Consider the following 57,418-nt stretch of genomic DNA (forward strand, 5'->3'; position numbering starts at 1 on the left):
CGCGGTTGTTTAGTCGCCCCCCACCCCCCCCCCCAAACCCACCCCCCCCCCCCGACCCGCTCGGTACCGGCGCCCGTGTGCTCGCCTGAGGTACAGGAAGGCCCCCTTCCTTGCGCCTAGGTACAGGAAGGGGGCCTTCATGTACTGCGGTTGCGCGTGAAGGCCCCCTTCCCTCGGCTGAGCCGAGGGAAGGAGTCCTTCACGCGCGACCACGGGATCGCCGTTCACCTGGCTCCAGTAGGTTGCCGAATATGACAGCGTTGCCATCGGACGTCCCGGAAGAGGTGTTGCGCACCTCGATCGTCGACCGGTTGTTCGCCCGCGCGGATGACCCGCGGCCGCTGTTCACGCACCAGGACCACGGCAACGGCGTGGAGCACACCGTCACCTGGGCGGATTTCGTCAGCCGGGTGAGGCAGGTCGCCGGGGAGCTGCGCCGGGTAGCCGAACCGGGTGATCGCGCCGCCGTGCTCACCGGTCAGGACCTGAACTACCCCCTCGCGTTCTTCGGCGCCCTCGCCGCCGGTCTGGTGGCGGTGCCGTTGATGGCGCCGGGCAGCCACGCCCAGCGAAGCAGGCTCGCCGGTGTGCTGGCGGACTGCGGCGCGCGGGTCTGGCTGACGTCGTCGGCGGCGGCCGCGAAAACCCGCGAAGCCGGGACACCCGAACGGCTCGTGGTGGTCGACGAACTTTCCGGCCCCGGCGCCGATCCACTGCCGGTCGCCCCCGAAAGCCCCGCCTACCTGCAGTACACGTCCGGGTCGACGCGCGAACCGGCCGGTGCGGTGATCCCGCACCGGGCGATCGCCGCGGCCTGCTGGCAGGCGGGCCGTGCCTACGCCGTCGACGAAGGCACGACCTGCGCCGGCTGGATCCCGTTCTTCCACGACATGGGTCTGATCCAGCTGCTGTGCCTTCCCGTCTTCGCCGGCGCGCGGTCGGTGTTCATGGCACCCGCCGAGTTCGTGCACCGGCCCGCCCGCTGGCTGCGTCAGCTGGCGGATCACCCGTCCGTGTTCACCGCCGCACCCAACTTCGCGTTCGACCTGGCCGCCGACGCCGCCGCACAGGCCGGGGACGGACTCGACCTGTCCGGCGTGCGCGTCGCGCTCAACGGCAGTGAGCCGATCCGGCCGGGCACGGTCGCGCGATTCCAGGAGGTCTTCGGGCCACTCGGGTTCCGGCCCGAGGCCCACCGCCCGTCCTACGGCCTCGCCGAAGCGACGGTGTACGTCGCGAGCGCGGACGCGGAGGGACCGCGGGGTGCGACGTTCGACCGCGAAGCCCTCGCGCAGGGCAAGGCGATCGAGGTACCGGACGGCGTGGAGCTCGTCTCGGTCGGCCGCCCGCTCGGGCAGCGGGTGCGAATCGTCCGCGACGGCGTGGCGCGGCCCGAAGGATTGGCCGGGGAGATCTGGATCCATGGCCCGAACGTCGCGACCGGGTATTGGGGGCGCGGCGACGCGGACGCGTTCGACGCCGAACTCGACGGCGTCGGCGGGTGGCTGCGTACCGGCGACCTCGGCCTCTTCCACCGCGGCGACCTTTACATCACCGGCAGGCTCAAGGACCTCATCGTCATCGACGGCCGCAACTTCCACCCGCAGGACATCGAAGCGGTGGCGGGCGCGGCCCATCCGGACGTCCGCCGCGACCGGGTCGCCGCCTTCGGGGTGACGGACGAGAAAGGCGAAGGGGCAGTGGTCGTGGCCGAATGGGCAAAGGATGCCGCCGGTCACCGGAAAGAGGTCACCAGGGCCGTCCTACAGGCCGTGTCACGCGAATACGACCTCACCTTGCGCTCGGTACGCCTCGTCGCGCCCGGCGAGTTGCCGCGTACCTCCAGCGGCAAGATAGCCCGGTCCGCCACTAAATCACGTTATAGTCGGGCCGATGGTTGATCACCGCGCCGACGTCGTGAAAGTCGTCAGTGAGACTTTCCGGCTCGACCCCGCCGTCATCGAACACGACGCGCCGCTCGAGGAGCTGGGCATCGACTCCAAGGGCCGGATCAAGTTGTTGTCGGCGCTGGAGATCTATTACGACGTGTCCATTGAACTGGACCAGCTCGACCGGTTCACCGACATCGCTTCGGTGACCGAAGTGCTCGCCGAGGCGCTCGGCGGCAAGACCGGCGTATCTGACGAGAGGCTGAAATGAGCGGGGGCTACACCGCGGCGACCGAAGCATTGTCGTCGGCTTCGAAGAAAATCGGCAAGCTCACGGAGCAGTTGCTCGAAGACAATCCGGATCTGTCGAGCACACCGGTGAACGCGGCCGGTTTCGGCCAGGCCCACGGCGACCACGCGGGGAAGTACACCGCCGGCGTGAAAGCGCTGTGGGACTCGATCAACGGCTACAGCACCCAGCTCGGCTCCTTCGGCACGAACCTCGGTAGCGCGGGCACCGCCTACGGCACCAACGAAGACGAGCAAAAAGACGCCATCAACAAGGCAGGAAACCTCTGATGGCCGCGACCTGGACCGACGTCAAGGCCGTCCTCGACAACCCGAGCGTGCCGCCTGACAAGAAGACCCTGCTCATCAGCAGCTGGATGCGGACGCATCCGGCCCCGCCGCCGTGGGCGGACCAGGAGCCGGAGGAGATCAAGCAGAAGCGGAAGGAAGCGGAGAAGTACGCGAAGTCCTTCAACGCCAACCCGCTGCTCTCCAGCGAGGACGTCGACAAGGTCTACGCCTCGGCGAAGAACTCCGGCGACCAGGCGAGCTACAACCAGCGCGAAGAATCGAAAGCCGTCAAGGACGGCGACAAGAAACTCGACGGCGCCAAGGAGCCCGCGGCCGACGGCGGCGGGACCAAGACGTCCGACGAGCTGTTCGACGCCGCCGCGCCGGCGCTCAAAGTGTTCCAGACCTTCGGTTCCCTGCTGGCGAAGCTCCCGGACGACTGCCGGGGGAACACCCGCGCGCTCGACTTCGACAAGGACATCAAGAAACCCTTCGACGAGCAGCGCGGCATCAACTTCAAGAACTTCGTCGACGATGCCGCCCACTTCAAGACCGGCTCGACCACCGTCGAGCGGACCGTGAAGGACACCGGTTCCGAGCTGGGCGGCCTGTTCCAGAGCTGGACCGGCAAGGGCGCGGACGCGGCTTCGGACAATTACAACGAGAAGATCCTGCCGAAGGCGAACAAGCTCTCCCAGACCCTCGAAACCGCGAGCGAAGCGACGCTGCACACCACCAAGACGGTTTTCGACCTGTGCAAGGACAAGGCTGACACGGTCGTCAAACTGCACAGGGACCTGGTGGGCCGCGCGGACTTCGCGATGGCACAGAAGGTCGTCGCCATCGCCAGTGGTGAGAAGAGCGGCAAGGAAGACCTGGCCGCGATCGCGGGCTGGATGGACGTCAACTTCGGTTCCAACCTGGTCGAATCGTTGAACGACGACGGCTGCTGCGACGACGACGAGTTCAAGAAAGCGGGCCAGAACCTCGCCAAGCAGTGGGTGCAGCGGCAGTTCAACCCGGAGATGTGGAACGAGATCTACGAGGGTTTCACCAAAACCTGCTCGGACACCAAGGAGCACGTCAACAAGGCGTATGACGAACTCGACAAGGTGATGGGCAAGGTCAAGAACGAGTTCGAAGGCGCGGGCAAGGACGGCAAGGGCGGCGACGGCAAAGGCGGCGCGGGTGGCGCGGGTGGCCCCGGCGGCGGCAAGGGCGGCGGTCCCGGCGGCGGTTCGGGTACCGGCGGCCAGGGCGGCCCCGGTGACGGCGAGGGTGTCGGTAAGGGCGGCAGCGGGCAGGGCGGCCCCGGTGACGGCTCCGGCGGCTCGGGCAGCGGCTCGGGCTCGGGCGGTGGTTCGGGCAGCGGTTCGGGCTCCGGCAGCGGTTCGGGCTCCGGCGGCGGTTCCGGCTCGGGTTCTGGCGGTGGCTCCGGTAGCGGTTCAGGCTCCGGTAGCGGGTCGGGTGGTTCCGGTGGCGGCGTACCCAACGTCCCGCCGATCCCCGAAGGCGGCTCGGGCGGCACCGAAGGTCAGGGCACCGGCGGTTCGGGCTCCGGTTCCGGCAGCGGTTCCGGCAGCGGTTCCGGCAGTGGTTCCGGCAGTGGCTCGGGCGGCTCCGGCCCGCCTCCGAAGCTGCCGGACCTGAACGGGCCTTCGGGCGGCGGCTCCGGCGGCGGTGGCCTCGACGGTCCGGGCAAGGGCGACACGACGCCGTCGAACTCTGGCGAAGACCAGGAAAAAGCGGCAGCCGAGGCGAAGAAGAGTGAAATGGCCGCTGCCGCCGAAGCGGCGAAGAAGCAGGCGTCCGAAGCGCTGGGCAAACTCGGCGATGGTCCCACCGGCGGGTCCGGCCTCGGTGGCGATTCGGGTTCCGGCGGCGGCGTGGGTGGCGGTCTGGGTGGCGGCACCGGCGGTGGTTCCAGCGGCGGCTCCGGCCTCGGTGACACCCCGGGTTCCGAGAACTCCGACGCCAAGGCGGCCGCCGACAAGGCCATGGAAGACGCGAAGAAGCAGGCTGCCGAAGCACTGGACAAGGTAGGCGGCGACCTACCCGGCGGCGGCGGCGACAAGCCGTCCATCGGCGACAAGCTCGGTGACGACAAACCCGGCGAGGACGGCGACAAGCTGACCGGCGACAAGCCGGGCGAAGACGGTAAAGACAAAGACGACGACGAACGTGAAGTCCTCAAGGTCAAGCAGGGTGACAAGACCTTCGAGATGTCCGAGCCGGACAAGGACGGCAAGATGGACATCAAGGTCGGCGACGGTTCCGGGCCTGCCAAGGACTTCAAGCTCGACTGGCCCGCGGACGGCGACAAGACCGGTCTGGGCGCCGCCCCCGACGGCAAGCAGGGCGACGACGACGTCCACCGCCCCGGCGCGGACGGCAAGATCCACATCAAGGACGGCGATCTGAACATCACCGCCGAACGTCCTGACGGCCCGAACGGCCCGACGGTCGTCACCGTCGACGACGGCACCGGCAAGCCGACCACGTACACCCTCGGCGACGAGGACTCGCCCAAGGACAAGGCGACCTACCCGGTCTCCCCCACTTCCGACCTGAAGCCCAACGACCTCCGCCAGCCGCCGGCCCCGCACATCATGGACACCGGCGGCCCTGGCCCTGGCCTCGGCGGAGGAGACAGCGGCCCCGGTGACGGTGGTGGCAGCGGCGGCAGTGGTGGTGGTGGCGGCGGCCACACCGGCGGTGCCAGTGGGATCGCCACCCCCTTGAACGTCGATTCGGCGCCCAGCGCGGTCGGGGAATCCTCGTCCTTGACCGACGGTGCCCACACCGGTGCCGGGACACACCAGCCGCAGCCTGCCCAACCGGCGTCCGCTCCCACGGCCGCGGCGATGGGCGGGGCCCCCGGCCAGTCGATGGGTGGCGGCGCGATGCCCCCGATGGGCGGGATGGGTGGCGGCGGCGCGGGCGGCGGTGGCGGCGGCGATCAGGAACGCGGCAACCGGGCGTACCGCATCGAAGGCGAAGTATTCGATCAGCTCAACGAGCCCACCGGCCGGATCACCGGTTCCCTACTGGACGACGAGGAGCTGCCGGCCACCCGTAAGCGGTGACCGGCGGCAGGGAGAACGCATGAGCGCCGACGAAACCGCAAGTATGAAGGCGACCTTGGACGGCCTCGTCCGCGAGCAGCGCGACCGCCGTGCCCTGCGGGAACAACGGGCCGACGAGAGCAAGGCCCGCGCGCAGGAGTTCATGACCAAGCAGGTCCAGACCGCCCAGCGCTACGTCGAGCATCGCCGGGAGCTGGGGAAACGCAAGACGAAGTCCGGATGGAGCACCGACCGGCCGGATACGGGGTCGACGTTCGACGAGCCGGTCGAACTCCCGGGCACGGAACCGGCTGACCAGTCCCCTCCCGCGACGCCCGGCCGTCCGGCGCAGGAGAGTCCCCGGCGGACGCGTCGCCCGCGTGCGGCCGAGGTGGACGACGAGGACGACGCCTTCCTCAACAACCGCTGGCGCGAGTGAGGGGATTCGCCCCGGGCCACAGGCAGGGTGCCGCCGCGGCGGCACCCTGCCCCGTCTGACCCTGCCCCGTCTGACCCTGCCCCGTCTGACGGGACCTGGCGGCCTGCCACGACCCCTGCCGCTCGTTCGGCGGCTTGTCGCAGTACGCGTAGGTGATCTCGACCACGACTTCGACAGCCACTTCAATACGCCCCAGAACGCCCGAAGGCCCCCACCCGGTACGGGCAGGGGCCTTCGGTGTGGAGAAACGTCAGATGGCGGTGACGCGCTGGGCCTGCGGGCCCTTCTGGCCCTGGCCGATCTCGAACTCCACGCGCTGCCCTTCGTCCAGGGACTTGAAGCCGTTCCCCTGGATTTCCGAGTAGTGCACGAACACGTCCGGTCCGCCGTCGTCCTGCGCGATGAAGCCGAAGCCCTTTTCGCCGTTAAACCACTTCACGCTGCCCTGAGCCATACTTTTACCTGCTCTTCATAGTGAGTCGGAGCGCATTCGATGCCCCGATCTCTGGTCCCATTCTCGCAGGCGCCGCCAAGGTGCACGCGACGCACACCGCGAGTGGGTGAAACCGATCCTACTCTATGCCCACCCAGTCCCGACAGTTCCACTGGTCAAAGGCACCTAGCCGAAAAGTGCTCACGTCCTTGAAGACACGAAAAAAGTACTGTGTCAAATATCACTCTCGCTGGTACGAGCGTGCCGGGACGCAGGAAGCACGCCGCGCGGAGGGTCCTGACCACGATCGTGGCGTCGGCGGCGCTGCCGACGCCACGACTGCCGCGGCGACCACTGACCGCTTGCCGTGATCCGGCCGGGCGGGTCCTTCTGCCCGGTAACGTCATCGACGCGACGTTTGACCGAGTCGACGGGGTACGGGTGGCGGTGCGAAGCCATGCGGCCGCTGAACGGCTTCGGACGCCGTCAGTGTCGCGACCCTGCCGCCCCTCGGGGCGATCTCCCTGCCGCGGGCCTCGGACGGCGAGTCCGGCGCCGTCTCGACATCGCCGCGCCGGTTGGCGCACCCCCTCATACCCGCGCCAACCGACGGCGACCAGCTGAATTCACGACCGACACGACCGAATCAAGGGATCTGTCCGATTCTTTGCCGTTGGACCGCGGTTTCAGTGGTTACTTCCCAAGAATTCCACCCCTTGCCGACTCGCGGCAAGTGTTTCCTGTTTCCAGCCGGAAAGAAACGCGTCAGTAGTTCTCCGCACTCGGACATCTTTCGCGATGATCAACTGGACAACGCACTGCCCGACTGGCCAGGATTACACGCTCACGCGAGGGACGGGGAGATTCTGTGGACGTCAGCACGGGCGATCTGGTCAGTGAACTGAAGATACTGCGCAAAGGGCGCGGGGTGGCCATGCCTCAGCTCGCCGAGCGGGTGGGCCCCGCACTCCGCGCGATATGCCGGCTCGCCGTCGAAGACAACGCCACCGAGACTCGCCGTAAGATTTCGGAACGGCTGACGATACTGAGCACCGAATTGCCCGACGATCTACGGACGGTCGTCCTGGCCGCGTTCGGGTTGGCACCGGACGCACGGATGCCGTTCTACCAGGATCGGGTGCATTGGGCGGCCGCCAGAATCGATCGCGACGACCGGACAGCGCGTCGTCGGATCGATGTCGGCATCACCCAGCTCGCCGAACTCGCGATCAGCGCGCTGGCAACGGATTCCGTGACAACGCGCAGAGAACACCAGTGGCACACCGAGGAGTTGCGGGTCGCGCTGGCCGCTGACCGGCCGATGCCGGAGGCCTTCGAATTCCGCCGGGTGGTGGCAGACACCGACGACCTCACCGAACTCGATCTCGCGTTGACCCTGACGGCGCCGCCTTCGCCTCGCTCTCGGGCACGGAAGGACGACCGCGACGTCGACGTCTTTCATGGCGGGATACTCACCAGTCGCCGGAAGGAGTCTTCCGACCGGTTCGGGCTGGCCCTCAAACTACCCCTCACTTTGAACCAAGGCGACCGGCATGAAATCGCGTTGCGTTTTCGAGCGACGATCGAACCGCATTACGTATGTGTCCCTCGGCATCCTTGCGATTTGTTCGACTTGCACGTCCGGCTCGGCAACGAGAGAGCGCCTCGCGAGGTGATTTTATTGGACAAGGCCTTTCAGGACCGTCCAGACCTTCAACGTGCGCATGATCTGGTCGTGGGCGCGAGACGGCGATTGCCGAATCCTCCAGTCGGGCGGGTCCTGGAAGGAAGGGCGTATCGGCCCGCACCCTTCCGTTTCGGAACTGCGGCTTTGCTGAATACATTCCATGGACGATTGAAGGGAAGTTACTCATGAGCAAGCACCGGAGGTGGGCGGCCGCGCTCGTCGCGGCGCTGGGCACCCTCAGTGTGACGACACTGGCCACGGCTACCGACGCCGTCGCCGCCGAGAGCGCCGGTTTCGCACCCGCGGAAGCCGCGCCGTCGTGCTTTTCGTTGAAGCAGTGGGATGACTGGACGGTGACCGGGTACCGGTCCCATGCCGAGATCATGAACAACTGCAAGTTCCTTTATCGCGTGCGGCTGATCTGGAACAACGATTTCGACGGATCATGCAAGTCGGTGCTCGCCGGCTCGGGATTCGGCGAATGGCGCCAGGGCTACGTGCCGTCGGTCAGTGAAATCCGGCTCTGCTAGTTGAGGGATAAGCCGCTCACCTTGTCCATGAAGGATTTGGGACATCGAGTGTCCCAAATCCTTCACAGACAAGCCCGAGACCAGCTGAAACGCCACGTTTGCCTTACCCCTCAGTAGTTGCCGACGGCTCCGGAAGCGGACTGAGCGCCCGTCGCGCCAGTGCGAGCCATCGGAGCTGCCCGTCGTGCGAGACCGTGTCGTCGGGCGAGGTGGACAGCAACAGAATGATGTCGTCGACGGTGACGTCGGGGTAGAGCGAGCCGTCCGCGTGTGCCCTCGCGACCAGCAGTTCCACCGCGGCGCGCCCCCGTTCTTGGATCTCACGGAACGGCTCATCCGCGAGTCCGGCGACCGCGAACCTGAGCAGACGCTCCTGTCGCATGTCGATCACCACCGCCCGCAGTAGCGCGGCGATCTCGTCCAGCGCCGAGGCCGAGCCGTCGCCGACCCTGGCGAGTGCCTCGTCAAGCGAGTCGCCGATCACGGCGCCCGCCTCGGTGACGATGCCGTCGAGCAGGTCCTTTTTCGTCGGGAAATGCCGGTAGAGCGTCCCCACCGCGACACCCGCGGCCGCGGCGATCTCGTCCATCCCGATGACGGGCCCGCGACTGATCACCAGCCCGCGTGCGGCCGTGAGGATCGCCTCTCGATTGCGCAGCGCGTCGGCGCGCCGCCTGGGTTGTCCGGTCATCCTGCCGTCGGCCTCCCTTGCGGTGAACATGAACGACTGGTTCACTTTAGCCCTGAACCAGTCGTTCATGTTAGGAGCAGAGCAGTGCGTGTGTGGACCGAGACCGAAATCCCCGACCAGAGCGGCCGCGTCGCCGTCGTCACCGGCGCCAATACCGGACTCGGTATCGAGACGGCAAGAGCACTGGCCGAGCACGGCGCGACCGTCGTGCTCGCCTGCCGCGACCCGGCCAAGGCCAAGGACGCGGCCGACCGGATCCACCTGCGGGCGGCCGGGGCCAAAACCGAGATCGTCGAACTCGACCTGGCCTCGCTGAAGTCGGTCCGCGACGCGGCGGAGACGATCCGGGACCGACACAACCGCGTCGACCTGCTGATCAACAACGCCGGCGTCACCGGATTACCCGGCCATACGACCGACGGCTTCGAAATGCAGTTCGGCGTCAACCATCTCGGGCATTTCGCCCTCACGGGCCTGCTGGCCGACCGCATTCTCGCCGCTCCAGCCGGACGCGTCGTCACCGTCAGCAGCATCGGCCACCGCTTCGGCAGCATCGACCCCGACGACCCCGCCGCCCCGACCGGAAACGCTTACGCCAAGTCGAAACTGGCCAACCTCTTGTTCACTTACGAGTTGGATCGCCGCCTCGCCGACACCCGGGCCGTGGCCACCGCCGCCCATCCCGGCGGCGCGAGCACCGAGGTCTTCCGCTACTCGCCCGCCGCCTTCCGGCTCCCGAACCTCGCCATCGCCCGCTTGTTCGGCCGCACTCCCGCCATGGGTGCCTTGCCCACCCTCCGTGCCGCCACCGACCCGGATGCCGACGGCGGCGACTACTTCGGCCCCGCCGGCCTGTTCGAAATCCAGGGCCATCCGGTCCCGGTCCGCTCCAGTGCCCGCTCACACGACGTCGAGCGGCAAACTCGTCTGTGGGAAACCTCCGAAGAACTCACCGGCGTCCGCTTTCCCGGCTAGTGGGCGGTCAGACTCGCGGAACTCGCGTGCTTAAAGGCGGAACTCGCGTGCTTAAAGGCGGAACTCGCGTGCTTGAAGGCGCAACTCGCGTGCTTAAAGGCGGAACTCACGTGATAAGACACCGCGCCAGCGTTCGGCGGCATCCGCGAGGTCATGGCCGACGTGGTCGAAGTACGTGCTCATAGCGGAAAGCCGGGTCGCCGCCGCGGAGCCGTCCAGTACCTCGGCCCCCTCCATCGCCGCGCCGGCCCACAGATGGCACACCTCGACCTGGCGACGGCAGGCTTGGTGCCAGGCGTCATCGTCGACGGCGTAGTACTCCCGGCGGCCGGAAGTGTCGCGTTCGCGGCGGATCAACCGCAGGTCCGCGAGATAGGCGACCGATTTGGACACCGACGCCGGGCTCACCCCCAGCCGTCGCACCAGGTCGGCGGCGGGCAGCCGCGCGTCGTCGCTCGTGAGCAGGCTCGCGAGCACCCGCGCGGGCATCCTCGGCAATCCGGTCCGCACCATCATCTCGGTGAACCGTTCCTCGAAACCCCGTAGCGCGGCCGGTCTCGGGGACGGCTTCCCGAGACGGCCGGCGCGCTGCCGGGTCGCGGCGGCGGCCTCGTCGGCGCGGTAGCGCTCCGGACCGCCGTTCCGGTCGACCTCCCTGGTGACCGTCGATGTCGGACGGTCGAGCCGCCTGGCCATCTCCGAGTAGGGCAGACCGTCGGCGAGCCAACCGGCGATCCGACGGCGGTCCTCGTGGGTCAACCGGCTTCCCGGCATCACAACACCTCCGTTGCATTCCCTTCAGTCATTGCAACTTACCAGAGTCCTCGCAGCTCAAACCCATAATTGGGTGTACGTTGAGGTTCACTGATTTGGAAACGGAGGTGCTTGATGGCAACCACGTCACCGACCTTCACCCCTGCCGAGGCCAGCCTGTTCCTGACCTTGTGCGGCCGGGCACTCGACAGCAGGCAGGAGCACTCGATCCTCCACGACACCACCGCGTCGGAGATCGTCGAACGGACCGGGACGAACACCGCCGACTACCCGCACGCGAAGACCGGCATGCGCGACATTGCCCTGCGTGCCAAGAAACTGGACGGCGTGGTGCGGGACTTCATCGCCGTCCACCCGAACTCGGTCGTGGTCGACCTCGGTGCCGGCCTTGACAGCAGGATGATCCGCGTCGACCCTCCGTCCACTGTGGACTGGTACGACGTCGATCTGCCCAAGGTCATCGCCGCGCGCCGCAAACTGTTGCCGCAACCTGCAAACGCCCACTTCGTCGCCGCCGACGTGGCCGACCTGAGCTGGATCGACGAACTGCCCACCGACCGCCCCGCGGTCATCGTCGCCGACGGTCTGGTGGCGTTCCTCGCCCAGCCGGCGCTGACGGCCGCGTTGCGCGGGCTCACCGCACACTTCCCCGAAGGCGAAATCGCCTTCAACGGCTACACGCGCTTTCATGTCTGGGCGCTCAAGCACTACAAGGGCACGAACTCCATCGCCGACGCCGTCGCCAACCCCGGTTTCGACGACCCCCACGCACCGGAGCGGTGGAACCCCGACCTCACCCTCGTCGAGGAGATCCTGCTCTCCCGCGCGCCCGAAGTCGCAGGCTACCCACTGTTCATGCGGCTCGCGACGCGGCTCGCGGCACTGAGTACAGCCTGGTCACGCCGTGGCACCACCGTAGTGCGCTACCGGTTCGCCCGCGAAGGTTGATCTTCCTCGGTGAGCTTGTCGGTGAAGAATTCGAGAATTTCGTCGCGTGCCTGGACAGTGGGTTCACCGTCAGCGTCGATCAGGTGGGCGGTGACGACACTGTGCGGGCTGTCGACGAACTTCTCGAAGAAGGGCGGCGGGGCCGGATTCGCTGCTGTGCCAGGCAAAACGCGCGCTTCGAACCGCTCGCCGAGACTTTCCTTGTAGGCCGCGAAGCGCTGCGCGGTACAGAATCGGTCGGTATCGAACCGGTAGGCGCGGACGACGAGGTCTTCGCGGTCGAGGCGCTCCCGCACGGCGGCGAGTTCCGGGGCCGAGATCTCCAGCGCACCCTGATCGTCGAGCGGAAGGGACGGCTGGCACAACACCGGGGCCAGCACTGAGGATTCGAGCATCATGGTGAGCGCGAAGTTGCCGGTGAAGCACATCCCCAGCGCGCCGACGCCGGGGCCGCCGCGTTCGGCGTGGGCGAGTCCGGCAAGTGAGCGCAGCCACCGCGTGACGGGGCTGGAGACGTTACCGCCGAAAGCCCGGAACTCGGCACTCACACAAGCACGCTTGACCACGGCGCGCCCTTCGTCGGCACTGGGATAAGCACCGTCGCGACCGAACAGCGAGGGCAGGTAAACCGCGAAACCGGCGTCGCGAACCCATCTGCTGAACCGGGCCACGTCCGGGCTGATACCGGGCATCTCGGCCATGATGATGACCGCCGGCCCCTCGCCGCTCACGTACACCGTGCGTGTCTCGCCGTCGAGGGTGATCGACCGGGCCGCGAAGTCGTCGAGCGGGTCGTCCAGGGAACGCTGTCGCATGGTCGAACCCTGCCCGACGATCCAGCGGGGCCGCCATTGGCCGGAACGACACACTTCGGTCTAATCTCGCCAGGTGATCACTCACCTCGCCCTCGACGGCGTGCTGGAAGGCGGGCTCGGCGTCGGGATCGACGTCACGGACACGGCCGCGAAGATCACCGGCGACGGCAACCGGGTCTTCCGGCAGCGTGTCGTGTCGACGGACGGCCTGCCGGTCCGCTCCGGAGCCGGACGGACGATCTCGGTCGACGGCGAACCTGCCGCGTCCGAGGACTTCGGCCCCGGTGACATCCTGGTGATCCCAGGACCGTCCGCGTCCACCGAGACCGGCGTCGACCGGCTCCTCACCGGCCCGGGCGGCGCGCGAGCGGTCGAACTGATCCTGGGTGCCGCGGCGAACGGAGCGACAGTGGCGGCGTCTTGCTCGGCGACGTTCGTCCTCGCCGCGTCGGGTCTGCTGTCGAAGCGGCGAGCGACGACGACGTGGTGGCTGGCGCCGCTGTTCGCCCGGCGGTTCCCGGACGTCACCCTGCTGAGCGACCGCATGGTCGTCGACAGCGGAACCGTGCTCACGGCGGGAACGGCGTTCGCCCACGCCGACCTGATGCTGGCACTGGTCGCTCGCCTCGGCGGCCCGGAACTGGCCGAGGACACCGCGCGCTACCTGCTGCTCGATGCCCGCCTGTCGCAGTCGCGCTACATGGTGCTGGAGCATCTGCGGTCGGCCGATCCCGCCCTCCGTGCGGTCGAGGAGCACGTCCACGCCAACCTCGACCGCCGGCTCACCCTCGGCGAGCTCGCCGGCGCCGCGTCGATCTCCCCCAGGACCCTCACCCGGCGAACCCGGGAATGCCTGGGTGTCTCGCCGATCGAGTTCGTGCACCGCCTCCGCGTCAGCGCTGCCACACAGCTGCTCACCACCACCCGGCAGCCTGTCGACGCGGTCGCCACCGCGGTCGGGTACGCCGATCCGGCCGCCTTCCGGCGGATCTATCGCCGTCACACCGGTGAATCGCCGAGTTCCACCCGATCGCGTGCGAAGACCGGTCTTCCGTGAGACGGCGAGTCAGCGGCCACAGGTGGAGCGTCCCGGATCTTCGCGACCGGGTCGGTGCCCGGCCTAGGCTGGCGGCGACGAGAGGGGCGCAGAGGTGATCAGGGTGCTGCTGGCCGAAGACGTGCGCGTGCTCCGGGAAGCACTGGCCGAGCTGCTGGGGTTCGAGGACGACATCGACGTCGTCGCGACGGTGGATCGCGGCGACACCATCGTCCCGGCGGCGTTGCGGTACCGGCCCGACGTGGCCGTGATCGACATCGAGATGCCAGGACTCGACGGACTCGACGCCGCGACCCGGCTGCGGCAAACCCTGCCCACCTGCCGGATCTTGGTGTTGACCGGCGTGGGAAGGCCTGCCAACCTGCGACGCGGGGTGGAGGCGGGGGTGGCCGGGTTCATGCTCAAGGATTCCGGGTCACGTGAGGTGTTCGAGGCGATTCGCGTCGTGGCCGCCGGCGGGCAGGTGATCGATCCGCAGCTCGCCTACGCGACCTTGGGTTCGTCCGTCAGCCCGCTGACCGAGCGGGAGTCCGACGTGCTCCGGCTCACCGCCGCCGGCGCGACACCGCGTGAGATCGCCGCCAAGCTGTACCTGTCCTACGGCACCGTTCGCAATTACCTGGCCTCAGCGGTCACCAAGCTGGACGCGAAGAACCGGGTCGACGCGATCCGGATCGCGGCCGAGTCCGGCTGGATATAGCTTCTCCCGCAAGGGAATCCGCGCGGTGAGCACGAAATGATCGCCGTCGGCCCCTGCCGCGAAACGCCCGCCCGCCGCCGAGATCCGGGCACCGAGGCTGGCCAGTCCCGTTCCGGCGCGGCCGGGAGCCGAGGAGACCGGGCGACCATCGTTGATCAGGCGCAGCTCCACCGTTCCCTCCTCTGCCGACAGCGAAATCCGGCACGCGGTCGCGGCGGCGTGCCGGATGACGTTGGTCGCCCCTTCCCGCACCACCGTGGCCAACAGCCTGTCGATCTCTGCCGGCAGAACGGGAGCGTCCAGCGTGCTCTCGGCCTGGATCCCGGCCGCGTCGAACAGTGCGCGGGCGGCCCGGAGTTCCACCTCCAGATTGAGTTCCAGGTCTCCCTCGGCCACCGCGCGGACTTCCGCGAGCCCGCGTTCGGCGAGCCGCCGCAGCTCTCCGATCTCATGGCGTGCCCTGGCGGGATCGGTGTCGATCAGCCGCGTGATCAGTTCACCCTTGAGGCCGATCGCCGTGATGCTGAACCCCAGCAGGTCGTGCACGTCCCGCGTGACCCGCAGCCGTTCCCGGACCACCGCCAGCCGGGCGTGCTCGTCGCGGGCATCGACGAGCGCACGTGCCACATCGGGCAGGTGACAGTAGGCGTAGACCTGGATCAGGCTGCCGGTGAGACTCGCGACCAGGTAGACACGGTCCCCGAGGGTGGCCGCCGGTGGCAGAACCCACTGCAGCTCCACCAGCACGAGCACCACGATCCCCAGCGACCACGGCGCGCGGCACCGGTACAGCACCGCCCCGGCGGCCAGCATGATCGCGGGAGCGAACTGCGGGCCGGTGAACGCCACCACGACCATCAAGGTCACCAGATGGAACGAGAGCGTCCACGGCCACCAACGAGGCTCGCGGTCACCCGCCCGCGGAGCGCCGTGGTACATCTGCAGGGCCGCCGACACGACGAGCAGCAGCACCGCGAGCACCCACCCGCCGGCACTCGGCTTGACGAAGAAGCCGAGATTGACGAGCACCAGCAGGACACCGCCGACGGTCGTCGTGACCAGGGTGAACAGCCAGGCCAGCCGGGGCGAGATCACGGTCGCCCGCGGGAAGCCGTGTGCGGGCACCTGCCGGGGGATCTCTCGTCGCGTGTCGATGATCGACCGCGCGGTGTACGCCGCACGACGAGCGTGCGCGGTGATTTCGGCCAGCCTCGCCCGCGCTTCTTCGTCCTCCACCCCGCACCTGCTCAGCCGGAGCACGGCCGACAGGTCGGTGCTCAGTTCGGTACGCAAGCACTCGGCGTTGTGAAGACGTTCCGTGGTCACCGCGAGCGTCGTGTGCGCGGTCTTCTCGGCTCTCACGCGCCTGGTCAGGTCTGTCAGCAACATCACGCCGAACAGCGTCAACCCGACCAGGACGTCGATCACCAACCTGCCGGCGAGGGCGAGCACGTCCACCCCGGGGTCCTGGAAAACCGCGCTCAGCCCGATGTCCAGTGCGATCGCGAGCACGGAGAGCGGCCAGGAGACACGACGTGGCGCGACGAACAGGATCGAGGCGACGACCCCGCCCGCGACCGGGCCCCACACCGGGCCCGCCACGAAGTACGGGGCGAAGACCAGCAACGCTTGGACGACCACCACGAAGGCGGTCGCGCGCGGCGACAGTGCTCGTACAGCGATCAAGTACAGCAACGCCACGACGCCGCCGATCGCCACGACCGCGACCACGGCAGGCCAGCCACCGACCGCTGACGGTCCGTAGTCGCCGGAGAAGACAAACCCGCTGCGAGCCACGAACCAGGCGGCCAGCGTGATGATCAGCAACGACGCGACGAACCGAGGCCTGCTCCGCACTGCGCCCCCATGACCTCGATGAACACCCATATTGCACAGGCCGATGGCGTGATCTGTCAACGGATGGCCGGGCACTTTGCCGGTCGATCGGTGCGCTGACGCACTGTCGCCGAAACCGCCGGGAACCGCAGGATCACCACCATGCCGAACAACACCGAGATCCGGCCCTTCCGGATCGAGATTCCCGAATCCGACCTCGTGGACCTCCGCGACCGGCTGGTCAGGACCAGATGGACCGACCGGGCACCGGACACCGGATACGGGGTCGATCTCGACGACGTGCGCCGGCTGGTCGAGTACTGGCGATCGGGCTTCGACTGGCGGGCGCAGGAAGCACGGATCAACCAGTACCCGCAGTTCACCACCACCATCGACGGGCAGAACATCCACTTCCTGCACGTACGGTCCGCGGAGCCGTCGGCGCTGCCGCTGATCCTCACCCACGGCTGGCCGGGATCCATCGTGGAATTCCTCGACCTGGTCGGCCCGCTGACCGATCCCGTCGCGTTCGGAGGCAATCCGGAAGACGCGTTCCATCTGGTGATCCCGTCCCTGCCGGGGTTCGGCTTTTCCGGGCGGGCCACCGACACCGGCTGGGGCAGCGCGCGCACCGCCGCGGCATGGGCGGAGCTGATGTCCCGCCTGGGTTACGAACGCTATGGCGCGCACGGCAACGACGCCGGTTCCATGATTTCCCCGCGACTGGCGGCACACGCGGGCGAGCGCGTCGTCGGCGTGCACGTCACGCAGCTGTTCTCGTTCCCCTCCGGTGATCCGTCGGAGTTCGCCGGTATGTCCGAACAGGACCTTGCCCAGATGGAGCAGCTGCAGTGGTTCATGGCGGCGAAGTTCTCGTTCAACCAGCTCCAGTCGCAGCAGCCGCAGACGCTCGCGCACGCGCTGGCCGACACGCCGGCCGGACTGCTCGGCTGGAACATGCAGCTGATGGACGACGAAGCCATGGGAGGACGGCGGCTCGACGATGACTTCGTGCTGACCAACACCGCGATCTACTGGCTCACCAACACCGCGGGCTCCGCGATCCGCTTCTACCACGAGGACGCCAAGGCCGACGACACACCAGCCGAGCCGAGCACCTTCCCCCTCGGCCTTGCCGGTTTCGCGGGTGACTTCAGCGGCGTCCGGCGCTTCGCGGACCGCGACCACAAGAACATCACCCAGTGGCATATCCACGACGCCCCCGGTGGCCACTACGCCGCCCACCTGGAACCGGAGCTGATGGCCTCGGATATCCGGGGCTTCTTCCGCACCCTGCGCTGACCGGTCCGGGCCGCGGGTCACACCGTTTCGACTTCGAGCACCAGCTTGCCGGTCGTGGTACCGGATTCGATCCGGCGGTGTGCTTCCGCGGCCTGGTCCAGCGGGAGGGAATCGACGTTTACCCGCAGCTTTCCGCTCGCGGCCGCCGCGACCGCGCGGCGCAGGGCACTGTGCACGTCGGCGGGATAACCCGCGGCGAAGGCGGCCAGATTGAACCCGGAGACCGTCTTGTTGGTGAACCACAGTTCGTTCGCCGGGATACCGACGTCCTCGGCGCCCGAGGCGTTGCCCATCACGACCAGACGCCCCATGGGAGCCAGCCGGTCGAGGCTCGCGCGGCGAGCCGGTCCGCCGACCATGTCCACCACGACGTCGAACCGGCCGGCGTCGGCGAGCCGGTCACGCAGGATGACTTCGTCGTAGCCGAAGCCCTTCGCTGTCTCGATCTTGGCCTCGCTGCCGACCGTGCCGACGACGCGGCCGGCACCGAGGAGCCGGGCGACCTGGCCGAGCTGGCTGCCCACCCCGCCCGCCGCGGCGTGCACGAGCACGCTCTCGCCCGGTTCGATCCTGGCCACCCTGTCGAGTACGAGGAACGCTGTCGTGCTGTTGGACGGGAGCGCCGCGGCGACCGGCAGGCCCACCGTCAGTCCCTCGACCCCGTCGCCGAGGGAACGGATCCGGCCGGAGACCTCGATGCCGGGCACGAACGGCAGTGGCACGTCCACCACGCCTTGCCGGTAAAGGACCTCCGCGAAGTTGGCGCCCGCGTACGCCACATCGATGGCGACCTGTCCCGGACCGGGCCGGGGAACCCGCACGTCGTCGAGACGCAGGACGCGTGGCGGCGGTCACGAGGAACGGACGCGTCGGTGCTGGCCATGACCTCACGATAGGCGGCCCGTGGTCGTGAGTGATTTGGGTCGTTAGAGCGAACCCGCTCTTGAGCACTTACACGTCACCTGCGGCGTTGCTCGCGTGAAGTACAGGAAGGCCCCCTTCCTTGCGCCTAGGTACAGGAAGGGGGCCTTCCTGTACTGGGCAAGGTGTGAAGGTCGAGTTTCCTCGGCTGAGCCGAGGGAAGGGGTCCTTCACGCGCCGCCGTGGTGACTGGTGGTGCTCAAGGAGTCCTAAACACCCTTCGTTAGAACGACCCAGAACACTCACGACAACCTTGCCCGGGAGAGTGGCGTGCGATACATCGCCGCGTCGTGGGGAACGAATCAGCCGCAGTCCGGGTTGTACGGGGTGGTCGTAGAGTTTTGTGTTCGTGTGTTCATCACGCTCGCGGAAACGATGTTGCGAGCGCTTCTTTCTTTCCTTGCAGGACAAGCTGGAGAAGTCGCGATCTGACACCCGGCCATGGGGCCGCACGGTGCGGCACCCCTATCGAGTCCCCAGTGAGGAAATCAGAGATATGACACAGGGCATTGTGAAATGGTTCAACTCGGAGAAGGGCTTCGGCTTCCTCTCCCAGGAAGACGGCCCCGACGTTTTCGTGCACTACTCGGAGATCGACGGCCACGGCTTCCGCAGCCTGGACGAGAACCAGCGCGTCGAGTTCGAGGTCTCCCAGGGCGCCAAAGGCCTGCAGGCCACCGGCGTTCGCGCCGTCTGAGGGCTGACAAAGCCCAAATCGTGCTTCGAGCAGCGAAGACGCTGACGAAGACACCAAGATCCCGGTGCCCTTCAACCGTATCCCGGTTGGGGGGCATCGGCCTGTCCGGACAGATGTACACCTGTGGGTTCAGATCCCTGCCGCGGCGGAAATCCGATCACTGAGGTCGCCGTGCTCGTCGGTCGCCGGATCAGCTCCGGCAACACAGTCTGTGTATCGGCCTCGCCCTGGACAGGGATTCCAAGAAATACCGGAACGGCGGTTCGACTCAGTGTGCGAACAGACGGTTCGGCATCACCGTTGGCGTAACCGGTCCAGTGCCGACTGGCTCTCCTCGTCCGCGGCGCGGTAGATCACCAGCAGCTGGTCCGTATCTTGAAGTGGCGTAAGCGTTTCGAAATCCACCGCGATCGTGCCGACGTCAGGATGCCGCAGCACCTTGCGTCCGCGGCCCTTGACCTTGACGTCCCGCTCGGCCCACCAGTGCGCGAATTCCTCGTCGCCCGTAGTGAATTCGGCGATGAGGTCGGTCAACGCCTGATCCTCCGGATGCGCGGCCCACGCGGCACGCAGGTGGGCGACGGCCTCCCGCACAACGCGTTCGCGATCGACGTAAAACTCACGCATTCCCGGATGCATCAGGCACAGCCACATCGAATTGCGCCGCGGCGGTGGCAGGGTGTCGAAATCCAGGAGCAGCCTCGCCACTTCGCCGTTCCAGGCCAGGATGTCGTAGCGGTGGTTCAGCAGCATGGCGGGCAGCGGCGACAGGTCGGCGACCAGCCGTGCCAGTGGCGCCGCCGCGGTGGTGGCGAGCTTGCCGGCGGTGCGGGGGCGCTGCTGGGCCAGGTCGAACAGGTAGGCGCGTTCGTCAGGGGCCAGGCGCAAAGCGCCCGCCAGCGCCTCCACTACGTCCGCCGAGGGCCGCAGCCCACGGGCCTGTTCCAACCGCACGATGTAGTCGATGCTGACGCCTGCCAGTTCGGCGACCTCTTCGCGGCGCAAGCCCGGCGTGCGCCGGGACTGCCGACGCGACGGCAGGCCGAAATCGTGCGGGTTCAGGCGTTCGCGCCGGGTCCGCAGGAACGCGGCGAGTTCCTGCGGCGTGTCCACGGTGCGGGTCATGATCTTCGATTCTACAGCAGGGTAGGACTGCCGTTCCCAGGAAGTTCTTTCCCTTATCCCCGGCTCGCGGTGATCGCAGTCTTGCTCTCGACAACCGATCACAAGCACAGGAGGCCACGATGTCGCTCACCCTCGACACGTACCGGCTGCTGGGCCGCTCCGGGCTGCGGGTCTCACCGCTGGCGCTGGGCGCGGCGACCTTCGGCACCGAGTGGGGCTGGGGCGCCGAGCAGGACGACGCGCGCAAGCTGTTCGACCTCTACGTCGAGCGCGGCGGCAACTTCATCGACACCGCGAACACCTACACCAATGGCAGCTCCGAGCGCCTGCTGGGCGAATTCACCCGCGAAAACCGCGAGAGCCTGGTGCTGGCAACGAAATACTCGACGCTGAGCCGGCCGGGCGATCCGAATTCCGGGGGCAGTCACCGCAAGACCTTGTTCGCGTCGGTGGAAACCAGTCTGCGACGGCTGAACACGGACTACCTCGATCTGCTCTACCTGCACGTGTGGGATTTCACGACGTCGGTCGACGAGGTCCTGCGCGGCCTGGACGACCTGGTCCGCCAGGGCAAGATCCTGTACGTGGCGATGTCCAACGTCCCGGCCTGGCAGGTGTCGCGTATGCAGGCGATCGCCGACCTGCGCGGCTGGTCGCCGCTGGTCGCGCTGCAGGTCGAATACAACCTGATCCAGCGCACCGCGGAACGGGACCTGATCCCCATGGCACGCGAGCTGGGGCTGGGTGTGATCCCGTATTCACCGCTGGCAGGCGGGGTGCTCGCCGGCAAGTACAGCCGTGACGACCTGACCGCGGCGAAGGTCGGCGCCGACGGCACCCGCAAGGGCTTCAACATCGCCAACGGCGACGTCACCGAACGCAACCTCGCGATCGCGGACATCCTGAAGGAGGTCGCCACGGAGATGGGCCGCCCACCCGGCCAGGTCGGACTGGCCTGGACCCTGCGGAACCCGGGCGTGACGGCACCGATCATCGGCGCGCGCACCCCCGCGCAGCTGGAGGACAATCTGGGCGCACTGGAGGTCGACTTCACCGCCGCCCAGCTGGCCCGCCTCGACCAGGCCAGCACGATCGAACTCGGCTACCCACACGACCTGCTCGCCAGCGACAGGGGCCGCGCGTTCAACAGCGGCGACCTGTCGATCGAGACCCGCGGCTGATACCCAACCGAGCGCCGACATGCCGGTACGACCGACCTCGACGTTCTCGGTGTCGAGAACTCCGGCGAGCTGCGTGGCATCATCGGTTGGGTTCTGGTCTTCCGTGACCCCGACGGACTGGCGGTTCGCGAGTTCGATGAGGCCCATGCTGACGTCGATTCGCGGTGGCTGCGGCTCTCCGCCGACGGCATTTCACCGAAAGATCGACATCCCAGCTGGCAGGCGAGGATGTCTAGAAAGTGGGCCGCCTGGGGCTCGAACCCAGAACCTACGGATTAAAAGCCAGCGGGTTCGACTGCGGTGATCTCGAAAGCTGTGGCGGCTTACAAGGGTTCTTACCTGCTGTTTCTCTGAGTTTAGGATCTTATTTGCTTGAACGAACAGTCGATCTGGGCTCCGTTATGTCTCCGTTCGTCCTACTGTGCTCAACGGGCTACGGATACCGGCATGACCTGCGGTGGTGCCTCGTTCACGATCTCGGTCCGTGTCGGCGTTACCTCTCGCAGGATGTGTGTCAACGGTCAGATGGACCTCCCTGCGCCAACAGGCACTGCTGTGCAGCCCCCTGGGCTGCGGGTGGAGGAGCGACCTCGGATTAGTGGTGACAAGGGCGACGTGCACAGCGGCACGCGCGGCCACGAGGACCAAGCACAGCGTCGCCATCCCTTCGCCGAGGATCGTCAAAATCGCTCGCGCGGTCGGTCACGGCATGACATCGCCGAACTCGGCCCAGTAGCGGCTCGCCGTCGGCTGGTTCGGCCCCGAGTACTGCACCGCCGACTTGTGGTAGGCCCGTGCGGGTTCTGCGGCGAGGCGGTGGAGTTGGAGGTGGCAGATCGGCATCCCGGCCCGGAGGATTAGCGGCCGGGGATGGTGGTTCACTAATTCCAGGGTGATCGCTGTCGGGGCGTCATATCCGAAGCCTGGGTTGATTGTGTCCGCGGTGACGTGCACGGTCAGTCCGAGCCTGCCCAGGTGCGACATGCCGGTGATCCGCCCCACGAACCATGGTGGCAGACCGATCTCCTCTGCCGTGGCGCCGAGGACGAAGTCCCCTGGCTCCAATCGAAGGGCCTGTGCTTCGAACGCGTCACCGAATGCACCGTTGACGTCCGCTTCGAGGAACGGATTGATGGGACCGCCTTCCCTTGAGGCGCGCATGAATCTGTTACCGAGTCGCAGCAGATAGCTCGCGGGGCGTGATCGTGCGAAGTTGAAGGGGCGGATCACAACCTCTCCTGCGTGCACGGCGACGTCGATTTCGCGGTCGGTCAGCACTGCACCTCCAGCCATCCGGCGCGCAATGCACGCGGGTTGTCAATGGGGTCGGAGTCCGGGCGGATCCGGTCTGCGAGGCGGGCCGCCCCACCGCCGAGGTGCTGGTCGAGCCGCACGCCCATCGACTCCTTCAAACGACGGTACGACAGTTCGTGGCGCAGCGGGTCGGCGTCCTCTTATGACTTGACGTCCACGGCGAGGTCGACCACCTGCCGTCAAGGCCGGGTAGGCCGCAGACGACTTACTGGTGGCAGCGGCATTGGTCGCCACCGGAATTGACGTTCAACACGTCCCGCTACGTGGCCTCGGGCATCTTGTACGCCAGCCCTTTCCAGCAAGCGGAGCGGGTGGGGTCTTTCTACTCAGGAAGGACGAAATGGGCACACGTCTTATCCTGCCGCCGAAAGACCCGTCCCCTTGCCTCCGACCTTTCAGCCGTCCCCAACATCCACGACCCGTAACAGACGGCTTACTGTCACAGGTGACAGACGGAGCACCCAGCGTCGTCGTTGTCTTCGTCGTGCGCATCGGACAGCACCTCGAGGAGAGGGCGGTTCGGTTTAGTCCTGCGCGCGGCCCGCTCCATCGCGGCCTGGTGCCGCTGTTCGATTTCCTCCCGGCGCTCGAGCAGCTCAGGCAGCGATTCGCCTTGGGACCAGGTGTAGGCACGACCTTGCATCGCGGTGGCCTGGTAGCGAACCTTGTCCTCGTACTCCATCGCCTTCTTGAAGAGGTCCGGGTGCCTGTCGGCGAGTCCGACCCATTCGTGTTTGCGCTGGAAGAAGCAGAAGTAGCATCCTGAGCGGGTGCGCCATTCGTAGTAGGCAGGCAATCCGATGCCAGCCTCGTCAAGAATGCGGTTGACGCCCTCGCGGTCGATGCCATCTTCGCGGAACGGGAATACCGCAGTGATGTTGGGCTTGGTGCTGACGTAGCCGAGCCGGTTCTCGTCGGCGCGGATGGCTACGTACGAGATGGCTTCGTCATCGCCGAGCCATTCCTCCAGCGGCTTGATCTTCAGGTTCTTGGTGCACCAGCGCATGTTAGGGCTGGGTAAGGTGCCTTGATAGACCTCTAGCCAATGGTCGAAGTCGCGAGAAGCGTTCAGCCGAGCGATCGGCTTGCCGAGCACTCCTTCAAGCCGACTGAGGAACTCGTAAGTTTCCGGCAGTTCCGCCCCGGTGTCGCAGAAAAAGTACTCCATCTCGGGCATCCGGTCGCGTAGATAGATGGCGAGTGCGGAGGAGTCCTTTCCACCGGAGATGCCGAGGACGTGGCGGACCGTGCGGTCCTCACACGCTGTGTCAGTCATGAGGCTCCCATCAGATCAAGTGGCGCAGTGTCGGTGTCGGCGGTCAGCAACTGCTCGGTGAGGGCAGCAAGGAGGATGCGCCCCCCATCAGGACCGAGCTCAGCGCGCGCCCTCTTTAGAACCTCGCGGGCCAGGGTTGCTGCGTCAGCTCGCGCAGTCGCCGATGTTCGAACAAGTGTACGAGTTTCGGTGCCCTCAGGGGTAGTGACTGTGACTAGTTGCGCTTGATACCCCTCGCCCCCGCCGCCGTCCTCCTGGTTCTCGTAGAAGTGACTGACGCGGTCGAGGGCGAGGGCGAGCTGTTTGGCGCGACGACCGAATGCTTCAGCGTCGGTGTCTGTCCAGTCGTTAAGCGGTACCCCGTTGATGCGCACAACGAGCGGGTCGATCCAGTCCTCGTCCGTGAGCGTCTCGTTGACTGCGATGGTCACCAGGCCGCGCAGTTGGGACTCCAGCGTGGCGTTACCGAACCCGCGGGCGCGGTCACGCAGTTCACGGCGCAGCTCTTTGAGCGTTGCAGGGAGACGGAACGCCTCGGCGATCGCAGCGACTACGTTGTCACGGAGGACAGCACTGGCTGAGGAGATCTCGTCGAGAGCACGGGCGAGCTTGCGGACATAGGCTTGCGCTGATTTCTCGTCGCGGCGCGCGCCCGCGGCTACTTGGGCCTGGCCAAGAGCTTGTGGCAGCGCGCTGAACACGAGGTCCACCGGGTCGCCGGAGGTGGTCAGCACGGTGCGGACCGCTTGAGCATCGGCACTGATGCGCTGGGTGCGGCGTGCGTACGGCGACAGCACCCGAACCTTGTCCAACAGTGCCTGGGTGACGGTGAGTACCCGGGGGTTCCGCACGGTTCGGGCGGGCCGGGCATCGTCGGTACCGAGGGTCTCGGACAACAGGTCCAGAATGAGCTTGCGCTGGCCTCTACTGGTGGGCGCTGCTTTTACCGTGAACCGGAAGGGCGCCTTCAGCAGGCGTTCCATCGCGTCGGCGGTCAGCCGTGTCCGATAGTTGCCTTCCTCGAACAGAGCCACGTCCTCCGAGCGCAGCAGCAAAGCGGCCACAAGGAGAATGGGAACGATACCGGCCTTGGCCCCGTAGGGGGCGGCCATCAGCAGTTTGGAGATCTCGTCCAGCGAGGTTTGCTTGCTCGCGTTGGTGAACGCGTCGCTGAGCGCCTCCCAGGCTGGGTAGACCGGTTTGTCCTTCCCAGGTTCGACGTAGCCGAACGGAACTAGTCCTCCGCTGTGATCGCCATGGCTGTGATCAGTGAGGGCGTGCAGTCCCATGTACTCCACCACGCCGCCGTACATCGCCCGCTCCGGGCCGAATCCCTCGATGCCGAGGTACCGCTCGTATGGGTGCTCGATCATGGCGGTGAGCAGCTCGCGGCGTGCCTTGGCCGCTTGGCTGGTCAAGGTGTGTCGGCCGATCATCTCGTTACGCACATGCGGGGTCTGCGGGTATGCGATTTCGCAGGCGGCCGAGACGATTCCGGACAGGCTGCGAGCCTGCAAGGGCTCCTCGTCGTCAGCCGACGTGCGGCCATCGGCCTGAGTGAGTAGCCAGCGTGTGTCGGCTTGGACGGGGGAGAACGCCTCGGCGAGGACGGTCGCGAGTTCGGCGGCGGCCTGGCTGATCCGCTCGCCGACTTCCCTGCGGGCGACCGCGTCGAGTGTGTCGTCCTCGCGCAGTGTCTCCAAGCAGAAGAGCAAGCGGCCGGCGTCGAGGACTGCTGGGGCTTGCTTGGTGACTCCGGCCACGACCGGCAGCGACGTCCGCACGGTGGGCAGGTCGTCCTCGCCGCCGAGGTGGAACAGCATCAAGCCGTCAGCTGCCCCGCCGAGCTCGGGCCCCTCAATGCGTCCCGTGGTGGGCTCGCTGACGTTGGTGACGAAGTGCCGCAGCATGCCGGTGCGCTGGCTGTGGCGGCCAGCCACGATCGCTTCAGGCAGGTGCCGCCTGAGTACGCCGACGACGGCGTGGTCGTCGCACCGCTCCCAGATCTCGTCGATGCGTGCCTGCAGGTCCACGTCAGTGCCCTGCCATACCCGGTACTCATCGCTGAACTCCCGGTAGACCAGGAAACCGCGCTCCTGCAGGTCTTTCAGGGTCGCATGTAACGCCTCGGCAGACTCCTGGCCGTCCTGGCAGGTGGGGTCGGTCAACGCGAACAGCACCATGTGGGCGCTGGCCCGCAGGGCCCCCGAGGAGTCGACCAGGTTGAGTAGCCCGACGGTCTTGAGGATGCGCAGCTCGGTCTCCGACAGCCCGTGCGCCTCGCTGATCCTGCTGTCGATCTCGATCCAGCGGCTGGCGTTGGCGGAGACCAAGATCGTTGTGCGGCCCGAGGCCAGAAAGTAGTCGTAAAGCTGTGGCAGCTGGATCGTCGACGCGCGGGCGCCTTTGGCGCGAGAGTGAGTGGCGAGGAAGCGGGCAACGCTGTTGGGTTCGTCGCCGCCCAGGAAGCCGCTGACACTTCGGTCGTGCTGTCCGACCTGAGATGCCAGCAGCGGCGCCGCCACAGCGGTGAGCGGGTGCAGGGGATACAGGTCGGCGAACAAGGTCTCGTCGGGTGCGACGACGCCGTCGAGGCCGTGTTCCGACCAGGCCTGGGCCGACGCTGTGTGGTGCTCGGCGAGCAGCTTCCGGCCTGCCGCGGTGACGGCACTGTGGTCCAGGCTGCGTCGCAAGAGCTGGAGGGCATCGCCGATGTGGGTGGTGAAGGTGATGTCCTCGAACCGGCCCTGGACTTTGGCCCACTCGCGTTTCTGCAGTGTCGCCGATCGGGAGGCGTAGTCGAGGAACGACAGGTGCTGGAGGGTGACCAGATAGAGCGGCAAGCCTTTCTTGCCCGCGCCTTTCTCGGCGAGCTCTTGCAGCAAAAACAGGTCGTCGGCGCTCTGGTCGTCGTCAGAGGCAGCCAGGTATTCGAGCGTCTTGCCGAACTCGTCGATGATCAGTAGGACAGGGCTGTGGGCACACAACGCCGCTGCAGCGGCCAATAGCTCGGCTGGCCCGCTGCTTGGTTTCGTCAGTGCCCTAATGGCAACGGTGACGTCCTTGGGTGCTTTCCCGTCGGGCCAGTGCCGGTCTGTCGCCTGCCGCAGGGCATGCCGGAGGGTGGTGGTCAGCGGCTCGCGACGGGCAGTGGCCACGGCGATCAGGAACCCTTCAGGGGCGGCCTGCTCGCGGGCCGCCCCTAGGCGCTCCGCCAGATCGGGGTTGTACTCGGCGACGGTCTCGTCCGCGTGGCGTCGCCGGGAGTTGTCGGCGGACAGCAGGGCAGTCATCAGGAGGGCAAGTGTCGACTTTCCCGAACCGTAAGGGCCGGTCAGCGACCACGCGCGGGTGCGAGCGGAATCTTCCAGCGCGCCGGCGAGCCGGTCGAGAGCGTCCTGGATCCGGGCGCCGATATACAGCGGCGGCAGCAGATCGTCACCGTGAACATCGCGCTCGAGATTGGTCGACCGCAGCTTGGACCCGACCACAGCAATCCCGGCGGGCACGCCCGGCATCCGGGCTGCCTTGCCACTAACCCTGGTCTTCACCGCTGCGGCGCTCACACTGCCTCCTCGAGCATCGCGATCGCAGCTGCAGCGGCCCGCTTCGCTGGTTTGGTGGCCAGCTGTGGGTACTTGTCCAGCCACTCTTCGCGGGTCGGGCATCCGCGGTCGCGGACCCGCCCGTAGTGCTCGTCGAGGACATCCCACGCGAGCTCCTTGGGGTTGCGGTGGAACACCAGCGCGCGCTGGCCCACCGCTTCGCTGATAGCGAGCTCAGGATGCTGGTCGCACACCGTCTCCAGGCTTTGCGCCAGCTCGGGTTCGCGGATACGGAAGGCGCGCCCTGGGCCGCCAGGCTCGTTGGCCAGCCGTGCTATCGCGATCGAGCCCGCGCCGGAGTCCATCTGTGCGGCGTAGTCCAGGCAGGCATAAGCGACCACGGCGGGAGGCAGGGAGGTTCGTGCGGTGCTGGTGAACCGCCATGTCCTCGGGGCTTTGTGGCCGGGGTCTACCGATTCGAGCAACCCGAGTTCCCTGAACGGGCAGTCCAGTACGTCCTCGAAGCTACCGGCGGTCTCGACTTGCTTCTTCGATGCCGCGGAGCCCTTGCGGGGTGCGTACATCTTGGTCATGCAGTCGACGTCTTTCTCGACCGAGGCGCGTACCGCGCCGTCCCAGCCGGCCAGGCGTACGTGCCGCTCGATGAGTTCGGTCAGCTCCGGCTCGGTGAACCTTGCGGACGGGAGCAGGTGGAAGGCGGTCCACCAGGCTGGGGTGGCGCTGGTCGGCGACAGCAGCCACCAGTGCAGCAGCCACAAGCTCGCCGGGTCCTCTAAGTAGGGGTCGGCGCCGTTCTCGTCGAGCAGCCACCTTGCCTCCCAGGTTGGGGCGGCTGCGAAGGCGCGCGAGTTACCGCTTTTGGGGTACTCGACCGTCAGCTTGAACGCCGCCGACCAGTAGCGGATCGCGTTGACCATGTTCTTGCCGACCCCGAGGGTGACAGTGGCGTCGTCGCGCAGGAACACGTCGTTGTTCTCCGACACCTGCAAGTAGGCTTTGTGCAACCAGCCGAAGCGGGGGGCGAAGGTCTCGTGCCGAGCGAAGGCTGGCCGGGCTGCTAGCGCCAGGGGTGTTGTTGCCATCGTTGAAATGCCTCTATCAGTCAAGACGTCGTTGCGGGAGGTGGTGGTCGCAGCTCGGGGGTCAGGCGGGCACGCGTTTGCTCGCATTGCCAAGCGCGGCCCGGACCCGGAGTACAGCGTCGGGCACCGCCTGGATCGCGTGGTCGATATCGGCGTCGGTGGTGGCGTGACCGAGAGAGAATCGAATAGTCGACTCGGCGTCCAGCCGGCTCATGCCCATGGCCAGCAGCACGTGGCTTGGGCCCAGCGCTCCGGAATGGCAGGCGCTACCGTCCGAGGCAGCCACGGTAGGCATGGCCGCGAGGACCGCGTCGGCCGGGGCGCCGGGGAAGGTGATGCTGGTGACGCCTGGAAGTCGGTGCTCCGGTGAGCCATTGCGCCAGCTTCCCGGCACCGAGTCGAGCAGGCTTCGCTCCAGCTTGTCACGCAACGCCTGTACTCGCGGCGCCTCCACGTTGAGCCCGGTGTCGGCCGCCAGGGCGGCAGCACCCATGCCTACGATGCCCGCCACATTGGTGGTACCTGCCCGCCAGCCCTTCTCGTGGCCGCCACCGTGCAGCAGTGGGCGGGTGGCAAGTCGCAGAGACCTCCGGACGAACAGTGCGCCGACTCCTTGCGGGCCGCCGAACTTGTGTGCCGACAGCGACAAGAGGTCAACGTCCAACTCGGCGAGGTCCACCGGAAGCTTGCCCACCAGCTGTGTGGCGTCCGTGTGCACGACGGCCCCGGCGGCGTGGGCAAGCTCGATCACGCGCGGCAAGTCAGACAGAACCCCAGTCTCATTGTTGGCTGCCATCACCGACACAACATCGACACCGCCCTCGCAGAGGGCATCGGACAACGCCGCCAGGTCGACCGCCCCAACTAACGTTACGGGAACCAACGTCAAGGCCTCGGAAGCGTGGGCGCGGGCGGCTTCCAAAACTGCCGGGTGCTCGGTAGCACCGACGACGATCCGGCCTCCGCGCGAGGCGGCGTATAGGGCAAGGTTGTTGGCCTCAGTGGCGCCTGCGGTAAACACCAGCTCCCCCGGTGAGCAGCCAAGAAGACCGGCAACCCTCCGGCGAGCAATGTCCACGTGACTGGCAGCGGCTCGCCCATAAGCGTGCTGGCTTGAGGCGTTGCCGACCGTGTTCAGCGCGTCAACCATGGCGACCGTCGCCTCGGAACGCAGCGGCGCGGTGGCGTTGTAGTCGAGGTACACGACACTGCCAACACTGTCACTGACAGTGAGACCTGTCTCCACGATGCCTCCCTTCGCTGTCTGAGGCAAACCTTACCGCGTTACTCCTGGAGGCGTCTAAGCGCCGCGCCGTCGTGTCATCCAGGAGTAGGCAGACCCCTATACGGCCCACAGTGGGCCACAGGGAACGGAAGGCCCGGGACGCGCCGGCAGGATGTCGATGCAGGCGAGGGTGGAGCATGTCAGACGCAGCAGTCGTACAGCGTGACTACCAGCGAGTAACGTCTCGCGTCGTTGCGTTCAGGCGTGCGCTTGCCCCGAGGTGTGCGAGAATTTGCCGGTTGAGACTTCCAACCTGCAGGCACAGGCCACCTGACTCGAATTGTCGTTGAATCGGGCCTAGGAAGGTCGTGCGTGTAACAAGGAGCAGCCGTTGTAACGGTGATGCGAGGCGGTTGTCGCATGTTGGCTGTAAATCGTTTTGCCGGAACTTGACAAGCTTCCGGCGGACTCGCGATCGATGGAAGGTTGAGTCAAGCTCCAGGACAGCGTGAGCCGTTTTCCGCGCCGCGAGCGTAATGGTTAACCTGAGACGTGACCGGTGAATCCTTAACGGTCGATTGCCACTAGCCGTCATTAGGTGTCGTTCCGGGGCGGTCCACAACATACTCCAGCATGAGGCGTCCGCCGAGCCCACCGCGCTCCGCGCGTTTTCGGTCTGCAAGTGCGAACAGATCGTTCCAGGTGAGCTCGAGAGTAGACAGGAGTGCGGCAATAACCTCTGCAAGATCTGCAAGCTCGGCGGCGAGCCTATCGTGAGGTGCTTCGCGGGCTTCGATCACTTCCTCGACGAGCGTGCCCCTGAGTGCAGCACGGTAGTCCGCCTCTCCAAGGACTCGGGTGATTGACCATCGGCCATCCGCCCCAATGATCCGCGGGACGAGATCACGGACCAGTTTATTGTGTTCTTGTCTAGCAGACCCGGTCCAATGATCAAGCGGGCAGCCACGGCAAGCCCGACGATCGTGCGAGTCACATACAAGACAGTCACATAACGTCACTTCTCGTTGTCATGCTGCTACTTGAGGGCGGGAGGGTGCGTTCGTTTGGCCACATGGACCGTGCTACGAGCACGAGCAGGGATGCTAGGCCAATCGGTTGTATCTCGGCGCCTCTTGTTGCGCCGAGTCCGTCGGCAGGGACTTGATCGAGAGAGGCGGAGCCCCCCAAGTCAAGATGCAGCCGTCACGGCGAGCCTTTCGAGGCGATGAGAGGATGTCCGCTCTAATGGGTTACGTGGGTATCGATCTAGGAGTGAAGGAGGCGGGGGACGCCGTTGAGATGGGCTCCGGCGACGGAGTCGCCCAGCGGACGGTCCTCGACGGCGACGTGCACGGTCCGAACCATCCAGTTGGTCTGTCAACGCGCGTTCACCGTTGGCGCACTCGGATGACGACCGCAGTCGTAGATCACACGTCAAGCTACGGTCAGGACTGATGGAGCGGTTTACGGTCTTCGATCTCTTGAACGCCTCGACGCACACCCGCTCGCTTGTTGATGCTCGGGTGACTAGCGCTCTTGCCGGACTCGTTCGAGATGGCATCATTCGCAAGATGCCTGCGGAAGCGGTGCTTGCCCTCGCAAGTTTGGGTGATCCGATATCCGCGATCCGGCGTCTGGCTGCTGCGGGTGTGCTACCGGACGAACTGCCCGAAGCGCCGCGTCGCGACTTAGCGGCACGCCTATCATTGAGGAGTGCCGACCTGACTGCACGAGAAATGATCGCAAACGCAGGGCGCGTCGCGGTCTTTCTCGGATTGCCTGAGGCTCACAGCGACAAGGAGCCGCCTCTCCCTGCCAAAGCTGCTCCGACCTACGGACTGTTCCCGCATCAGCGGCGAGCTATTGCAGAAGCGCGATCGTTGCTGCGGAAAGGTCGAACTCGCCTGCTGTTGCATATGCCAACTGGGTCCGGGAAGACTCGCACTACCTTGAGCATGGTCTGCGACTTCCTCAGAGAGAACGAAGGGCGGTCGGTCCTTTGGTTTGCCTCCACCCGCGAGCTTCTTGATCAAGCTGCGCGTGAGTTTCATCGTGCGTGGATGGCCCTGGGTGATCGCGAAGTCCCGATCGTCGCAGCGTGGGGGGGTCGCGAGTGGCGTTATGACGACCTGACTGATGGTCTCGTCGTGGCGAGCCTGCAAACGATCTACGCACGTCGGGCTGAGCCGGGGTTCATCAGTGACCTCGGGCGCCGGGTGGGGCTTATCGTCTTTGACGAGGCTCATCAGGCGGTCGCCCCAACCTACCGTCGAGTCGTACAACAGTTGTCAGGCGCGGGACAGCCGATCACTCCCATCGTCGGCCTCAGCGCTACCCCAGGACGCACTTTTATCGGATCCTCAGCGGATGACGATCTTGCCGAATTCTTCGAGCACACAAAGATCGAACTCGATACGGGACAGGTCGACACCTTAGCAAGCCCAGTCGAGTACCTAATTCAGCAGGGCTACCTGGCTGCGCCGGAATTCCGTATTCTAGGCGAACTGCCAGACGACGACGCTGAACCGTCCATGGATAGTGACGACACTGCCGAGCTGGGCATGGACGAGGACGACTACCTCAACGAAGTCATCGCGGCGACGCTGGCCCTTATCAGGGAGTCGCATCGACGGATCATCGTCTTCGCAGCGTCAGTCGAACTCGCCCACCTGGCCGCATCGACCTTGCGGGCCGCAGGAGTGCTGGCCGATTCGGTCGACGGCACTACGGCGCCGGAGATTCGCGACACTGCAATCCGCATGTTCAAGAGCGCAGCACCCGTTCCTCGTGTGCTGGTCAACTTCGGGGTACTCACTACCGGGTTTGACGCGCCGCAGACGAGTGCGGTCGTCATTGCTCGCCCCACGCGTTCTCTGGTGCTGTACAGCCAAATGGTCGGCCGCGGCATCCGAGGCCCCAAGGCTGGGGGTAACAAGAACGCGGTCGTCGTCACCGTCGTCGACCCATCCGTTCCCGCGTTCGGCTCGATAGCTGCTGCGTTCACACATTGGGAGGACTTGTGGTAACACCAGCAAACGCACCGAAGGAAGCGCCGCTTCTTTCTGGCTCGCAGACGGTCAAGTCCATCCGCGACACCGGCTACAAGGGAACTGACTACGCCCTGGCGGAGCTGATCGACAACTCATTTCAATGGGGCGACGCCAACACCGTCCTGCTGGTCATCGTGCAACGCAAGGTACGCAGCCGGCAGCGTGCCTCGAACAGGGTCGATGAAATCTGGGTCATCGACGACGGCTGTGGGATGACCGATGAAGCGTTGAATCTCGCGCTGTCCTTCGGTGGCTCTGGCAAGTACGACGACCGTTCAGGTCTCGGTCGGTTTGGCATGGGACTGCCTCAAGCGAGCGTATCGCAGTGCAAGCGTACAGACGTTTGGACTTGGCAGAAATCGCAACCGGAGAATGCTTCACACACCTACCTTGATCTACGTGAGGTTGAGGCATCTACGAAGGGCTCCGCGCTCACTGTCCCTTGGCCGAGCGACCCATCAAGTCCTGAGTACGCGGAGATGCCAGACTGGGTCTTTGATGTGTTCAAGTCACATGCCATGCCCGACACGTCCACAGGCCAGCCCGTCTACAGCGGGACCGCGATCCGGTGGAGCGTCCTGGACAAATTGCGCTGGGTACGCGCTGACGCAATGTTTGCGCACACTGAATACCTCCTCGGTCGCGTCTACCGAAACTTCCTCACCTCGAGCGGTCGACAGCGCAGCATTAAGGTCGCGATCATGGAAGGGGAAACGCTCCTCGCGCCGAACAACTTCCAAGAGGTTCGACCCAATGATCCGCTTTACCTGCTGCCACCCGCTGAGACTACCCTCGAATACTGGGAAGCTGCCGAGGTGGCAGCAAATGGCAGTGAGACCATGAAACGGATTACTGACGAAGCGCCTTTCGTCGAATATCCCGGCTCCCGCCAATTCTCCATTCAGCGACCGGACGGTAACGGCACGGCCACAGTCCAGGCGCGCCTTTCGCTAGCGAAGCCCGAGGCGAGGCCTGGCCGCAACCCCGGCGCCGGCACCCATCAGGGACAGCACGCCCGCGACAATTCCGGCATCTCGGTCATGCGTGCCGACCGAGAGTTGGTCTTGGAGAAGACGCTGGCGCAGGAGGCGACAGACCGCTGGTGGGGCATTGAAGTCGCCTTCGACCCGTGTCTCGACGATGTCTTCGGAGTTACAAACAACAAGCAAGATGCGCCCAACTTCACTCAGGCTCTTCGTCTCGTGCGGGAGCACCGCATCACGAAAGAGGAGGCACTCGAAGAAGGACTATTCGACGAAGAACATCCTATTGCTGAGCTCTACGACATGGCTTTCCAGCTCGTGCAGCTTGCGACGAACATGAAAAGCGAAGGGAAGAACGAGCAGAGCGCAGCCGCCAAAGCTCGACGAACGCAGCCAAAGGTGACAGACGTTGCATCCAGCGTAAAGAAGACTCGTTCTAACGTAAGTCCGACGCCCGGCGAAACCGACTTTTCAAAGAGTAAGCCCGATCCCAAACAGGCGGCGGCTGCTATCGATCGGATGCTCGAAGAACAGGATGTGCCAGCGGAGGTTCGCGGCGCAGTCATTGCCAACTATCAACGCGGCGTTACTGTCCAGGTGATTGAGCGGCCAATTAAGCAGGTTCGGGCGTTCTTCTGGCCCGACGAGGCACTCAATCTTGAGATTCTGTGTCTGAACAACGCACATCCGGCTTACAAGAGCCTTATCGAGCCGCTCAGATTGTCAAGTGAGCAAATTCAAGAGATGACAGAAGACGAAGCCAAGAACCTGTTGGTGCAAAGTGCGGATGCTATGACCTGGCTCTTGTTGGCGTGGTCACGGCTTGAGAACGAACATCGGAACAGCCCGCAACTAATGCAACTCCAGGAGTTTCGTGATGGATGGGGGCGTCGTCTTGCAGAATACGTTGAGGACGAGGCATTCAAGGCAACCGCACCATTCGGCGGAGAAGACGAGGGTCAAGACGGGGAAGATGACGCGTGACCCAGGCGGGTTTTGATCCACAGCACTGCGGAGAGCGCCTCCTAGCGCTGGTACGTAGCGCCGAAGACCTCACGATCGTTGCGCCCTTCATTACCATTCCAGGCATCCAGCCGATCCTGTCTGCACTGCCGTCCGGGCGTACATTGGCGATCTTCACACGATGGCGACCCGACGAGGTAGCTACCGGAGTGAGCGATCCCCACGTATTGGATCTGATCAGCGAACGTGGTGGGACCTTATCGCTACATCCTGTCGTACATGCAAAGGCATACGTTGCCGGCATTCGTGCCCTCGTTGGCTCGGCAAACTTGACCACGAACGGCATGGGATGGTCGCGGCCAGGCGCCGTTGAGCTCCTTGTTGAAACGCCGGCAGAAGACTCCGCGCTTACATCGCTGCTCGCTGTGCTGCGTGCGACGTCCTCGTCCGCTACGCAAGCGGACCGGGATGCCGTCTTGGCTGCCGCAGTGATGTTGCCACGCGCGCCAGTCCGGACGCCCATTGAGGCAACGGACCATGCCGATTGGCTGCCTAGTTACCGGCCTCCGGAAGTCCTCTGGCGTGCATATGCGGGGCAGCGCGAGGACAGCGTGTTGGCTCTCGTTCGGCCCGACCTCGAGGCGTTAGGCGTACCAGCCGGGTTGACCTCGGAGAGCGCCTTCAATACCTACGTGGGCGCCATCCTGCGTCAAGGATTTGCCGGACGGGTTACACGAGAATGCAGCAACTTGACGACCATGAAAGCAGTCCAGCGGCTCGTTGAGATTTGCGACGATGCGGGCCGCCCTATCAACGATCCTGCTGATTCGTGGGAGACTATCGCTGCCTGGATTGCTCACTTTCTTCCCAGCTATCAAAGAATCTTGGGAGGCACTAGGCTAATCGGATAACGTCACATTAGTAGTCGCCTTGCGCTTCTTTGGTGGCGCCGTCGCACCAGGCCCAGTGCAGGTGATGGGCTTCTGGGTGTTGGCGGCCGTGGCCAGGAGGAACAGGTGGTTGATCTCCGCGACGGCAAGTGTGACGAGGCTCAGACCATCCGGCGGCTAGCCGTCTAGGGTTGTCGACAGGATCGGTTTCGGTGCGCGGGTCTTCGCTCGGCAACGGTTCGAGGGCTCAGCACACAAGCTACGGATGGCCACTTCATGAGGCTCGAATACTGCCACGCCGCAGGGCACGCGACAGCAGGATCTCGACATCGACGCAGGTAAGCACAGCTCCCCATCCGCCGTCATTTTCATCGATTAGTTCGAGGTCGTAAGTACGTCCGCACAGTCGACACTGCGCCTGGTAAGCAGCTCGAGGATCGGACACGGTGACGTGCTGCCGGGAGTGGCAAGGCATCGGCACGAACACCCGGCCGTCAGCAGCGACGCTGGTCCAGCGGCGAACCATCTGACCAGCTGTAAGCACAGCGAGCTCGAACTGATCATGAGGGCTGATGATGAACGTCTTCTCGCGAGCGCGAGCCCAAGCGGCTGTGATCAGCATGCGATTCCAGCGCAGCTACCAGCGACCAGACGACCAAAAGCGTCTCGCCAGCCTTCGAAGGCACGGCGCCCACACCCGAAAGCACATACCATGACGATGCGAACCCGAGGTCCCACAACGTTTTGAAGTGCGGCGGGTGAGTCTGCCAGGAAATTGATCTTATCTGCACCAAGCTTCTGCACCATGTAGAGGTACTCCATTCGCTTGATTCGAATTGACCGGTGGCGTAGTGGTCCACACAGGATAAGCATGGTCCCCGGCAAACAGTAAGGCATTATCGAGGCAATTTGTGGCCTTCGGTATTTGACCATTAATTTGAACGCTCGTCTGAGTATCGATACGCCCAGATAGGACCTGGCGCGACGTGGCATCAGTGGTCTTCGGTTCGATATCTCGCAGTCCTGCGCGCTTTGGAGAACGTACAGGAGAGCTCAGCCACCGGCTCCCGCCGCAGGCCTGGTCGTCAGCGACGTCTACGAGACCATCGGCCTGCACCATGAGCCAGGAGTACCGCTGCGGATGTGACACGGGCCAACGGACGTGACCACGCTAGCCAGGGTGCGGCAGGGAAAGAGATCTGCTTCGACCGCGTTCACATCACCGCGGCAGACGGGCCCACGTAGAGGAGTTCACCACCTCGCAGACGCTCGGCAGGGCTGCTGCTCTGCGGTTCTCGGAATGACAACAGCTGTAGATCCGCAGCCGCGAGGGCTGCAATCACCTCTTCGGGCAGCGTTCCGTGATCGACCTCGGCGGGGTGTCGAGAGATACCCAGATCCGGGTGTCGGCGCCCAGGGATACCCGCAGCGCGTCACCCTGACCGCCGGGCGGCAAGCCGACGGCTATGAGCGCCTCCAGTATCCGAGAGCGCAGCTCCGCTGCGTCCGCGCAGGTCAACGGCCCGTGCGGCCATAGCAGTGGCGTAGGCCAGCACTTTTGTGGCTTCGAGGGCAGTGGCGACGTGGATGGCGTACGGGCCGAAGGTGATCATGTCCGTGGCTGGGTCGTAGCCGAAACGCCAGTATTTGCTGGCCACCTCCCGGTGCGTCATGCCGGCAGCGACGTCCTCCTTCTGGGGACCGCAGCCGCGTTCCGCGGGCCCACTCGTCGAAGTGCACCAAGACGTTGCGCATCAGCAGGATGTCGGATACTGCCGCCTCAAATCGCGCTCGCGCTGCACTGAGTTCGTCGACCACAGCGTCCCATGCCCAGCACCTGCAACGCCGCTTGCTGCAGATCCTCGGCGCGCAGCACCTGGCACAGGGCAAACACGAGTTGGCGGGCGTCGATCTGCCGTGAACTAAACCCGAGAGATCGGTGATCGTCACTATCGTGGGTCCTGGCACCGTTGAGCAAGACACAACACAACCACCACTGCGCTTCCGAGACGGCAATCGCGTAGGGGTCCGCAGGAGCCCAAGGCACAGCGGTATCTGGCACGCAAGCATCCTGGCCCTCCGAGCCATAGTCCGCCACGCGGTTTCAAGCCTCATTCGACGGATTCCAGTGCCACGGGGTCTGCTGACCCACGGCCGTGCGAGAAACCCTGCGCATGGTCGTCTCCGGGCCGGCTGGCACCGATACCTTCACAGCTCCATCGCAACGCTCGTGCCCGCCGGCTCGTCGAGGTCATCGGGTGCGCGACGCGTCCGGTAGTTCGACAGCGACGGCAGCTTCGACAAGGCGGAGCGGGTTTGGTGTCGCGGTGCGGGCCCTCTTCGGACGCACGATCGGCGCGCAAGCCGCGCCAGGTAGTATGGCAGCTGGTAACCGTTGCCTGCGACCTGCCGGGCGCCGACCGGGCCAATTAATACCGGCTCGCCCAGCGCGTGGCCAGTGTCTACGCGGGTCGCGAAACCGCGAACGGCGTCACCGGCAAGAGCGAACTGCTGCCAGTGCTGACCTTCGGCGGGACCGCCCTGCTGACAAGCGACTGGTCAGGCTACGCCGTCCTCCCCTGGGGAGGCCCTCTCCTCGTCGAGGCCGTGCTCGATCGCGTACTGCGCCAGCTCGACACGGTTGTGCAGCTGCAGCTTCCGCAGCGTCGACTGCACATAGTTCTCCACCCTCCGGTGCGAAAGCACGAGCCGCTCGGTGATCTGCTGCGCGGTCAGCCCTTCGCCACCAGGCGCAGGACGTAAGTCTCGCGCTCGGTCAGCCGCGGCTCGGCGCCCCTCGGCCAGCGCGTCGCCCATCCGCCGGTATTCCCCGAGCACCAGCCCGGCCAGGCCCGTTCTGCTGACAACGTCGATCTCGCCTGATGGTCCCGGCTGCCGATCACCGTCAGGTCCACGTAGCAAGAGATCGCCGTCTCCTACCTCACCCGGCTTGCCGCGCTGCACGAGATGCCCGTCGAAGGACTCTGGCAGCAGGTCAGCCTGCCCAAGGACAAAGGCAATCCTACCCGGCGCTTGGACGGCAAGCTGCTCGCCACCGTCGCCAACCAGCCACGGGCACAGCCTCGACCATGCCATCGTCGAGCTGTTCGACCCACGCACCGACTGGCTGGCGTTACGGCACGAACCCCAGCCCGCCGTGCTGGCATGGGGTGATTTCCACTTCGTCGTGGCAGCACAACGGCTCACGCCATAGATGACAGGTAGGGCGCCAACCGTGATCACGCTGAACGGTGTATGGAAACTGACCGGCCTGGCTCGTGCCCGGCGGAAGAGCGGGTGCCAACTGCGATCACGTCGATCTGGGGCAGTGGGCGGAGTCTATGACTCGGCAGCGGGGGTGGGATCAGAAGCGGGTGCGAGTAGCTTGGCGAAGTGGGCCAGTCGCCGGGCACCGTGAATCTTGATCAACTCCTCCAGGGACTCCTTGGTCAGCACCTGGCCATCCACCTTGCTCAGACCGATCACGTACCGCCGCACACCTTTTCGGTAGGCCGAGGCGGCAGCGCGGAGCAACGGCGCGATGCCGTCCTGCCTGCGTGAGCCGAGCGCGAGCGCCTGAAGCCATCGGCGTGCACCAGTGACATGGATCTTTTCCGCCTCGGCCAGGGCGAGAGGATCAGCGGCGAGCAACGCCGTATCGCCGGATGAACTTGGCCGCAGCATCGCCCTGACGGCGTCGTCCGACTGTTCCGCGCCGCTGGACTCACCCACCGGCAGATCCAGGGTGGTGGCGAGCACCACCAACCCCATGATCGCGGTCTTCGACACTTGGGTGTAGTCGATGGTGCCGTCGGAATTCACCGCAGCACCCGTCCACAGCCCCTCATTGGTCAACGTTTGACGGGCGAGATCGTTGAAACGGACGATCCACGCCGCCAGCACGTCCTCACGGCTGCCGCTGTCCACATTCCACAGCGGCGCGAGGACAGTCCGGTTACTGTCAATCTCGCGCGCCGCTAGAACGAACCCGCGCTGGAAGACCACCTGGTATGCCAGGCGATAACGTCCCTTAACCTCCGCCGCGATCTGAGATGCCACCGGAGACGGATCATCTGCATACGTCGCCTTGTACGAGTTGCGGCCCTCGGAGCTCTGGCCTAGCCACAGTTCCCGCGTGCCCCCAAGCAGGCCCACCTCCCGGTACTTGCTCAGCAGCTCTTCGTACGGAAGCCCCGCGAGCAACACCGCCGTGATCACCTTGCCGACGCTGTCACGGAAACCTAGACCAGCGGCCTTGACTTCGGAGTTCAACAGAGCAAACGGGGCTTCCTCCAGCTCGTCTGTCTTCAGCCGACTATCGAGAGCGTCAAGGCTCCACCCCTGGACAGCCTCCAACTCAAGCCGTGCCGTGAGCTGGTCTACCCAGGCCTTCATCCCCTCGTAATCAGTGCTGGACGATGGCTGCCGACTGTCGACGACGTCATTGACCAGCTGATGCAACACCTGCAGCGTCGTGATGGAGAAGCCATCGTCGAATTTCGACCGGTTCGTCCGCACCCAATCCACCGCCGCCAGTGGGATCTGCGCCTGCCAGCTCGCCGTCGAAGGCAGTTCCTCGCTACGTAGTCCTGGGGTGATCAGCGCCCTCATACACACTGCGGTGACGCTGCGGTCGTCCAGCAGATACTCCCGCTCGGGCGTCACCTTCACGGCGTGCTTGTTCAGATCAGTAAAAATCGACCTGCTTGCGGTCGTGATCTCCGAGGGCCCACCCGTCGGCGGCTCGAACCCCGCTCGCGGATCCAGCACCAGGATGAGCACTGGGATGCTCGTAACATGCGGCTTAAGCGTCGTCGGCTGCTCATCGTGCACAGCGTTGAGGGCCATGAACCGATGCTGTCCGTCGATGATGATCGCCCGAACATGCTCAGGCTGCCAGCGCAGATAGCCGACGTCGGTACCTGTGAGTAGCCTCGCCACCACCGGACCGGCCTGGATCAGGTCGAAGCCGTCGGTGACCAGGTCCTGGGGCAATAGCACGTTCTCGCCGAACGCGTTCTTCGACCGCCCGTCCTTCTCCACCGGGACAAGCACGATCGTCAACGAGTTGAAGAACTTGATCCGCGCTGGTTGCTTCAGATACTCGGCAATCTCGGAGTTCGCGCGATCGGCGTCGACGTCGCGCTGCATCAACTCCTCGATGTTGATCGGGTCATCCGGATCGACGGCGAGCTCGCGAGCGAGATTCAGGTACTTCCGTGCCTCCTCCACCTTCATGGTGGTACAGAAGTATGGCACTTGCTCGCCGCCAATAGCATACTCACCGCGCACAAACTGAAAGTCGCTTGTCCAGGCGGGCGCGGCGGCCCCGCCGAACTTGCTCAGCGCGGTCATGTCAGTCCATTCTCTCGTTAAATAGCGGATGGCTGGTGCGGATAACCAGTGACTCGGCGAGCTGAATCACGTTGTTCAGCTCCACCTTGCTCGGTGGTACGTACTCCTCGGCCTCAGGATCGTCATCCTCCTCCATCAGAGGCGGGACGTCGTCAACGGAGCCGGTCAGATCGTCATTGTCGTCGTCCTCGTCGGGAGCAAGTCCGTCGATCGTTACCGGGCACAGCACGACGGCACAGTCATTCACGGACATCCCGTGCTCACGTAGCAGCCTCGAGAACTTGGATTTGTAGCCGAAGTGACTAGGAAGCCGATCGCGAAAGTTCAGTGCCTTGCCCACGTACAATGGCCTCTGGAACAGCGTCGCGCACATGAGCGACCACGACAGCTCAGCCGAGCCACCATCCAGAAGCGCGGTCAGTCGGGTCATCGTTGACGGAGAGAGGGAAGCAGACTCGTCGTACAGCTGAACCCGTCTGTAGTGGCCGAGCTTTCCGCTGTCGATCCGCTGCTCTCGAACTCGCCTGAACAGTGCGGAGATAGCTTCCACCATCGAATGGGCGCTCGTCTCGGCATGCGTCCAGTGATGACCCAGCTGCAGAGTCCAGATATAGATGCCCGCTGCGTTCGGCAACATGCTGCGCTTCTTCAGTTGAGTCGCGCTGTTGTATGTCAAGCCGTCGACAATCTGCACCTGGTACCGGTCGAAGATGATCTCCGTATCCTCCTGATCAGTCCAATGATGCTCGCTGAGACCCGAACAGCATTCCCGACAACCGTCGACCACCGCAACCGGGTCGCCTGGTACAGCGAACCTACCGCGACAACGACACATCGCCACGCCAACACTCAAGGTGCTGGTGCTCTCGGTGAGCGGCGAGCACAAGGACGTCCTGGAGGCGGTGAAGGCCGGCGCGTCCGGCCACCTGGTCAAGTCGGCGTCTGCGGTGGAGCTGGTGGACGCCATGCACCGGACCGCGGCGGGCGACCCGGTGTTCACTGCGGGCCTCGGTAGTTGGAGTTTCGCCTTTGGGGAACATGGAGGCCCAGTTCTTGTCCACCTCCCACTGCTTCTTGCGGGAGACGGCCGCGACGTCCTTGGCCAAGTAACCGGTCATGGACTCGACCTCACCGTCGGGCCTGAACACCACGTTCTTGTCTTTTGTGGCGCTCCAGGAACTTCTGCAAGGCGACGATCAGCGCGGTGCCAGCGCGTCCGCTGGTCGGCCAAGTCGTGTGCGACCTTCGCGGCGAGGTTCGCGGCCGAGTGCATGGCATTGACGCCGCGGAACGTGTGCCCGTATTGGCGTTGGCGTTCCATCGGAATGAGCGGCACCCGTAGCCGTTCGACGTCGATCCGCTGGATCGAGCTACCCACGGCCGCCGTGGATGTTCTGGTCGACGGACAGGAAGCCGGCCAGGAAATCTGAATCTAACCGTTCCGGATCCGGACGCAGAAAGAACAGGTGCAGGCCGATGACGCTGCCCGCTTCGTGCTTGCTGGCAATGCGCGCCTTGACCAGACTAGCGTGATGCAGCATCTCCGGTAGCAGTACGTCGCCCACCTTGATCGGGACGAGCTTGTCGACAGGCTTGTCGTACAGGGAGCCGGACGGTGGTCCGCCGGTGCGGACGTCGTGGTGGGTCAGTACCGGTGGTGGTTCGCTGGCGTCGGACAATGCCGTCTCCCGGGTCGGCGTCGCGCGGTACAGGGCGAGCGCGCCACCGCGCAGGAGGTCTGCGACTGTGGCCGTTCGCCACGCCACTGGTTCCGAATCCGCCGTCTGCCACAGCTGCTCATCGCCGAGACTGACTAGAGCGTTTCCGGTGCGTCGCAACCGGCCCCGCAGGTCGTGGGCGAGTGCATCATGGCGGCTGGGGTCGATAACGGTCGCGACCCGCACACGGCGTCGCGGGATGAGGTCAACGGTGTCGTCGATAAGGTCTACGACCGATCGGGCGCGCACGAGGCCGGATTCCGGCTCAATACTTCGGGGTCCTTACGGCATGCGCGCCATGCCGTAAGGACCCGCTCCGACGACACGGCCTTCCAGCCGATCTCGTGACCGTGGTGCGGTTCGGTCGAGGCGTCGACGAGTAGGATCAGCTGTGGGTTGGCTTTCGGCGGCGAAGTCAGCACTCACAGCTGCAGGCTGACATGTAGCGGCGGTGCCGCGCCATGCGGCAACGCGATCACTGCCCGCAGCACGCCCGTGCGAACGAGTTCGGCGCAGATCCGGCGGCCGCCGGATCGTTCGGCCGCGCCAGACGACATTACGACCACGGCCGTATCGTCTGCATGCAAGTGCGCGAGGCAGTGCTGCACCCAAGCCAGTTCGGACTCCGAGCGCGGGCGGCAGGCCGTAGACCCGCTGCATGTCGTAGGCGAGTGCGTCGTGACCCCACTCGCGGATGCCGAATGGTGGGTTGCACACAACCGCGTCGACTCGTTCCTCAAGAAAGGCATCCGGGGCGCCGCAGGCCTCGTTCGGCGTGGCTTGTTGGAGGGACTCGAGCGGCCGTCCGACGTGTAGTGCCACCGAAAGCGGCCCCGGCAGGCGTAGCAAGACTCGCGGGAGATCCCATAACGCCTGCAGGCCGTAACCAGTCCTCACGTATCGCCGATATCCGTTAGGGCGTCGTTATGTCGGCGTTGTCGGACTCTCGACGTCCGCATCGCCATGTCTCTGGTCATCTAGCAACGGACGACGTGCTCCAGCATGTCGTCCAGTTCGGACGGGTTCACAGTCGGTCGTGTCCGAACTGATCGAAAGCGAGGTGCGGCATGTCGACAAAGGGCGTGTTCAAGCGGTGTGGGTGCCGGTGCGCAATGACGGGGAAGCAGTTGGGCGCACGTTGTGGCCGACTGGATGAGCCGAATCATGGGTCGTGGTGGTTCGCGGTCGAAGGTCCACAAGCCGCGGACGGGTCTCGTTCGCGGATGCGTCGCGGCGGCTACGCCTCGGAGGACGCCGCGAAGGCTGCCCGGGACCAGGTCGCGGCGACGGCCAAGGGGATGGGGCTGACGACCGGTCACTGGCTGGAGTGTTGGGTCCGCAACATCCGGCTACGTCCAAGTACGCGCCGGAACTACCGGCAGCATGTCGTCTCGTACCTGATCCGCAGCTGGGTGATCTGCCGTTGGTGACGCTGAGGGTGGGCGACGTACAGAAGGCATTCGCCGCGATCGCGGCTGGGGACGGTTCCCGGTACGGACGGCTGGCGCCGTCAACGGTGGCGCGGGTCCGGGCGACGTTGAGTTCTGCGCTGACCGCCGCGGTGGGGCAGGGGCTTCTGACGCACAACCCTGCACGAGGTCGGGAGATCGAGCTCCCGGAAGTGGTGAGGCCGCGGCCTTACGTCTGGACTGATGCGCGGGTGGCGCGCTGGCGGGCGACGGGATGGCGCCCGGGACCGGTATGCGTGTGGACGCGAGAGCAGACGATCGAGTTCCTCAAGGCCATCGCCGGCCACAAGCGCTACCTGTACTACCACCTCGTGGCCGTGACCGGCTTGCGTCGCAGCGAGGCCGCCGCATTGCGTGAGGTCGATGTGGATCTGCGCCACAGCGAGTTGTTCGTGATCACCAGGCCGGATCCCGGCGAGCAGGTGGACGGTGACGGAAAGCTGAAAAGCCAGCACAGCACCCGGACCATCGCGCTTGACCATGTCACCGCCAGCTTGGTGCGGCGCTACCTCATCGCTCGCGCTGGGCTCCCCGCAGGATCAGGCGGAGAAGGCTACCTGTTCACCACCCCAGCGGGGATGCCATGCCGACTCGACCTGTTCACCCACGAGTTCGAAGACCTACTGGCCGAGCGCACGAAACTGCCGCCGATCCGGTTGCACGACCTCCGTCACGGCGCGGCCTCGTTGTCTCTGGCAGCGGGTAACGATCTCAAGCATGTCCAGGAGATGCTTGGACATGCTTCGGTGTCGTTCACTGCCGACTACTACGTATCGCTCTACCCGAGCACCCGCCACGAAGCGGCGGAGAGGATCGGCGCGTCCCTGTTCGCGGCGCCGGCTGGTCGCATGCACTGGGCCCGGCTCCCGCTCCGTTGCCGACGAGTGGCGGGCAGTGCCGCCCGATGCCCACGCGGGCCAGCCGCTGCCGCGAAGATCTGAACCCGCGGACTCCAAATCCGCGGGTTCGTCCCTTCGCTGATGATCAAGTACCGTCCGTGAGCTGGCAAAACAGGGGCGTGTGGGGGCTGCGGCGCGACGATGCAGGTCTCCGATTGGGCTCCATTGCTCACGCTGTGCTCAACTAGGCCCGTTCCGGCAGCGTCCGGACACACTCGCGGACACACCGCGTTCGGCGAAGAAAGATGCGGGAGTGGACGGTGAGCGGGCACGACCGTCCGCCGCTGACCAGCGCTTTTCCTGTAGCATCCGGCCAGGCCTGGCGACTGTTGACCTAAGCTAGGAGCCGGACCTGGCACGCAAACTGGCGACCTCGGACACACAATGGGCCACACGGATTTCTCGAACCTGCACGAAGATCATCAAAACCACCGTTTGTGCAGGTCAAACGGGGTTTTGGAGTGGGCCGCCTGGGGCTCGAACCCAGAACCTACGGATTAAAAGTCCACAAGTCAGCCATGTCACCTACTGGCGTTCAGTATCAAATACTGCCAGTTCGTGCAGGTCAACGCCAGTCTTTGCCGGGGACGAGTGCCATCGTGTGCCGCCCCGTGTCGGGCTCTACGTCGGCAACGGAGCCCAATCGGAGACGACGTGGGCCCAACGACGGGCTTGGCGATTCCGGTCTCGGAAGCGAGCGGTCGGGTCCAGCCCGTTCCGATGTACTCAGGAGCAGCAGCCTTACGGTTAAGCGTCTTGGCGCCCTGGACGGTGTTGACTCGGACATCCCCTCTATAGAGATGTTGCGCTCATGTGTCCGCGATGGCCGCTGACTCGAGCCACTCACGCCGCTGCGCGGCGCTCGTCCGCCTTTCTTCGCGCGCCGTTCGTAACCGGCCGCGTGGGCCTCTTCAGGCTCCTGCCTGGCGGAGGCCAGCGCCTTCTCGGCGTGCGCTACCGGTACGGACCGGGAGCAAGTCCTCGATCAACGCCCACTGCACCATCGGAAGGCAACTGAAACCGCGACACGACCACCGGGATCCCAGCCACCAACCAGAGCCCTTTGTCAGCCACGCCCTAGGGTCGAGGGGATGTCAAGATTGTGATCATGATCGAGGAGGAGTGGGCGCAGGTGAAGCCCAGGTCTGCCGACTGTAACTGACAAACGATTCCGGTTCCGCCGAGGGACGGGGTCGACGGCTCTGTTACGTCCTAGCCATTCAGGGCGGATCGGCGGTAGCTCCCGGTGCGTAGTTATTCTGTTTCCACAGTCGTTATCCTCGATGGTTGCCGGTGCCCGCGGGGGCCGCCGGTACTGCCTGTTCGGGTAGATCATCAAGGAAGATGGGGTCTTCGGTGCTCGTCGTCCATTTCGCCACCGAGACTCCGTTCGAGTCCAACAATTCGAAGGTGTCCTCCCGTGCCCAGGATTCGATGTGATAGCCGTGTGGGCTCGCCTTCACCTGTCGCTCGAAGGTCTCGCTTTTGCGATCCGTCCTGCTGATGTTGGTGAGGGCCTTCATCATGATGGAGTTCGTGATACTCTTACTGAACTTCGGCCCGACGCCTTTGAACTTGACGTCCGCCTCGATCGTGAGAGTGTCTTCCTTCTTGTTGGTATTCTCACGTTCTTCGGTGTGGGTGAGTCCGGTTTCTTTCGTCACTTTCACCGTAATCTGCGTGTTGGCAGGAATGGACTCACTTTTGAGAAACCGCCAGCTCGCCCACCGTCGCAGGATGTAGTAGGGGCTGCGCCGCGCTTGATCCTCGATCGCAAGCTGGGATTTCTCGGCGCGCACCGTCCACGGGAGTACGGTCTCGCCGACCAGTTGTGGCGGGGTGGATCGCCCCACCGAAACGGCTCCTTTTTTAACCTTTGGGAATTCGAGGTACTTCATCGTGGGTGGTTGGTGGTAGCTCCGGATGACTTGTGGATATTTTGTCGCCGGGGAGAGGCGCCACAGACTGTCGTCGTCATCAGGGTTTTCCCGGAGGTACACGGGGCCCGTTTGCGAGGCGCGATAGATGTAGTCGCTATTGGACCCCGCCACCCGCAGGTGAAACAGTTCGGCTTTGGTTTGGGACCGTTCGAACCAGAACTCACCCTTGCGCTCCTCCCAAAGTTCCGACAGGGGCTTTCTGCAAATAATCCCCTCCGGGTGACTCCAGTCCAGGAAGTGTGGGCTGTCCGTTTTCGCAATCAGCCACCGGTTTTTGTCGACGCAGTGCAGCGCGACCGGTTTACTACTGCCCGACAGGAAATACTTTTTGTCAGGGCTGCTGAGGTAGTACAACTGGCCCACCTCGATCTCGCCGGTCATGGTCGTCCTTTCGTCGGGCTGGGGGTGCGGTAGTCGAAGGTGGCGGAGAGCACCAGGTCCTGATCTAGGCTCACGGAGCGATAGTGGAACTGTGAGGGGGCGGGAAGAACCACTTGAGAGGACATGCCTGCCAGCACGTGTGGCAACGACTGCGACATGACGTCAAAAACCGCCTGCTGCACGTATTGATACTGCTTGTCGAGTTCTTCTATCTGATCCAGGTAGTTCTTTTGCCGCATGAGCCACTTGTAGATGTCAAGCCAGCTGCGGTCACTATTCTCCTCGATCTTTCCTTTTTCGGTGGTGACAGTGGAAGTTATACCACCAGTATCGGATACAGTGAACCGTATCCGCACAGTGAAGGGTAGCTTTCGGCTTTTCCACGCCCAGCCCAGTTCCGACTTGGCGTGAATTTTGTAATAATAGTATCCACTGCATTCGAAACCGGGGCCACTGTACTCGCCTACCCGGACGTCGGGCTTGAGCTCTGCCGACAGGCTTGTTTTCTGGGTGTTGACCGCGACAATGTCCCAGATCCCAGCTTCCGCTTCTTTGCGAGAGTCGGTACGCGCCTGGGAAGTCCTCATTGTCCAGGTGGCTTTTTTCGCCTCTTTCCACTTTTCGTTGATCTCCGTTTTCCAGGAATCGCCCTGAGTGTTCTTCGGGACGACGGCTTCCCTGAACGCGGGGAGGATCTCGCTTTCAATCCATGCCTTCTTCAGTGTGTCGAATGCGACATATCCCGTGCCGGCCCCGCCGGAGGCGACAAGGTTTCTGGTGAAGTTTCCGGCGTCGACGGGCACTTTCTGGCCGCCAGTCATCAGCAGGAAGTTCAAAGTATTCCGGTCGTGTCGCACGTCGAGTCCGCCACCAGAGGTCCTGTACCTGGTAAGAGAGAAGTCCGCGTTCGTGGGCTGCAGCTTCGAGGGGTCATTGTGAGGCGCTTGCGCAATGTAACCGAGCACGTAGGGATTGCGCCCGGGGGTTCGTGACGCCGCGAAGTACTTCACCAGGCCCTTGCCGATCAACGCGGCGAGCCCTGGGTCGAGCGTGCCCAAGTCGGATGCATCCGGGTCGAACGACGTCAGGTTGGCGTTTTGCAGGTCGAGGAAGATCTGTTGGATCGAGAAGTCGCTCGACGTAAATTTTTCGAGGATCTTGCTGACAGACTCCGGCAGGTCTTTGCCGAGTTCTTCCACCTTCGCCTTCTTGTCCGACAGGTTGAGCACGGTCCTGAGTACCAGGCACCACCCGTCCGCAGACACGTCCTTCGATACCAGCGTTCGCCCACGGCGTTCGAGATACTTGGCGGTACCGGTAACAATCGGGACCTTCAGACGAGCGGTTTTGGGCCCCATGGGATTCGTGAGCTCCACCGTAGGAATACCGATACCCCCCGTGAGGCAGATATCGTCTTTGTCCAGGTCTCCAACGGTAATCTTGCGTTCGATTACTCCATTGTTCACGAGCAGTTTCAGTTGATCGTTGATGGTTTGCTCAGTGACTGCCCACACCATGTGCAGGCCGCTCATCCATCCCGCGGGCACGAGACCCACCCCTTTCAAAGCCTCCGGAATCGAACGTTTCTCGCAGGTACCCATCATGCCCCGGCTTGGAGCGTGGCTGCCCGAAAAGCACTCGACCGGTGCGCGACTCACGCGGGTGGGGTAACGGGTGGGGTAATATGTGAAAGGTTTTTTGACGGGCATCTTCTGCAGCTGACAGTGCTATCTTTCGCAGCCTTGAATGGGCGGGGCACCCTGCGTGCATAGCCGGTAGCCACGCTTACATGACCAGGTTATCCGCTCGAACACCCGGGGCATTTGGCATGGCGCAAGTCCCTATCGGGTGCGCGGCGCGGCCGGCGGCGGTCAAGCCAGGTAGTGCCAGACTGGCGTCTCGTTTTCTGTCTGTGATCACGCGCGCCCTCAGGGTGTAAAGCACCATCGTGTACTAGCGATCCGGTCTGGCGCCGCGAAGTCTGCCCGCAGTGAAATTGTTTCACTCGGCAGAACTGCCGGCTTTCCGAGCCGGGAGGGCATTCTCGCGGCGTTACGGCCGATGATCACGCGCGACGAGCCCTACGGACCGGTCGGCGGGTTGCCCGCGCAGGTCCGGATCGATCGTGGCAAGGACTTCTTGTCGAACGCGGTGGCCGACGCGCTGGGCGTGGAGACGCTGAACGGCGTGGTCGAAAGGATGTTGCTCGCGCAGTTGCCCCGCTACACCCACGCTCGAACCCTCGCCTCCGGGGCGGTGGCCGATCCGGACGCACCGGCGTTGACGTTCGAGTTGTTCACCGGCGAGGTGCTGGGCTGGGTCGGCTGGCGGAACACCGGGCACGAGATAACGTCCTGGACGGGCAGACTCCGGCCGCGTCGTGGCTGGCCGACCCGAGCCCGAGCGAAGACGTCAACGCGGCGTAGTTGTGGATGTCACCTTCGAGGACGGCCGCACCAACCGAAAAACCACCAAAAGGGTGTCGAACATGGCCACGGCCGCCGCTACGTCGCGGACTGGATACTGGGCAAGGCCGGGACGCCAGTGCGAGTGCGGTACATGCCGCACCACGACCACGAGATCGAGTTGTTCGACGCTGCCACCGGCGAGCACCTGGGCACACCACGACCCAGGCCGACCAGGCCAGCAGGGAGCAGACCACCGCGGTGCGCCGCGCTCGCGCGCGCCAGGCCCGGCAACTGCGCGCGGATCTGGCGGCGGCCGAGAACTTCCGCCGGATCCGGTACGCCGCGTCCACCACCGCAGCACCGGCGAAACACCCTGAACGCAATCACCGCCGCCGAGGCTGGGGCGGAGTTGGCCGAGCACGACCTGGAGGACCTGGCCCGGCTGGCTCGCCCGGATCTCCTGCCGCCCTCACCTCCGCCGGCGAGCTGGCTACTGCCGATCGACCTGGACCGGATCACCGAGAACAGCGCGGGTAGGAGCCGGTGTGACCGGAGCGCGCGAGCCCGGCCTGGAGATTGCCGGTGACCGCGCCGACCGCTACCTCGGCCTGCCCGGTGCGCACATCGCGGCCATTGACGTCTGGTCGCTGCCGTCCCATCTACCGCGGCCGGCGGCAGGACCGCACGCATCACGGCGCCGGCTACCGCCGCTGCTGTGCTCACGCCGACGGCCACTAGTAGTCGTCGCGGCCGGCGGGCGGACCACAGCCCGGGCCACCGTCTTCCATCCAGGTGCGCATACCCGGTCGGGTGGACCTGATCGGCCAGGGGCATGAGTCCCGTTATTGCGGTGAACTCGGATGGGACGCCCCTCGCCCGGGGACCGCGAACTGCGGCCAGCCCGGTCGGGAGCTATCCCTGACCACTACACAGAAGGGCACCACGATGCGACGCAGTATCACGGCCTTCGCCGCGACAGCCATCACCTTCGCCACCCTGCTCGGCACCGCCGCCACCGCCACCGCCGACATCACACCCACCGCCAGGATCGGGTGGGTCACCGCCAAGGAATGCGTCGCCGGTGGCGGCAAAATAGAGTTGCCGAGTAGTCCGTTTTCTTGGTATCGGTGCGCGGGCGGAAGGTACGACGGGGAATACATCAAGGGGGCTCCGGGCCCCTGGGACCGTCGTGACCGGTGACGTGCATGCACGCGCTTCCCGTGTTGCTACTCAAGCCCGGTGTGGCACGGCGCGCTGTGCCACACCGGGCTTGAGCAGCAGTCGTAGTGCCCATGAGCGAGGGCTGGCGTCCTGGCGATCGGATCAAGCTCCAGAGCAGGCGGGGCCCGGTGTGCGTGACCGCGTCCCCCTTCGAGTGGTGCCGTCCCGATAGCGCGTGCTGACACCGCCCACGCCGGGCAACTCGATCCGCTCGGCCTGTCGGCGCTGTCGTGCGATCCACGCGAAGACCGATGCTCGCTCGCACTGGACGTTGCCAGCCAGCGCTGGATCTTCCGACGTGCGGCTCGACACCCCGGACCTGAGGGCAGCCGCCGATCTGAAGTGCGACCGGGACACCGCCACGTGCACGGCACGGCTCGACGGTCACTGGACCGCCGTGTGACTGGACCGCCGTGTGGGATGTGGAGGCCTGAGCCGCTGTTCCCGTCGACGGTCATGGCATCGACCGGTGCGACCTAGGCTCAATCGCCGCAGATACCACAGCGGGCCGCGTCAGGACCGCTGGATGCAGTGCATCGCTATTCAGGTTCAGTCATTGAAATCCAACCCTTGAACAACTAACTTTCCTTCTTTTACCGCGTCCCGGATCGCGTCCCCTAAGGGATCAGTGCTGCCGGAACCCTCCCCGAACGTCGGCGAAACATCCTCCTCGGAGGGCGGCTGATAATTTTTCACGTACAACGCATACTTGTACTCATCATCTTGCGGACCCCGTTCCCATCGACCTTCGCAACGGTAACCGGACCACCGCGCCCCAGCGGGATCACCCTTGCTTGCGCCTGTCCCCTGACAGTCGCTCTGGGAGTCGTACGAACCCAGATATGTCTCGTTCCAATCCGCGGCCGTAGCGGTTCCGCTCACGCCCGCCATTGTCAACAACACGCCGGCCGTCACAGCCGCAATATAACGAGTCTTCATGTTCTTCACCTTTCCAGTATTGGCCAACCGGGTTCCTGACGTCCCCTGCCGACCGAAAGTGCTTATCATCTCTCAGTTACCCACTATTCTGGCGACGATTCGCTCAAATGGCAGTCTCACGCGCGTACTACCCGAAAGTGGTGGACGGAAAGCGAATCCTTCGGCGAGGGGGAAGGAGCCGAAGACCGACCGGAGGGGGTCACATGCGGGGCCGGTCTCCGGGCAGAAGTTCGGAGAGCGTTCGCGCGTGCTGCCAGGTGACCTCGCGCAGCAATTCGCGGAGGCGTCCGATCTCTTCGCCGGTCGGCTCGCTCTGTTGCTGGGAACGAACGAACCCAGGGTCGCGCCAGGCGTCCTGTGAGCCCGAAGGCGGCCGCGCGAGCAGCAGGACAGCCTGCTCAACGACATCCGGGTAAGTAGCCGCGACGTAGGCGTCTTCCGTGACGTGCACGGAATCCGGCGAGGTGGCATCGGCGCGCTGAGGGTCGACAGTCGCAGGTGGACCTCGGCTGAAACCGGGCGGGTGTGGACCTGCTCGTCGAGGACCTTCGGGGCCTCCGAGATCGCCCGGGTGTTCAGGACCGGCCCGACGCGGCGCCAGAGAGCTTGGTGGCGTCAGGCTGCGGCGAGGACCGCGGGGCGCCGGTGAGGTCGAGCTGTCGCCCGTTGACCCAGCGGGCGAGGCCGGATCCAGCGGCAGTGGAAGCAGACCCGCAGTGCCAGCAGCGGCCACTACTTGACCTGCGCGCCGTGCGGGCGGCTGCCGGCGAAGCAGAACCGGCAGGCGAGCCAAGGGCTGCGGGCGACGTCGTCGGGGGCCGGGCTGGTCTTCGGGTCGTCGCTCACCCGACTGGCCACGTTCGCCACCTTCCCTGAGCCGCCAACACGCGCCGCGCGCCATGTTTCCTAAGCCGTCGCCACCTTCAGTGAGCCGGGGCAGTCAGTGATGCGGTAGTTCACCGCGCCGCCGACGTGTTGCGGGATAACCGGCGTTCTCACGGGCGTCGACGGCCACGCCTGCAGGGACCGGACACCGCCACTAGTGGGACTGTCCGGCCGCTGCACCCCGCCCGGCCGTCCGAAGGCCGCGATGATCGTGTGGTGGTGGCCGGCCACCACCGGGCTCACCGACGCAGACCTGATCAAGGCCCGTCGTCGCCCGTGCGAGCGGCGATCACCCGCCATCCTGCGTCGGGCACGTTGGTGAACAACAGGCGGCACGGCGGCACGTCGCACCACCGTGCCGGTCCGTCGTGATGGTCGTCGTGATGTCGCTGCTGGGCGGTGATCAGCTTCTCCAGCTCGCCCTGCAGTCTGTTCCGCTCGGACAGCACGCGATGCCACTGCTGTTCGAAGTCCTCGCCCATGGTCAGCTCCCGCCACCCCGGCGCCGTCGTCAGCGGCGGCCACTCTTCGCGACCCAGGGTTACCTGGGCTCGATGGCGCCCTCTGGCGCCACATACCCATGTTGACCTGCTGGTTGGAGTGCCATTCAGAAAAAGTCGGACGCTGGCGAGAGGGTACGAACATGTTGACCAAGTGAGTCATCAGGGGAAATAAGCAGTCAAAAAGTGGATTAGCTAGACTTACTCTGCCAACGGGAGGGATCGACCATGCCGCCACGCCTGTCAAAGCCCATGAACGTCCCGGAGAATCATGGGCCGCTGATCGACCAGTTGTGGAGCTTCTACGTCGCCGCGGATGGTCCCCCGATCCGCCGGATCGCCGAGGCCATCGAGGAACTGGACGACGAGCAGCGGAAAGGGTCGGCCAACCACGAGACGGTCCGCCGCACTCTGGGCGCGCTCACGCTGCCCCAGTGGCAGACCGTCGAGGTGCTCTTCCTGGCGCTGTGTCACATCGCCAACGTCGACCCGGACGACGAAGCCGAAAGCTACGGATACGACGATCCGGGGACGCACCGGCAAGAACTGCACGACGCCTACCGCCTGGCTCGGTTCGGCCACCGGCACGGACTGCCCCGGACCCGAACCGAGAAGGCCAAGCAGGAAAACGAAGCCGTCGAGCGCCGCCAAGGCACGCCGACAGGCGACCCGTGGGCGGCGGCTCCTCCTCGCGCCGGGGGATTCGCCGACGAGCCGCCGTTCTAGCCGCCCCTGCACGAGAAGCGCGGGGCACGCTGGGTGAGAGATCTGCTGCGGTGGCATCCTTCAGCGAATGGATCAGACGGGTGTCCTGGGCTACGCCAGGAAGCTCGCCGAGAGGCTTCGTGAGCGCATGCGCTGGCACGACTTGGGTGAAGGCGCCGGCTACGGCGAGCAAGCAGACAACGACCGTGTCCCGACCCACCACGAACCCCTCACAGAACACGCATCACGGTCTCGCCAATGAGCTTCGCGGGACCGACCGACCCAGCGGGCGGCAGGACTGCACAGGGTGATCGCCCGACGCACACCGCTGACACCGCCCCCTTCATCCGATCGAGCGTTCCACTTGATTATTGGACGATGATTCGCGCTTTCGCTATTCGGCGTGTCGCCGATCGCTAGCGAGTAGCTGTCTGCTTAACTCGGCGCATGGAGTCTTGGGATCCCGCCGGGGTGGCGCACCTGGAGTCGATTCTGGTCAGGCTGAGCGAGATCGGCTTGACCGATTTCCTGCGCGGCAAGGTCAGGGCAGTGTGGACCGCCAACCGGGATAGGCATGAGCCCGAAGAGCTGGGCGATGACTCGTGGACCTTGGCGTCGCAGTCCAGCAGGAACCTCGCCAATCTGGTGCACGCCGACGTCGAGGGCGACTCGCAGTGGCGCTCGGTCGGCGTCTCGGCGACGAAGGAGCACAACGCCGCCGTTCTTCACGTTCTCGGTGCCGAACTCCGCCTGGTCAAGGTGCCCGCCCAGGCGGGTCGTCGTCCTGGTTTCGCCAGCGACTTCGAGTGGCGAGAAGGTGCCAGGCTGGACGCGGCCGAGCGGAACAACGCGGTATGCGGCGCGCTGGCACCGATGCTTGGGATGGCCTCGTTGTTCGAAGTCGAGCGGCCTCAGGGTGAGCACCCGGTACGAGCTTGCCGTGATGTGTTCGTGGTGTGGGCCGGTGATCCGGCTTCGGGGCTGACTTCCGGCTGGCTAGGGTTGCCGACGACAGGTCCGGACCGGTGGCTCGCGGTCGTCCTGGCCTGGCGGGACGAGCCGCAGCCGACGTCGGTGAACACGGACAAGACCACGCCGCAGCCTGGTGACGTGCCCTCGTTCGGGAACGGGACGGCTCCAAAGCCCGCCGTCACGCTCAAGCCTCAGGTCGGGAAAGGTACTCAGACGTGAGTCCTGAGTCAGAGCCTGTCCTGCGCGCACGACGCCGGCGATCCAGTGGGACCGTGGTGGATTTCGACGGAAGGCGCCTGTCACTGGCCAGACGCCTCCGTCGGCTCCAGCGAACGACACTCGCCGCCAAGACATCGGTGACCGCTGCCGCGGTCACACAGTTCGAGAGGGGCACCACCCGCCCGACAAACGTCGTGGTCGCCGAACTCGCGCTGGCCCTGGGGGTTCCCGCGGACTTCTTCCGCCAAGGGCGCCCCATCGAGCCGGTCCCAGCCAGCGGAGCCCATTTCCGGTCCCTGCGCGCCACTCCTGCCATCGCCCGCGAGCAGGCGTTGGCGTTCGCCGAGATCGCGTTGGCCGTGGTGGACGTACTCGAGCAGTACGTCGACCTGCCTGCCGTGACCGACATCGTCGAACCCATCGACGGCGAACCGACACCGGATCAGCTCATCACGACAGCAGCGAACACACGGAAGCGCCTCGGCGTCGAACCCGGGCCCGTTCCCCACGTCGTGCGGCTCCTGGAAGCCCACGGCATCGTCGCCCTCCGCCTACCACCTGATGTCGACCCACGCGTCGATGCCTTCTCCACCGAAGCGGGCCACCGCCCTCTCGTGCTGCTCTCCCCCGCCAAGGACGACCGCGCCCGCAGCCGGTTCGACGCCGCACACGAACTCGGCCACCTCGTCATGCACCAAGACGTCGAGCCCGGCTCCAAGATCATCGAAACGCAGGCGCACCAGTTCGCCTCCGAGTTCCTCGCCCCCACACCGGAACTCGAACCCGACCTTCCCCGGAAGGTCGACTGGGACGCGCTGCTGCAGGCCAAGACCAAGTGGGGTCTCAGCCTGGCCGCGCTGGTGTACCGCGCCCACGCCATCGGCCTCTGGACCGAACACGCCTACCGCCGCGCGAACCAGCACCTGGCGGCCCAGGGCTACCCCGAGCAAGGACCACTCGGCCCTCCCGAATCGCCCTACCTCCTCGGCGCCGCGACCAAGCTCTTATCCGAAGCCGGCACCACCCTCGATCACCTCGCCACCGCGAGCCGCCTCACGCTCGACCAGATCACCGAGATCGTGGCCGCGGGCAGCGAGACAAAACCCCGCCTCCGCCTCACAGTCACGCCATAACCCCTAACAGGCTCACCTTGCCCAGCTACCTCAAACGACAGTTCCACGCACTCAGCCGCCTGCCGTCACGGTGTTGAAGGCCACCGCTCACGGCTGACCTGAACGCCGCCGGCGGCAGATCAGCTTGCTGCACTGCGAGAACCAGACATCCCACGCGAGAACCAGTGTTCCGCGCTGACGAAAAAGGTCGGCAGACATGAAATTCAGGCGAAGGAACTCCGAGGCGCTCGCCGACTTGATCTGCGGAAATCCCGGCGCGCCCGACCATGAATGTGACCCAAGGGCCGAGCCCAAGTACTTCCCGTATCGGTCGAGCAGCTACATCACCGAGTTCTTCCACGACCTCGGCACCGACTGGACACACGACGGATCGACCCGGCACCGCTGGGTCGCGGACGTCCTCGATTCCATGTTGAGCGAGCCACACGACGGCCCCACGTACCCGCCCGAGGTCTTCTGCCGGCTTATCGACTACCTCATGAGCCCCAGCGACGCCACCAACGAAGGCCCCCAAAGGCCGAACGCACTACGGCAGCTCAACAACGTACTAGTACTCCAGCCGTAGTTTGTGATGTTTATGGCTCGCGGGACTGTCCCAGTAACGGTGTTTCTGGCCCGACGCGCCGGGCGTGAGCTCGGCGGGAAGGGCACGGTGTGTGATGACACTGGACGTCATGAGTC

General features: G+C 65.3%; 46 protein-coding genes, 1 tRNA gene and 2 pseudogenes. 25 read left to right on the plus strand and 24 right to left on the minus strand.

The features are described from left to right. Positions 1 to 251 precede the first annotated feature (251 nt). The 5 genes from AB0M65_RS15985 to AB0M65_RS16005 are packed head-to-tail and all read left to right on the plus strand — an operon-like array spanning position 252 to position 5,972. On the plus strand, positions 252 to 1,901 hold the full coding sequence (locus tag AB0M65_RS15985) for a fatty acyl-AMP ligase (protein WP_364027639.1): 1,650 nt from the start codon (positions 252 to 254) through the stop codon (positions 1,899 to 1,901). Further along, complete coding sequence (locus AB0M65_RS15990) at positions 1,894 to 2,160, plus strand: acyl carrier protein (protein ID WP_364027642.1); 267 nt, start codon at positions 1,894 to 1,896, stop codon at positions 2,158 to 2,160. The genes AB0M65_RS15985 and AB0M65_RS15990 overlap by 8 nt, the downstream gene beginning before the upstream one ends. Beyond that, complete coding sequence (locus AB0M65_RS15995) at positions 2,157 to 2,468, plus strand: hypothetical protein (RefSeq protein WP_364027645.1); 312 nt, start codon at positions 2,157 to 2,159, stop codon at positions 2,466 to 2,468. Before AB0M65_RS15990 ends, AB0M65_RS15995 begins: the two co-directional genes overlap by 4 nt. Beyond that, positions 2,468 to 5,554, plus strand: a complete 3,087-nt coding sequence (locus tag AB0M65_RS16000) for a WXG100 family type VII secretion target (protein ID WP_364027648.1) — start codon at positions 2,468 to 2,470, stop codon at positions 5,552 to 5,554. Before AB0M65_RS15995 ends, AB0M65_RS16000 begins: the two co-directional genes overlap by 1 nt. Positions 5,555 to 5,573: 19 nt before the next feature. Then, entirely contained in the window at positions 5,574 to 5,972 is a 399-nt protein-coding gene (locus AB0M65_RS16005; RefSeq protein WP_364027651.1) for a hypothetical protein, read from the plus strand. A 250-nt stretch (positions 5,973 to 6,222) separates the two neighbouring features. Here AB0M65_RS16005 and AB0M65_RS16010 read toward each other — a convergent pair whose 3' ends face one another. Then, a complete protein-coding gene (locus AB0M65_RS16010; protein ID WP_364027654.1) occupies positions 6,223 to 6,426 on the minus strand; it encodes a cold-shock protein in 204 nt (67 codons plus the stop codon). An 847-nt stretch (positions 6,427 to 7,273) separates the two neighbouring features. Here AB0M65_RS16010 and AB0M65_RS16015 point away from each other — a divergent pair. Next, complete coding sequence (locus AB0M65_RS16015) at positions 7,274 to 8,281, plus strand: hypothetical protein (RefSeq protein ID WP_364027657.1); 1,008 nt, start codon at positions 7,274 to 7,276, stop codon at positions 8,279 to 8,281. Next, a complete protein-coding gene (locus AB0M65_RS16020; protein ID WP_364027660.1) occupies positions 8,278 to 8,622 on the plus strand; it encodes a hypothetical protein in 345 nt (114 codons plus the stop codon). The genes AB0M65_RS16015 and AB0M65_RS16020 overlap by 4 nt, the downstream gene beginning before the upstream one ends. Positions 8,623 to 8,725: 103 nt before the next feature. On the opposite strand, the gene AB0M65_RS16025 is transcribed toward AB0M65_RS16020, so the two are convergent. Continuing rightward, the gene (locus AB0M65_RS16025; protein ID WP_364027663.1) at positions 8,726 to 9,382 is read right to left on the minus strand and encodes a TetR/AcrR family transcriptional regulator; all 657 of its coding nucleotides are present in this window, start codon (positions 9,380 to 9,382) and stop codon (positions 8,726 to 8,728) included. Between the two features lie 15 nt (positions 9,383 to 9,397). Here AB0M65_RS16025 and AB0M65_RS16030 point away from each other — a divergent pair, with 15 nt between their 5' ends. Continuing rightward, positions 9,398 to 10,288 carry an oxidoreductase gene (locus tag AB0M65_RS16030; RefSeq protein WP_364027666.1) on the plus strand — a complete coding sequence of 297 codons (891 nt, stop codon included), beginning with the start codon at positions 9,398 to 9,400 and terminating at the stop codon, positions 10,286 to 10,288. 93 nt (positions 10,289 to 10,381) lie between these two features. On the opposite strand, the gene AB0M65_RS16035 is transcribed toward AB0M65_RS16030, so the two are convergent. Beyond that, positions 10,382 to 11,062 (minus strand): helix-turn-helix domain-containing protein, encoded by a 681-nt coding sequence (locus AB0M65_RS16035; protein WP_364027669.1) that lies wholly within the window; start codon positions 11,060 to 11,062, stop codon positions 10,382 to 10,384. Positions 11,063 to 11,176: 114 nt separating this feature from the next. Here AB0M65_RS16035 and AB0M65_RS16040 point away from each other — a divergent pair, with 114 nt between their 5' ends. Continuing rightward, entirely contained in the window at positions 11,177 to 12,010 is an 834-nt protein-coding gene (locus AB0M65_RS16040; protein WP_364027671.1) for a class I SAM-dependent methyltransferase, read from the plus strand. On the opposite strand, the gene AB0M65_RS16045 is transcribed toward AB0M65_RS16040, so the two are convergent. Beyond that, a complete protein-coding gene (locus tag AB0M65_RS16045) occupies positions 11,986 to 12,825 on the minus strand; it encodes a dienelactone hydrolase family protein (RefSeq protein WP_364027674.1) in 840 nt (279 codons plus the stop codon). The genes AB0M65_RS16040 and AB0M65_RS16045 overlap by 25 nt on opposite strands. A 73-nt stretch (positions 12,826 to 12,898) precedes the next feature. On the opposite strand from AB0M65_RS16045, the gene AB0M65_RS16050 reads away from it, so the two are divergent. Next, the gene (locus tag AB0M65_RS16050; protein ID WP_364027677.1) at positions 12,899 to 13,882 is read left to right on the plus strand and encodes a helix-turn-helix domain-containing protein; all 984 of its coding nucleotides are present in this window, start codon (positions 12,899 to 12,901) and stop codon (positions 13,880 to 13,882) included. A gap of 94 nt (positions 13,883 to 13,976) precedes the next feature. Next, positions 13,977 to 14,582 (plus strand): response regulator transcription factor, encoded by a 606-nt coding sequence (locus AB0M65_RS16055; RefSeq protein ID WP_364027680.1) that lies wholly within the window; start codon positions 13,977 to 13,979, stop codon positions 14,580 to 14,582. On the opposite strand, the gene AB0M65_RS16060 is transcribed toward AB0M65_RS16055, so the two are convergent. After that, a complete protein-coding gene (locus AB0M65_RS16060; RefSeq protein WP_364027683.1) occupies positions 14,508 to 16,439 on the minus strand; it encodes a histidine kinase in 1,932 nt (643 codons plus the stop codon). The genes AB0M65_RS16055 and AB0M65_RS16060 overlap by 75 nt on opposite strands. Positions 16,440 to 16,580: 141 nt before the next feature. On the opposite strand from AB0M65_RS16060, the gene AB0M65_RS16065 reads away from it, so the two are divergent. Beyond that, positions 16,581 to 17,720, plus strand: a complete 1,140-nt coding sequence (locus AB0M65_RS16065) for an epoxide hydrolase family protein (RefSeq protein WP_364027686.1) — start codon at positions 16,581 to 16,583, stop codon at positions 17,718 to 17,720. A 17-nt stretch (positions 17,721 to 17,737) separates the two neighbouring features. Here AB0M65_RS16065 and AB0M65_RS16070 read toward each other — a convergent pair whose 3' ends face one another. Further along, a complete protein-coding gene (locus tag AB0M65_RS16070) occupies positions 17,738 to 18,541 on the minus strand; it encodes a zinc-binding dehydrogenase (RefSeq protein ID WP_364027689.1) in 804 nt (267 codons plus the stop codon). Positions 18,542 to 19,137: 596 nt separating this feature from the next. Here AB0M65_RS16070 and AB0M65_RS16075 point away from each other — a divergent pair. Beyond that, a complete protein-coding gene (locus AB0M65_RS16075) occupies positions 19,138 to 19,338 on the plus strand; it encodes a cold-shock protein (protein ID WP_364027692.1) in 201 nt (66 codons plus the stop codon). A gap of 294 nt (positions 19,339 to 19,632) precedes the next feature. On the opposite strand, the gene AB0M65_RS16080 is transcribed toward AB0M65_RS16075, so the two are convergent. Further along, positions 19,633 to 20,466 (minus strand): helix-turn-helix transcriptional regulator, encoded by an 834-nt coding sequence (locus AB0M65_RS16080; RefSeq protein WP_364027770.1) that lies wholly within the window; start codon positions 20,464 to 20,466, stop codon positions 19,633 to 19,635. Between the two features lie 116 nt (positions 20,467 to 20,582). On the opposite strand from AB0M65_RS16080, the gene AB0M65_RS16085 reads away from it, so the two are divergent. After that, positions 20,583 to 21,644, plus strand: coding sequence for an aldo/keto reductase (locus tag AB0M65_RS16085; RefSeq protein ID WP_364027695.1), 1,062 nt, complete (start codon positions 20,583 to 20,585; stop codon positions 21,642 to 21,644). 702 nt (positions 21,645 to 22,346) lie between these two features. On the opposite strand, the gene dcd is transcribed toward AB0M65_RS16085, so the two are convergent. The 5 genes from dcd to AB0M65_RS16110 all read right to left on the minus strand — a co-directional run bounded on the left by dcd (position 22,347) and on the right by AB0M65_RS16110 (position 30,128). After that, positions 22,347 to 22,922, minus strand: coding sequence for a dCTP deaminase (dcd, locus tag AB0M65_RS16090; protein WP_364027698.1), 576 nt, complete (start codon positions 22,920 to 22,922; stop codon positions 22,347 to 22,349). 475 nt (positions 22,923 to 23,397) lie between these two features. Beyond that, the gene (locus tag AB0M65_RS16095) at positions 23,398 to 24,234 is read right to left on the minus strand and encodes a phosphoadenosine phosphosulfate reductase family protein (protein ID WP_364027701.1); all 837 of its coding nucleotides are present in this window, start codon (positions 24,232 to 24,234) and stop codon (positions 23,398 to 23,400) included. After that, the gene (locus AB0M65_RS16100; RefSeq protein ID WP_364027704.1) at positions 24,231 to 27,800 is read right to left on the minus strand and encodes an ATP-binding protein; all 3,570 of its coding nucleotides are present in this window, start codon (positions 27,798 to 27,800) and stop codon (positions 24,231 to 24,233) included. The genes AB0M65_RS16095 and AB0M65_RS16100 overlap by 4 nt, the downstream gene beginning before the upstream one ends. Next, a complete protein-coding gene (locus tag AB0M65_RS16105; RefSeq protein WP_364027707.1) occupies positions 27,797 to 28,882 on the minus strand; it encodes a DUF4007 family protein in 1,086 nt (361 codons plus the stop codon). The genes AB0M65_RS16100 and AB0M65_RS16105 overlap by 4 nt, the downstream gene beginning before the upstream one ends. A 61-nt stretch (positions 28,883 to 28,943) precedes the next feature. After that, positions 28,944 to 30,128, minus strand: a complete 1,185-nt coding sequence (locus tag AB0M65_RS16110; protein WP_364027710.1) for a cysteine desulfurase family protein — start codon at positions 30,126 to 30,128, stop codon at positions 28,944 to 28,946. Between the two features lie 1,433 nt (positions 30,129 to 31,561). On the opposite strand from AB0M65_RS16110, the gene AB0M65_RS16115 reads away from it, so the two are divergent. Then, complete coding sequence (locus AB0M65_RS16115; RefSeq protein WP_364027713.1) at positions 31,562 to 33,133, plus strand: DEAD/DEAH box helicase; 1,572 nt, start codon at positions 31,562 to 31,564, stop codon at positions 33,131 to 33,133. Further along, a complete protein-coding gene (locus tag AB0M65_RS16120) occupies positions 33,127 to 35,124 on the plus strand; it encodes an ATP-binding protein (RefSeq protein ID WP_364027716.1) in 1,998 nt (665 codons plus the stop codon). Before AB0M65_RS16115 ends, AB0M65_RS16120 begins: the two co-directional genes overlap by 7 nt. Positions 35,125 to 36,267: 1,143 nt before the next feature. Here AB0M65_RS16120 and AB0M65_RS16125 read toward each other — a convergent pair. The 3 genes and pseudogenes from AB0M65_RS16125 to AB0M65_RS16135 all read right to left on the minus strand — a co-directional run bounded on the left by AB0M65_RS16125 (position 36,268) and on the right by AB0M65_RS16135 (position 41,348). Beyond that, positions 36,268 to 36,615: a hypothetical protein gene (locus AB0M65_RS16125; RefSeq protein WP_364027719.1), complete on the minus strand. Its 348-nt coding sequence runs from the start codon at positions 36,613 to 36,615 to the stop codon at positions 36,268 to 36,270. 1,937 nt (positions 36,616 to 38,552) lie between these two features. After that, positions 38,553 to 38,846, minus strand: a pseudogene (locus tag AB0M65_RS16130) (LuxR C-terminal-related transcriptional regulator); the annotation flags it as partial. A 486-nt stretch (positions 38,847 to 39,332) separates the two neighbouring features. Next, positions 39,333 to 41,348: a DNA sulfur modification protein DndB gene (locus tag AB0M65_RS16135; protein WP_364027722.1), complete on the minus strand. Its 2,016-nt coding sequence runs from the start codon at positions 41,346 to 41,348 to the stop codon at positions 39,333 to 39,335. Positions 41,349 to 42,190: 842 nt separating this feature from the next. On the opposite strand from AB0M65_RS16135, the pseudogene AB0M65_RS16140 reads away from it, so the two are divergent. Beyond that, positions 42,191 to 42,358: pseudogene (locus AB0M65_RS16140) on the plus strand (DNA-binding response regulator); the annotation flags it as partial. Between the two features lie 360 nt (positions 42,359 to 42,718). Here AB0M65_RS16140 and AB0M65_RS16145 read toward each other — a convergent pair. Together AB0M65_RS16145 and AB0M65_RS16150 are read right to left on the minus strand one after the other, a co-directional pair. Beyond that, positions 42,719 to 43,252, minus strand: a complete 534-nt coding sequence (locus AB0M65_RS16145; RefSeq protein WP_364027725.1) for a hypothetical protein — start codon at positions 43,250 to 43,252, stop codon at positions 42,719 to 42,721. A 236-nt stretch (positions 43,253 to 43,488) separates the two neighbouring features. Continuing rightward, entirely contained in the window at positions 43,489 to 43,815 is a 327-nt protein-coding gene (locus AB0M65_RS16150) for an N-6 DNA methylase (protein WP_364027728.1), read from the minus strand. 474 nt (positions 43,816 to 44,289) lie between these two features. Here AB0M65_RS16150 and AB0M65_RS16155 point away from each other — a divergent pair, with 474 nt between their 5' ends. Together AB0M65_RS16155 and AB0M65_RS16160 are read left to right on the plus strand one after the other, a co-directional pair. After that, complete coding sequence (locus tag AB0M65_RS16155; protein WP_364027731.1) at positions 44,290 to 44,496, plus strand: hypothetical protein; 207 nt, start codon at positions 44,290 to 44,292, stop codon at positions 44,494 to 44,496. Continuing rightward, complete coding sequence (locus AB0M65_RS16160) at positions 44,493 to 45,476, plus strand: site-specific integrase (protein ID WP_364027734.1); 984 nt, start codon at positions 44,493 to 44,495, stop codon at positions 45,474 to 45,476. Before AB0M65_RS16155 ends, AB0M65_RS16160 begins: the two co-directional genes overlap by 4 nt. A 420-nt stretch (positions 45,477 to 45,896) precedes the next feature. Here the strand turns inward: AB0M65_RS16160 and AB0M65_RS16165 are convergent. From AB0M65_RS16165 to AB0M65_RS16175, 3 genes are all read right to left on the minus strand, one after another. Next, positions 45,897 to 45,961: transfer RNA gene (locus tag AB0M65_RS16165), tRNA-Lys, on the minus strand. Between the two features lie 747 nt (positions 45,962 to 46,708). Beyond that, on the minus strand, positions 46,709 to 47,755 hold the full coding sequence (locus AB0M65_RS16170) for a hypothetical protein (protein ID WP_364027736.1): 1,047 nt from the start codon (positions 47,753 to 47,755) through the stop codon (positions 46,709 to 46,711). Beyond that, positions 47,752 to 49,464: a hypothetical protein gene (locus tag AB0M65_RS16175; protein WP_364027739.1), complete on the minus strand. Its 1,713-nt coding sequence runs from the start codon at positions 49,462 to 49,464 to the stop codon at positions 47,752 to 47,754. Before AB0M65_RS16175 ends, AB0M65_RS16170 begins: the two co-directional genes overlap by 4 nt. A 352-nt stretch (positions 49,465 to 49,816) precedes the next feature. On the opposite strand from AB0M65_RS16175, the gene AB0M65_RS16180 reads away from it, so the two are divergent. After that, complete coding sequence (locus AB0M65_RS16180; RefSeq protein WP_364027742.1) at positions 49,817 to 50,749, plus strand: Mu transposase C-terminal domain-containing protein; 933 nt, start codon at positions 49,817 to 49,819, stop codon at positions 50,747 to 50,749. Positions 50,750 to 51,108: 359 nt separating this feature from the next. Beyond that, a complete protein-coding gene (locus AB0M65_RS16185) occupies positions 51,109 to 51,363 on the plus strand; it encodes a hypothetical protein (protein ID WP_364027745.1) in 255 nt (84 codons plus the stop codon). A 570-nt stretch (positions 51,364 to 51,933) separates the two neighbouring features. Here the strand turns inward: AB0M65_RS16185 and AB0M65_RS16190 are convergent. The 4 genes from AB0M65_RS16190 to AB0M65_RS16205 form a co-directional block, all read right to left on the minus strand. Then, the gene (locus tag AB0M65_RS16190) at positions 51,934 to 52,323 is read right to left on the minus strand and encodes a hypothetical protein (protein WP_364027747.1); all 390 of its coding nucleotides are present in this window, start codon (positions 52,321 to 52,323) and stop codon (positions 51,934 to 51,936) included. A gap of 199 nt (positions 52,324 to 52,522) precedes the next feature. Continuing rightward, complete coding sequence (locus AB0M65_RS16195; RefSeq protein ID WP_364027750.1) at positions 52,523 to 52,774, minus strand: hypothetical protein; 252 nt, start codon at positions 52,772 to 52,774, stop codon at positions 52,523 to 52,525. A 281-nt stretch (positions 52,775 to 53,055) separates the two neighbouring features. After that, on the minus strand, positions 53,056 to 53,181 hold the full coding sequence (locus AB0M65_RS16200) for a hypothetical protein (protein WP_364027753.1): 126 nt from the start codon (positions 53,179 to 53,181) through the stop codon (positions 53,056 to 53,058). Positions 53,182 to 53,465: 284 nt separating this feature from the next. Beyond that, a complete protein-coding gene (locus tag AB0M65_RS16205; protein ID WP_364027756.1) occupies positions 53,466 to 53,690 on the minus strand; it encodes a hypothetical protein in 225 nt (74 codons plus the stop codon). Between the two features lie 246 nt (positions 53,691 to 53,936). Here AB0M65_RS16205 and AB0M65_RS16210 point away from each other — a divergent pair, with 246 nt between their 5' ends. The 4 genes from AB0M65_RS16210 to AB0M65_RS16225 all read left to right on the plus strand — a co-directional run bounded on the left by AB0M65_RS16210 (position 53,937) and on the right by AB0M65_RS16225 (position 57,302). Further along, positions 53,937 to 54,434, plus strand: coding sequence for a hypothetical protein (locus AB0M65_RS16210; protein WP_364027759.1), 498 nt, complete (start codon positions 53,937 to 53,939; stop codon positions 54,432 to 54,434). A 426-nt stretch (positions 54,435 to 54,860) separates the two neighbouring features. Continuing rightward, positions 54,861 to 55,604 carry a hypothetical protein gene (locus tag AB0M65_RS16215; protein ID WP_364027762.1) on the plus strand — a complete coding sequence of 248 codons (744 nt, stop codon included), beginning with the start codon at positions 54,861 to 54,863 and terminating at the stop codon, positions 55,602 to 55,604. A 53-nt stretch (positions 55,605 to 55,657) separates the two neighbouring features. Further along, positions 55,658 to 56,737 carry an XRE family transcriptional regulator gene (locus AB0M65_RS16220; protein ID WP_364027764.1) on the plus strand — a complete coding sequence of 360 codons (1,080 nt, stop codon included), beginning with the start codon at positions 55,658 to 55,660 and terminating at the stop codon, positions 56,735 to 56,737. Positions 56,738 to 56,933: 196 nt separating this feature from the next. After that, positions 56,934 to 57,302 carry a hypothetical protein gene (locus AB0M65_RS16225; protein ID WP_364027767.1) on the plus strand — a complete coding sequence of 123 codons (369 nt, stop codon included), beginning with the start codon at positions 56,934 to 56,936 and terminating at the stop codon, positions 57,300 to 57,302. The last annotated feature ends 116 nt before the right edge of the window (positions 57,303 to 57,418 follow it).

This window comes from Amycolatopsis sp. NPDC051071, from assembly GCF_040682875.1.
In the GTDB taxonomy this organism is placed as follows: domain Bacteria; phylum Actinomycetota; class Actinomycetes; order Mycobacteriales; family Pseudonocardiaceae; genus Amycolatopsis.

Excerpts from the sequence above, each read along its gene's own strand:
- AB0M65_RS16000 (WP_364027648.1), top strand. The coding sequence starts at position 2,468 with ATGGCCGCGACCTGGACCGACGTCAAGGCCGTCCTCGACAACCCGAGC.
- AB0M65_RS15985 (WP_364027639.1), top strand. The coding sequence starts at position 252 with ATGACAGCGTTGCCATCGGACGTCCCGGAAGAGGTGTTGCGCACCTCG.
- AB0M65_RS16115 (WP_364027713.1), top strand. The coding sequence starts at position 31,562 with ATGGAGCGGTTTACGGTCTTCGATCTCTTGAACGCCTCGACGCACACC.
- AB0M65_RS16135 (WP_364027722.1), bottom strand. The coding sequence starts at position 41,348 with ATGACCGCGCTGAGCAAGTTCGGCGGGGCCGCCGCGCCCGCCTGGACA.
- AB0M65_RS16020 (WP_364027660.1), top strand. The coding sequence starts at position 8,278 with ATGAGCAAGCACCGGAGGTGGGCGGCCGCGCTCGTCGCGGCGCTGGGC.
- AB0M65_RS16095 (WP_364027701.1), bottom strand. The coding sequence starts at position 24,234 with ATGACTGACACAGCGTGTGAGGACCGCACGGTCCGCCACGTCCTCGGC.
- AB0M65_RS16155 (WP_364027731.1), top strand. The coding sequence starts at position 44,290 with ATGCGTCGCGGCGGCTACGCCTCGGAGGACGCCGCGAAGGCTGCCCGG.
- AB0M65_RS16180 (WP_364027742.1), top strand. The coding sequence starts at position 49,817 with ATGATCACGCGCGACGAGCCCTACGGACCGGTCGGCGGGTTGCCCGCG.
- AB0M65_RS16065 (WP_364027686.1), top strand. The coding sequence starts at position 16,581 with ATGCCGAACAACACCGAGATCCGGCCCTTCCGGATCGAGATTCCCGAA.
- AB0M65_RS16105 (WP_364027707.1), bottom strand. The coding sequence starts at position 28,882 with ATGGCAACAACACCCCTGGCGCTAGCAGCCCGGCCAGCCTTCGCTCGG.
- AB0M65_RS16035 (WP_364027669.1), bottom strand. The coding sequence starts at position 11,062 with ATGCCGGGAAGCCGGTTGACCCACGAGGACCGCCGTCGGATCGCCGGT.
- AB0M65_RS16045 (WP_364027674.1), bottom strand. The coding sequence starts at position 12,825 with ATGCGACAGCGTTCCCTGGACGACCCGCTCGACGACTTCGCGGCCCGG.
- AB0M65_RS16040 (WP_364027671.1), top strand. The coding sequence starts at position 11,177 with ATGGCAACCACGTCACCGACCTTCACCCCTGCCGAGGCCAGCCTGTTC.
- AB0M65_RS16225 (WP_364027767.1), top strand. The coding sequence starts at position 56,934 with ATGAAATTCAGGCGAAGGAACTCCGAGGCGCTCGCCGACTTGATCTGC.
- AB0M65_RS16175 (WP_364027739.1), bottom strand. The coding sequence starts at position 49,464 with ATGCCCGTCAAAAAACCTTTCACATATTACCCCACCCGTTACCCCACC.
- AB0M65_RS16085 (WP_364027695.1), top strand. The coding sequence starts at position 20,583 with ATGTCGCTCACCCTCGACACGTACCGGCTGCTGGGCCGCTCCGGGCTG.
- AB0M65_RS16075 (WP_364027692.1), top strand. The coding sequence starts at position 19,138 with ATGACACAGGGCATTGTGAAATGGTTCAACTCGGAGAAGGGCTTCGGC.
- AB0M65_RS16150 (WP_364027728.1), bottom strand. The coding sequence starts at position 43,815 with ATGCCTTTCTTGAGGAACGAGTCGACGCGGTTGTGTGCAACCCACCAT.
- AB0M65_RS16125 (WP_364027719.1), bottom strand. The coding sequence starts at position 36,615 with ATGCTGATCACAGCCGCTTGGGCTCGCGCTCGCGAGAAGACGTTCATC.
- AB0M65_RS16190 (WP_364027747.1), bottom strand. The coding sequence starts at position 52,323 with ATGAAGACTCGTTATATTGCGGCTGTGACGGCCGGCGTGTTGTTGACA.
- AB0M65_RS16185 (WP_364027745.1), top strand. The coding sequence starts at position 51,109 with ATGCGACGCAGTATCACGGCCTTCGCCGCGACAGCCATCACCTTCGCC.
- AB0M65_RS15990 (WP_364027642.1), top strand. The coding sequence starts at position 1,894 with ATGGTTGATCACCGCGCCGACGTCGTGAAAGTCGTCAGTGAGACTTTC.
- AB0M65_RS15995 (WP_364027645.1), top strand. The coding sequence starts at position 2,157 with ATGAGCGGGGGCTACACCGCGGCGACCGAAGCATTGTCGTCGGCTTCG.
- AB0M65_RS16210 (WP_364027759.1), top strand. The coding sequence starts at position 53,937 with ATGCCGCCACGCCTGTCAAAGCCCATGAACGTCCCGGAGAATCATGGG.
- AB0M65_RS16215 (WP_364027762.1), top strand. The coding sequence starts at position 54,861 with ATGGAGTCTTGGGATCCCGCCGGGGTGGCGCACCTGGAGTCGATTCTG.
- AB0M65_RS16170 (WP_364027736.1), bottom strand. The coding sequence starts at position 47,755 with ATGACCGGCGAGATCGAGGTGGGCCAGTTGTACTACCTCAGCAGCCCT.
- AB0M65_RS16005 (WP_364027651.1), top strand. The coding sequence starts at position 5,574 with ATGAGCGCCGACGAAACCGCAAGTATGAAGGCGACCTTGGACGGCCTC.
- AB0M65_RS16205 (WP_364027756.1), bottom strand. The coding sequence starts at position 53,690 with ATGGGCGAGGACTTCGAACAGCAGTGGCATCGCGTGCTGTCCGAGCGG.
- AB0M65_RS16025 (WP_364027663.1), bottom strand. The coding sequence starts at position 9,382 with ATGAACGACTGGTTCAGGGCTAAAGTGAACCAGTCGTTCATGTTCACC.
- AB0M65_RS16010 (WP_364027654.1), bottom strand. The coding sequence starts at position 6,426 with ATGGCTCAGGGCAGCGTGAAGTGGTTTAACGGCGAAAAGGGCTTCGGC.